General features: G+C 36.2%; 52 protein-coding genes (1 of these 52 running past the window's edge). 26 read left to right on the top strand and 26 right to left on the bottom strand.

What is annotated here, in order from left to right:
* The 3 genes in view from B0A80_RS00635 to B0A80_RS00625 are tightly spaced (at most 12 nt apart) and all read right to left on the bottom strand, a layout consistent with a single transcriptional unit that may run on beyond the window.
* Positions 1 to 1250 carry the 5' portion of a M28 family peptidase gene (locus tag B0A80_RS00635; RefSeq protein WP_165769203.1) on the bottom strand. Its footprint begins 1156 nt before the window's first position, so 1250 of the gene's 2406 nt are visible here — the first part of the coding sequence; it begins with the start codon at positions 1248 to 1250; its stop codon lies beyond the left edge, outside the window.
* Positions 1251 to 1262: 12 nt separating this feature from the next.
* Entirely contained in the window at positions 1263 to 1610 is a 348-nt protein-coding gene (locus tag B0A80_RS00630) for a hypothetical protein (protein ID WP_017495877.1), read from the bottom strand.
* Positions 1607 to 3136, bottom strand: a complete 1530-nt coding sequence (locus tag B0A80_RS00625) for a bifunctional GNAT family N-acetyltransferase/carbon-nitrogen hydrolase family protein (RefSeq protein WP_089076062.1) — start codon at positions 3134 to 3136, stop codon at positions 1607 to 1609. Before B0A80_RS00625 ends, B0A80_RS00630 begins: the two co-directional genes overlap by 4 nt.
* Before the next feature lie 175 nt (positions 3137 to 3311).
* On the opposite strand from B0A80_RS00625, the gene B0A80_RS00620 reads away from it, so the two are divergent.
* The gene (locus B0A80_RS00620; RefSeq protein ID WP_017495879.1) at positions 3312 to 3641 is read left to right on the top strand and encodes a single-stranded DNA-binding protein; all 330 of its coding nucleotides are present in this window, start codon (positions 3312 to 3314) and stop codon (positions 3639 to 3641) included.
* A gap of 61 nt (positions 3642 to 3702) precedes the next feature.
* Here the strand turns inward: B0A80_RS00620 and B0A80_RS00615 are convergent, their stop codons facing one another.
* The 12 genes from B0A80_RS00615 to metG form a co-directional block, all read right to left on the bottom strand.
* Positions 3703 to 4395, bottom strand: a complete 693-nt coding sequence (locus B0A80_RS00615) for a DUF2461 domain-containing protein (RefSeq protein WP_089076061.1) — start codon at positions 4393 to 4395, stop codon at positions 3703 to 3705.
* Between the two features lie 366 nt (positions 4396 to 4761).
* Entirely contained in the window at positions 4762 to 4950 is a 189-nt protein-coding gene (locus tag B0A80_RS00610) for a hypothetical protein (RefSeq protein WP_017495881.1), read from the bottom strand.
* A gap of 82 nt (positions 4951 to 5032) precedes the next feature.
* Positions 5033 to 5551: a ferritin gene (locus B0A80_RS00605; RefSeq protein WP_017495882.1), complete on the bottom strand. Its 519-nt coding sequence runs from the start codon at positions 5549 to 5551 to the stop codon at positions 5033 to 5035.
* A gap of 95 nt (positions 5552 to 5646) precedes the next feature.
* Complete coding sequence (locus tag B0A80_RS00600) at positions 5647 to 7092, bottom strand: hypothetical protein (protein ID WP_089076060.1); 1446 nt, start codon at positions 7090 to 7092, stop codon at positions 5647 to 5649.
* A gap of 49 nt (positions 7093 to 7141) precedes the next feature.
* Complete coding sequence (locus B0A80_RS00595) at positions 7142 to 7771, bottom strand: chloramphenicol acetyltransferase (protein WP_070906328.1); 630 nt, start codon at positions 7769 to 7771, stop codon at positions 7142 to 7144.
* Complete coding sequence (locus tag B0A80_RS00590) at positions 7771 to 8478, bottom strand: HAD family hydrolase (RefSeq protein ID WP_089076059.1); 708 nt, start codon at positions 8476 to 8478, stop codon at positions 7771 to 7773. Before B0A80_RS00590 ends, B0A80_RS00595 begins: the two co-directional genes overlap by 1 nt.
* A 428-nt stretch (positions 8479 to 8906) precedes the next feature.
* Positions 8907 to 9785, bottom strand: coding sequence for a DMT family transporter (locus B0A80_RS00580; RefSeq protein WP_089076057.1), 879 nt, complete (start codon positions 9783 to 9785; stop codon positions 8907 to 8909).
* 79 nt (positions 9786 to 9864) lie between these two features.
* On the bottom strand, positions 9865 to 11382 hold the full coding sequence (locus B0A80_RS00575; RefSeq protein WP_089076056.1) for a hypothetical protein: 1518 nt from the start codon (positions 11380 to 11382) through the stop codon (positions 9865 to 9867).
* Positions 11383 to 11486: 104 nt separating this feature from the next.
* Positions 11487 to 11687 (bottom strand): hypothetical protein, encoded by a 201-nt coding sequence (locus B0A80_RS00570; protein WP_233430676.1) that lies wholly within the window; start codon positions 11685 to 11687, stop codon positions 11487 to 11489.
* Between the two features lie 289 nt (positions 11688 to 11976).
* Positions 11977 to 12276, bottom strand: coding sequence for a type II toxin-antitoxin system RelE/ParE family toxin (locus tag B0A80_RS00565; protein WP_089076055.1), 300 nt, complete (start codon positions 12274 to 12276; stop codon positions 11977 to 11979).
* Complete coding sequence (locus B0A80_RS00560) at positions 12258 to 12494, bottom strand: hypothetical protein (RefSeq protein ID WP_089076054.1); 237 nt, start codon at positions 12492 to 12494, stop codon at positions 12258 to 12260. Before B0A80_RS00560 ends, B0A80_RS00565 begins: the two co-directional genes overlap by 19 nt.
* A 187-nt stretch (positions 12495 to 12681) precedes the next feature.
* Positions 12682 to 14739, bottom strand: coding sequence for a methionine--tRNA ligase (metG, locus tag B0A80_RS00555; RefSeq protein ID WP_089076053.1), 2058 nt, complete (start codon positions 14737 to 14739; stop codon positions 12682 to 12684).
* A gap of 328 nt (positions 14740 to 15067) precedes the next feature.
* On the opposite strand from metG, the gene B0A80_RS00550 reads away from it, so the two are divergent.
* Together B0A80_RS00550 and B0A80_RS00545 are read left to right on the top strand one after the other, a co-directional pair.
* The gene (locus B0A80_RS00550; protein ID WP_070906333.1) at positions 15068 to 15295 is read left to right on the top strand and encodes a CDGSH iron-sulfur domain-containing protein; all 228 of its coding nucleotides are present in this window, start codon (positions 15068 to 15070) and stop codon (positions 15293 to 15295) included.
* A gap of 151 nt (positions 15296 to 15446) precedes the next feature.
* Positions 15447 to 16577 (top strand): DinB family protein, encoded by a 1131-nt coding sequence (locus tag B0A80_RS00545; RefSeq protein WP_070906334.1) that lies wholly within the window; start codon positions 15447 to 15449, stop codon positions 16575 to 16577.
* A gap of 48 nt (positions 16578 to 16625) precedes the next feature.
* Here B0A80_RS00545 and B0A80_RS00540 read toward each other — a convergent pair whose 3' ends face one another.
* On the bottom strand, positions 16626 to 17528 hold the full coding sequence (locus B0A80_RS00540; RefSeq protein WP_089076052.1) for a PhzF family phenazine biosynthesis protein: 903 nt from the start codon (positions 17526 to 17528) through the stop codon (positions 16626 to 16628).
* A gap of 75 nt (positions 17529 to 17603) precedes the next feature.
* Positions 17604 to 18161: a YdeI/OmpD-associated family protein gene (locus tag B0A80_RS00535; protein ID WP_089076051.1), complete on the bottom strand. Its 558-nt coding sequence runs from the start codon at positions 18159 to 18161 to the stop codon at positions 17604 to 17606.
* A 296-nt stretch (positions 18162 to 18457) separates the two neighbouring features.
* On the opposite strand from B0A80_RS00535, the gene B0A80_RS20740 reads away from it, so the two are divergent.
* The 11 genes from B0A80_RS20740 (at position 18458) to proC (ending at position 29100) form a co-directional block, all read left to right on the top strand.
* A complete protein-coding gene (locus B0A80_RS20740; RefSeq protein ID WP_165769202.1) occupies positions 18458 to 18628 on the top strand; it encodes a hypothetical protein in 171 nt (56 codons plus the stop codon).
* A gap of 70 nt (positions 18629 to 18698) precedes the next feature.
* Positions 18699 to 19241 (top strand): DMP19 family protein, encoded by a 543-nt coding sequence (locus tag B0A80_RS00530; RefSeq protein ID WP_070906337.1) that lies wholly within the window; start codon positions 18699 to 18701, stop codon positions 19239 to 19241.
* Between the two features lie 270 nt (positions 19242 to 19511).
* Entirely contained in the window at positions 19512 to 20939 is a 1428-nt protein-coding gene (locus tag B0A80_RS00525; protein ID WP_089076050.1) for a T9SS type A sorting domain-containing protein, read from the top strand.
* 182 nt (positions 20940 to 21121) lie between these two features.
* Positions 21122 to 22393, top strand: coding sequence for a serine--tRNA ligase (serS, locus tag B0A80_RS00520; protein WP_017495899.1), 1272 nt, complete (start codon positions 21122 to 21124; stop codon positions 22391 to 22393).
* A gap of 110 nt (positions 22394 to 22503) precedes the next feature.
* A complete protein-coding gene (lgt, locus tag B0A80_RS00515; protein WP_089076049.1) occupies positions 22504 to 23328 on the top strand; it encodes a prolipoprotein diacylglyceryl transferase in 825 nt (274 codons plus the stop codon).
* A 98-nt stretch (positions 23329 to 23426) separates the two neighbouring features.
* Entirely contained in the window at positions 23427 to 25208 is a 1782-nt protein-coding gene (locus tag B0A80_RS00510; RefSeq protein WP_089076048.1) for a tetratricopeptide repeat protein, read from the top strand.
* A 125-nt stretch (positions 25209 to 25333) separates the two neighbouring features.
* Positions 25334 to 25645 carry a DUF4286 family protein gene (locus B0A80_RS00505; RefSeq protein WP_070906341.1) on the top strand — a complete coding sequence of 104 codons (312 nt, stop codon included), beginning with the start codon at positions 25334 to 25336 and terminating at the stop codon, positions 25643 to 25645.
* 69 nt (positions 25646 to 25714) lie between these two features.
* Complete coding sequence (locus B0A80_RS00500) at positions 25715 to 25900, top strand: hypothetical protein (protein WP_017495903.1); 186 nt, start codon at positions 25715 to 25717, stop codon at positions 25898 to 25900.
* 205 nt (positions 25901 to 26105) lie between these two features.
* Positions 26106 to 26891, top strand: a complete 786-nt coding sequence (rsmA, locus tag B0A80_RS00495) for a 16S rRNA (adenine(1518)-N(6)/adenine(1519)-N(6))-dimethyltransferase RsmA (RefSeq protein ID WP_017495904.1) — start codon at positions 26106 to 26108, stop codon at positions 26889 to 26891.
* The gene (mgtE, locus tag B0A80_RS00490; protein WP_070906343.1) at positions 26875 to 28224 is read left to right on the top strand and encodes a magnesium transporter; all 1350 of its coding nucleotides are present in this window, start codon (positions 26875 to 26877) and stop codon (positions 28222 to 28224) included. The genes rsmA and mgtE overlap by 17 nt, the downstream gene beginning before the upstream one ends.
* Before the next feature lie 99 nt (positions 28225 to 28323).
* Positions 28324 to 29100: a pyrroline-5-carboxylate reductase gene (proC, locus tag B0A80_RS00485; protein ID WP_089076047.1), complete on the top strand. Its 777-nt coding sequence runs from the start codon at positions 28324 to 28326 to the stop codon at positions 29098 to 29100.
* A gap of 104 nt (positions 29101 to 29204) precedes the next feature.
* On the opposite strand, the gene nhaA is transcribed toward proC, so the two are convergent.
* Entirely contained in the window at positions 29205 to 30350 is a 1146-nt protein-coding gene (gene nhaA / locus B0A80_RS00480; RefSeq protein WP_089076046.1) for a Na+/H+ antiporter NhaA, read from the bottom strand.
* 165 nt (positions 30351 to 30515) lie between these two features.
* Complete coding sequence (locus tag B0A80_RS00475; RefSeq protein ID WP_017495908.1) at positions 30516 to 31205, bottom strand: alpha/beta hydrolase; 690 nt, start codon at positions 31203 to 31205, stop codon at positions 30516 to 30518.
* Positions 31206 to 31539: 334 nt separating this feature from the next.
* Here B0A80_RS00475 and B0A80_RS00470 point away from each other — a divergent pair, with 334 nt between their 5' ends.
* The 4 genes from B0A80_RS00470 (at position 31540) to B0A80_RS00455 (ending at position 33824) form a co-directional block, all read left to right on the top strand.
* Positions 31540 to 32487 carry a 2-hydroxyacid dehydrogenase gene (locus tag B0A80_RS00470; protein WP_089076045.1) on the top strand — a complete coding sequence of 316 codons (948 nt, stop codon included), beginning with the start codon at positions 31540 to 31542 and terminating at the stop codon, positions 32485 to 32487.
* Between the two features lie 180 nt (positions 32488 to 32667).
* Complete coding sequence (locus B0A80_RS00465) at positions 32668 to 33051, top strand: DUF4234 domain-containing protein (protein WP_017495910.1); 384 nt, start codon at positions 32668 to 32670, stop codon at positions 33049 to 33051.
* Between the two features lie 70 nt (positions 33052 to 33121).
* The gene (locus B0A80_RS00460) at positions 33122 to 33490 is read left to right on the top strand and encodes a DUF2752 domain-containing protein (RefSeq protein ID WP_232424338.1); all 369 of its coding nucleotides are present in this window, start codon (positions 33122 to 33124) and stop codon (positions 33488 to 33490) included.
* A 58-nt stretch (positions 33491 to 33548) separates the two neighbouring features.
* Positions 33549 to 33824, top strand: coding sequence for a TM2 domain-containing protein (locus tag B0A80_RS00455; RefSeq protein WP_017495912.1), 276 nt, complete (start codon positions 33549 to 33551; stop codon positions 33822 to 33824).
* Between the two features lie 64 nt (positions 33825 to 33888).
* On the opposite strand, the gene B0A80_RS00450 is transcribed toward B0A80_RS00455, so the two are convergent.
* On the bottom strand, positions 33889 to 35691 hold the full coding sequence (locus tag B0A80_RS00450) for a GNAT family N-acyltransferase (RefSeq protein WP_070906348.1): 1803 nt from the start codon (positions 35689 to 35691) through the stop codon (positions 33889 to 33891).
* A 119-nt stretch (positions 35692 to 35810) separates the two neighbouring features.
* Here B0A80_RS00450 and B0A80_RS00445 point away from each other — a divergent pair, with 119 nt between their 5' ends.
* Both B0A80_RS00445 and B0A80_RS00440 read left to right on the top strand, forming a co-directional pair.
* Positions 35811 to 36572 carry an exodeoxyribonuclease III gene (locus B0A80_RS00445; RefSeq protein ID WP_026109926.1) on the top strand — a complete coding sequence of 254 codons (762 nt, stop codon included), beginning with the start codon at positions 35811 to 35813 and terminating at the stop codon, positions 36570 to 36572.
* Positions 36573 to 36686: 114 nt separating this feature from the next.
* Positions 36687 to 37631, top strand: coding sequence for an OmpA/MotB family protein (locus B0A80_RS00440; protein WP_026109927.1), 945 nt, complete (start codon positions 36687 to 36689; stop codon positions 37629 to 37631).
* An 82-nt stretch (positions 37632 to 37713) separates the two neighbouring features.
* Here B0A80_RS00440 and B0A80_RS00435 read toward each other — a convergent pair whose 3' ends face one another.
* Complete coding sequence (locus tag B0A80_RS00435) at positions 37714 to 38322, bottom strand: GEVED domain-containing protein (RefSeq protein ID WP_089076044.1); 609 nt, start codon at positions 38320 to 38322, stop codon at positions 37714 to 37716.
* Positions 38323 to 38634: 312 nt separating this feature from the next.
* On the opposite strand from B0A80_RS00435, the gene B0A80_RS00430 reads away from it, so the two are divergent.
* Positions 38635 to 39672 (top strand): NADP(H)-dependent aldo-keto reductase, encoded by a 1038-nt coding sequence (locus tag B0A80_RS00430; protein ID WP_026109928.1) that lies wholly within the window; start codon positions 38635 to 38637, stop codon positions 39670 to 39672.
* A gap of 131 nt (positions 39673 to 39803) precedes the next feature.
* Here the strand turns inward: B0A80_RS00430 and B0A80_RS00425 are convergent, their stop codons facing one another.
* The 5 genes from B0A80_RS00425 to panC form a co-directional block, all read right to left on the bottom strand.
* Positions 39804 to 41768, bottom strand: coding sequence for a transglycosylase domain-containing protein (locus tag B0A80_RS00425; RefSeq protein WP_089076043.1), 1965 nt, complete (start codon positions 41766 to 41768; stop codon positions 39804 to 39806).
* A gap of 17 nt (positions 41769 to 41785) precedes the next feature.
* Positions 41786 to 43147 carry a DNA repair protein RadA gene (radA, locus tag B0A80_RS00420; RefSeq protein WP_017495918.1) on the bottom strand — a complete coding sequence of 454 codons (1362 nt, stop codon included), beginning with the start codon at positions 43145 to 43147 and terminating at the stop codon, positions 41786 to 41788.
* Positions 43147 to 44301 carry an alpha/beta hydrolase gene (locus B0A80_RS00415; RefSeq protein ID WP_089076042.1) on the bottom strand — a complete coding sequence of 385 codons (1155 nt, stop codon included), beginning with the start codon at positions 44299 to 44301 and terminating at the stop codon, positions 43147 to 43149. The genes radA and B0A80_RS00415 overlap by 1 nt, the downstream gene beginning before the upstream one ends.
* Positions 44302 to 44504: 203 nt before the next feature.
* On the bottom strand, positions 44505 to 44855 hold the full coding sequence (panD, locus tag B0A80_RS00410; protein WP_017495920.1) for an aspartate 1-decarboxylase: 351 nt from the start codon (positions 44853 to 44855) through the stop codon (positions 44505 to 44507).
* Positions 44856 to 44869: 14 nt separating this feature from the next.
* The gene (panC, locus tag B0A80_RS00405; RefSeq protein ID WP_089076041.1) at positions 44870 to 45748 is read right to left on the bottom strand and encodes a pantoate--beta-alanine ligase; all 879 of its coding nucleotides are present in this window, start codon (positions 45746 to 45748) and stop codon (positions 44870 to 44872) included.
* A 78-nt stretch (positions 45749 to 45826) separates the two neighbouring features.
* Between panC and B0A80_RS00400 the strand changes: the two genes are divergently transcribed.
* From B0A80_RS00400 to B0A80_RS00380, 5 genes are all read left to right on the top strand, one after another.
* Complete coding sequence (locus B0A80_RS00400; RefSeq protein WP_017495922.1) at positions 45827 to 46633, top strand: glycogen/starch synthase; 807 nt, start codon at positions 45827 to 45829, stop codon at positions 46631 to 46633.
* A gap of 21 nt (positions 46634 to 46654) precedes the next feature.
* Complete coding sequence (locus tag B0A80_RS00395) at positions 46655 to 48277, top strand: DUF4270 domain-containing protein (protein WP_089076040.1); 1623 nt, start codon at positions 46655 to 46657, stop codon at positions 48275 to 48277.
* A gap of 10 nt (positions 48278 to 48287) precedes the next feature.
* Positions 48288 to 50138 (top strand): glutamine--fructose-6-phosphate transaminase (isomerizing), encoded by a 1851-nt coding sequence (gene glmS, locus B0A80_RS00390; RefSeq protein ID WP_070906355.1) that lies wholly within the window; start codon positions 48288 to 48290, stop codon positions 50136 to 50138.
* Between the two features lie 127 nt (positions 50139 to 50265).
* Positions 50266 to 50721, top strand: coding sequence for a T9SS type A sorting domain-containing protein (locus B0A80_RS00385; protein ID WP_089076039.1), 456 nt, complete (start codon positions 50266 to 50268; stop codon positions 50719 to 50721).
* Positions 50722 to 50728: 7 nt separating this feature from the next.
* Entirely contained in the window at positions 50729 to 57523 is a 6795-nt protein-coding gene (locus B0A80_RS00380; RefSeq protein ID WP_089076038.1) for an RHS repeat-associated core domain-containing protein, read from the top strand.
* The last annotated feature ends 148 nt before the right edge of the window (positions 57524 to 57671 follow it).

Raw genomic sequence — 57671 nt, 5'->3', positions numbered from 1 at the left:
GAAATGGCGATACTTAGTGTTACAAACGCACCGATATAAGCATGACCGTTGTAGGTGAATCCATTCAATAAATCAGAATATTGTGGATAAATCTGTAATACAATTTTCCATCCTAAAAATGTTACCAGACCAGCTATGATGAGAGATCCCAATAAAGGAACAAATCCTTTGAATATTTCTCTGAAAGTAATAACACGTTTTGCTTTTCCTATAAAGATGAAAATAATCAACAATCCCAAAGCAATAATTGTCATTGGCCATACCCATGAAAAAGGATAATTAATGAAGGAGAACGGAGCAGTAAAGTACACATCATCCTCTGTAGAAGTTGTAGTATTTAAGTCTACATTGGAAAAATATTTTAATAAGGGCATTAAATAAGTTCCCTGATGTGCCAGAGTTGTTTTGTTCAGGTGCTGAACATCATCTTGCTGTGTGTGATAATTGTAGTGACCGTCTATAAAAGCAAAGTTGAATCCCTGAATGTTTCCTTGTTCTCTGAAAACCGTCAAGTCGGTATCATTGGGAAGCATTTTGTAGATGCTGTACATAAGTGAATTGGAAACCGGATAAGTAGTTTTTGCATTAGAAAATTCTTTTACCAATGCTTTGTTTCCTTGGTTGGTTTCCATTAACATATAGCTTGGGCCTGAGGATCCTCTGGCCTCAAAGTTAAGAGCCAAACCTACATCTTTTGCCCATGGATGGCTGTTTACAAAAAGAGCAGCACCATTTAACCCTAGTTCTTCAGCATCTGAAAAAAGAATGATAATGTCATTTTTATGCGGTTGTTTTGCATATAAAAAAGCACGAATTCCTTCGAGAATAGTTGCAACACCTGAAGCATCATCACTTGCCCCTTTTGAAAAAGAATGTGGAGCACTGTCATAATGGGAAAGAAGTAAAAGTGCCTTTGTATTGTTGGTACCCTTTATGCGGGCAAGAATGTTTTTTGATTTTACCAGTATTCCTCTATCATTTAACGTAAAACCTTCCTGAACACTGGTCTCCAGTCCGATTCGGTTCAGTTCAAGTTTAAGATAATTGGCTACCAGTTCATGATTGAGAGAACCCACATAGTGCGGTTTCTGCGCAATAATTTTGACTTGATTTAAAGCTCTGTCCGTAGAAAACTCAGCAAGAGCCTCATCTCCTTTAGAGATTACCTGCGGCATCATTGTGGCGTATATAATGCCAAGAATGGCAAGAATGCAAACTATGGCTAGAATTGAGGTCTGGTTTTTTTTCATGGTAGATAGGTACTATATTTCTTTTTTAACAAGCATAAAATAATCATTATCCAAAGATCGATATCCCTGGTCATACAGAAAATAGTAGGTGTTTCCTGTTTTGGTCTGCAAGATATTGGTAAAGAAATCGAAATCAAAACCTTTGTTTGTCATTTTATCCCTTGTTGCTTTAGATTTCCCGTTAGGGTTTAGTTCGCTCAAAATTCGGTAATTTTTTCGTAATTTATTGTTTACATTACGCATGAAATTTGTACTGTCTTTATTTATTTTATTATTGTAAGCATTTCGACAGCTGTCTGAGCAGAATTTCTTGTCTTCCCTGCCTACAATTTTTTCAGAGCATTCGAGGCATGTTTTCATGAATCTATCTTTTTAATTTCGTACAAATCGGTTCTTCGATCTTTTAACGTGCGTACACTTCCATGTTCGTGTAGTTGTTTCAGCAGGTTCAGATCAACATCCACTATAAGAGTCATTTCTGTATTTGGTGTTGCTTCGGCCTTTATTCCATTACTCGGAAAAGCAAAATCTGAAGGTGTAAAAACAGAGGCCTGAGCATATTGAATATCCATATTGTTTACTTTCGGGAGATTGCCCACGCAGCCGGCAATAGCGACGTAACATTCATTTTCGATGGCACGTGCCTGTGAGCAGTGTTTTACTCTGGTGTAGGCGTTTTGAGTATCGGTTAAAAATGGCACAAACAAAATGTTCATTCCCTCGTTGACCATAATTCTCGAAAGCTCCGGAAATTCAACATCATAGCAAATCAGAATGCCGATTTTTCCACAATCAGTATCAAAGGTTTTAAACTGAGAGCCGCCTTTCATTCCCCAATGCTGTACTTCATTTGGAGTTACATGGATTTTAGTATAGATTTCCGAAGTTCCGTCTCTTTTGCAAAGAAAACCAACATTGTAAAGATTTCCATTGTCCAGATAAGGCATGCTTCCGGTAATGATATTGATATTGTATGAAATAGCAAATTCCTGAAAACGCTTTCGGATAGGATCTGAATATCGTGCCAGTTCACGAATGGCTTCGGCTTCCGATAAATGATTGTAATCGGCCATCAAAGGAGCTATAAAAAGCTCGGGAAACAAAGCAAAATCACTTCCATAACCTGAAACGACATCGATAAAAAACTCAGCTTGCTCAAAAAATTCTTCAATATTGTTAAGCGGGCGCATTTGCCATTGAATCAGTCCCAAACGGATGACACTTTTCTCGAGGTTAATTAATTTTGGACTTTCGTCGTAATAGACATTGTTCCATTCTAAAAGTACCGCAAACTCTTTCGATTCTTCGTCGCCTTCAAGGTAATTTTTAATAATTCGCAATACATGAAAGTCATTACTTAACTGAAACGAAAGTACCGGATCGTGTAATTCTTTATGTTTTACCTTGTCGATATAATTTTTTGGAGTAAGCTTTTTAGAATGCTGGGCATAGTTTGGAATTCTGCCTGCAAAGACAATGGCTTTCAGATTTAACTGTTCGCAAAGTTCTTTTCGGGCATCGTATAAACGTCGGCCTAAACGTAAACCGCGATAATTAGGGTGAATAAAAACATCGATTCCGTAGAGGATCTCTGCATTTTTATTATGGGTAGAAAAAGTATGGTTTCCTGTTGCTTGTTTGTAGTTGTGTCTTTTGTCGATTAGCTTTTCATCGACAATCAACGATAGGGCCGATCCTACGACTTTTCCATCTGCCAGTATAACAAGTTGTCCTTCTGGAAAAATAGAAAGTAGTCTTTTAATATCGTCCTCTTTCCAGTACGAATCTGCCATTTCGGGATAGGATTCTACCATAGAATCTTTTAGCTGCTTATAGTCATCGAATTCCAAATTTCGCAATTCGACTTTATTGATTTTTGTCTGCATATCGTAAGGTTTCTCTCAAATATACAAAATAAATTCCATTTACAAACGGTTACAAATAGTTACAACCGAAAGTAAATAGTTGTCTACCGGATAATTGCTTGCGTTCGTCGGATCTTTGTCCTGTTGAATTTGATGAACGAATTCATTTTATACTAACATTTAAATATTATACGCCATGAATGCAATGAAAAACAGAGTACAGTTAATTGGGAACGTAGGAAACGATCCGGAAATTAAAACATTAGAAAACGGTAGAAAATTAGCGCATTTGAGTATCGCTACCAATGAAAAGTATACCAATGACAAAGGAGAAAAAGTCGAACAAACCGAATGGCACCGAATTACAGCCTGGGGCAAAACAGCCGAAATAATCGAAAAGTTTGTCGTAAAAGGGAAAGAAATTGCTGTTGAAGGCAAACTGACCCACAGAAGCTACGATGATAAAAACGGAGAGAAAAAGTTCATTACTGAGGTAGTCGTAAATGAAATTTTACTATTGAAGTAAATAGTATTGACGGTCGATAATCTAAACCGGACAGGTTTCAAAAACCTGTCCGGTTTGTATTTTATAAAATGGAAGCACCATTAATATCTGTCGTTAATATTTCACTCATATAATCAAAAAAGGGTCTCATGTTTTTAAAAGTCGTGAGAGCCTGTTCCAGAAAAAGAGGACTCAGCACCTCCTCATCAGTAAAACGCCTGATAAGCAGAAACGATTTGTAACGGAGTAAATCTATAGCTTCATGGTTTATGTCGTAGCCTTTGGGAGCCGTTTTAAGTTGCTCTCCCTGCAAAGTCCCAAAAGTGCTGATAAAAGATTCTGACTGTACTATTTTCTGCATGGCTTGAGAATCGTGACCAAATTCGGCTCGGATGCGTTTGAGATCTGCCGCATTTGGCCCCCAAAAACCGCCGGCCAGAAAACTATTTCCTTTTTCGAGATGAAAATAATAACCGCCGCGTCTTTCTTTTGTTGCTCTGGTATAACTGCCTCCCCAAAAGGTTTTAAAAGGAGTTTTGTCTTTAGAAAAGCGAATGTCACGATAAATTCTATAAACGCTTTTTTTGCCGGAAGCTGTTTCCAGAACATCTGTTTTCGAAAGTTCTAGCAGCAAAGCGCCTGCAAAGGTTTCAATATGATTTAATTCGATTAGATATTCCGGCTTATGTATTTCAAACCAGGGCTTGTTATTGTTTTCTTTAAGCAGAGATAAAAAATCAAGTGAGGATTTGGGAATCGTAATGTCGTTTTTCATAGATGAGCTGAATGAATCGTAAAAAATTGGGATTGATTTTAACCGTAAGGAACGCAATGGAAAAAAGCAAAGTTACGCAAAGATTTAAGTATTGTGCGAGTCAATTGCAAAAGTAAAGAGCTTCTTCCGCATTGTAACACAGATGACGCGGATTCGTTTCACGAAGACGCGGATGGGAACAGATTTTTAAAAAGGATAAAGTAGAGTATGGTCAGATTACGTATTTCATATGATACAAAAGATCGGTTTTCATCCATGTTTTCGCATAGCGAATCAGTTTAATTCGTGTTCTATTGAACTTTTGTTTGTAAAGAGTCTGTTGTTTTAAATTAAAAAACCCACCGGTTGGTGGGTTTGTATATTTCTTTAAGCAGTTTTTTTGAATAAATCAAACATAGGACAACGTGAGCAACGTTTCTTTTCGCTTTTTTTGTATTTCTCACAACAAGAAGATTTACAGTTTTCCAACTTCTTAATGTTCTCAAGGATAGCAGCTTTGTTCTTCTTTTTCTTCTTATCCTTTTTTTTGTCCTTGTCTTTTTCTTTCTTGCTCAATTTTCCTCTGTATTATAAAAACAGGGACAAATATAGAAGAAAAAAGTTATTTTTAAATGTTCTAAATAAACTTTAACTTTTTTTATTTTGGGTTGATAGCGATCGAACTTGTAACTGTTAATTGTTGAATATCACGGTCGAACAAGTATAGTCCGCCTTTGTCATCTCCAATTAAGTTAATTTTATCTAAGATTGACTTAGCTGTCGCTTCTTCTTCGATTTGTTCAGAAACATACCATTGTAAGAAATTATGTGTTGCATAATCTTTTTCTTCAAAAGTAATGTGTACCAATTCGTTGATTGATTTTGAAACAAAAAGTTCGTGGTTGTAAAGTTCCTCAAACATTTCTTTGAAAGTCGAATAAGATGTTTTAGGCGCTTTTAGATCAGTAATATGAGCGTGACCTCCGCGTTCGTTTACATACTTTATTAACTTTAGCATGTGCGCGCGCTCTTCGTCTGACTGTGTGTACATAAATTGCGCAATTCCTTCCAGTCCGTGTACTTCAGCCCAACAAGCCATAGAAAGGTAGGTTTGCGAAGATTCTGCCTCTATGCGGATTTGCTTGTTTAAAGCTGTTTCGATATTTTTTGATAACATAATATTTCTCTTTTATGTAAAGTTAGAGAAAATAATCCATTCCCTTTTTTTTCAAACCTGAAAACATCAGACATTTGGATTAATTCTCAATAAAATTAAGGCCTTTCAAATGAAAATGGTTTCGAAAAAACAGCCTTATCGATGATCGGGTTTTGTGTTTCATTTTCCGGAAATCCATCATTGAATTTTCGCATCTGATATTGTTTTAAAGCAGTATCGTAATATCCTAAAATATAATAATCGTCAAATCTAAAAATATTATCCAGAATCGCTTTTCTATTATTGTTTAAAAAGTAATACAAGTTGTCAAGCGCCATTGGTGCAGGATCTTTGGCAACAAATTCTGATTTTTGGTTTAAAGCAGTTTCAAAGAAGACTGTTTCGTCATTCACAACCGGCAAATAATCCCAGGTAAAAGTATCGTTCATGACGGTGTAATAAGCTCCGCCAACACGTGGAGTTCCGCCGAGTGTCATAGAAGTACTAATTCCATTGTTATAAAGAGATAAACCTATTTCTAATGCACCTAGATGTTGTAGAAAACGTTTTGTGTTCCTCAATTCCCGTGGTTTTCTTTCACCGCCTTGCTGAACGAGGAAAGGAGAGGTTTTAAATCGAATTGTATCTTCCTTTGTAACTCTGATATTTTTTATGAGTTCGCCCGAATCATAATTTTTAATGTCAAGAACCAGTTCATCTTCATTGGCATTGATTTGATAAAGCTTCCTTTCATGATAGAATGAGTTGCTTATTTTGCGAGGTGTTTTAATCTCAGACTGCGTAATTTTCTTTTCAATAACATCCTGATTGTCCAGATTGAGATCAAAAAGCTGTGTTTCTTTCGGATTATGATCCAGCGTCAGGATAAGATGATTGTCCTCGAGATAAATTTTACTTTTTTTAGAAGCTTTGTCTAAAGGGGTATAATCTTCCGGATCAATTTTTATAATCGGATTCTCTTTGATGAGCTGTGAAAAGTTTACAGACTGGCCTCTTTTGTTTTGAAAGGTAAAAGCAGCAAAATCAAATATCCGCTCTTCTACAATTCCGTTTTTAAAAACATAGGCTGTTAAAGTATGACTTGTGAGTTCTTTAGATAACAGGTAGAGTAGATTATTGCTTTGGAATTTAGCAACGATGTATTCACTCGAAGAAGGATATTGAAATTTTAAAATCTTATATGTTTTGGTTTCTAAATAATACTTAACAACCAAAATTTCCGAGGAATCTTCGGAAGCCCAATAAAGTGTAGGGTTTCCGTCTTCACTAAAACTATAACCCAATATCGATTTGTTTTCAAGATTGGCACGTGATACTGTAAATTCGTCCTTTAAAAATAAAGCGTTATTGTATTTTAAAATGGTAAGATTCTGAGTATTTGTGGCAAAAACAAATACATCGTGCGTTGCCTTATTTTCGACATTAACGATTGTATTGTTCTGATCGTACCTTTTTAAATCTAAAGGATAAGATGCCAACACTGTCTGACTCAACAGCGTTGACTGATAGGTTACTAACAAGAAAAGGAGTAGTTTTTTCATATGCTTTTATCGACAAAATTATTCCAAATTTAAACCTCTTGTGTGCGAATTACTGATTCATTAATTCCTGAAAATAGTCTACAAATTGTCCCATGTGTAATCCGTCCATTAAGGCGTGATGCACATGAACAGACATTGCGATGGTTCTTTTTCCGGTTGGTGAAACCATCATTTTTCCGAAAGAAACCTTTGGACAGCTGTCCGGAAAGGTAAAACTGCGGGCATGTGAAAGTGACGTAAAATTCAACCACGGAATTGCCGAGAAGTGAATTAAATTATCATTTTCAAAAGACCTTGTAAAAAGTCCCGTGGTATTCTGTATGCGTTCTATTTCCTGTAGAGCCGTTTTTTCGAAGGTTTTAAAATCAGGGTGGTATTCTATAAATGAAAATCCGAAAGTACCGTCTTCACGTCCGATGGTTGCTGAGGCATCGATTTGGTCATTGATGTAAATCTGATCTCCCGAAATTCGGTATCTAAAATTTTCGATTGCATTTACGGCAACCAGTGTTTTGTGCAAATAATAAATAAAAAAGGACGATTCGAGACTTTTGGCCGTTTCGTAGGCCTGCGTACAATCAATCTCGACGGTAGCACCAAAAAAAGGTTCTTCCATTTGAATGAAGTGTGCAAAGTGCTCTTTTCTATTCCAGTTTTCTAAGTCTAAAAGTGTTTTCATTACAATAAGTTCTGAAGGATTTCAGTGATTTTTTCAAACGAACTAAAATGTTCGTGTTCTATTTTGTGACTGATTTTTTCGTGCTCCCAAGTGGTGTGAAACGGAATATGTACGGCATAACCGCCAATGCCTAAAACCGGTAGTACATCTGATTTTAGGGAGTTCCCGATCATTAGGAATTCCTCTGCCTGAATCTCTAAACGTCCTAATAATTTCGTATAATCAATTTCCTGTTTGTCTGACATTACTTCGATATGGTGAAAATAATGACCAAGTCCTGAGCGATGCAATTTGCTGTGCTGGTCTTTCAGATCGCCTTTTGTGGCTACAACCAGTTTGTACTTTCCGTGTAGTGTTTTTAGGGTTTCTTCGACTCCGTCAAGCAATTCAATTGGTTTTTCGAGTAATTCTTTTCCGTATTGGATGATTTTTTCGATAACCTCAATCGGAATGGTTTTGTTCGAAATGTTTATGGCCGCTTCAATCATCGATAAAATATAGCCTTTGATTCCGTAACCGTACAGAGACAGGTTCTCAATTTCGATTTTGAATAGTTCTTGCGAAATTCCCTGATGCGAAAGATAATCTTCCATCAAAGCGCAAAATTTATGTTCGGTTTCCTGAAAGTAAGGTTCGTTTACGAATAAAGTATCATCGGCATCAAATGCGATTACTTTTAAATTGGGTATTTTGTTTTTATGTAACATAATGTTTTTGTTTCAGGTTTGAAGTTTTTTTGTTTCAGGTTTTTTTGTCACGAATTCACGAATTTTAATGCCACAGATTAGAATGATTTCAAAGATTTTAAAAAATAATCTGCCAGATCAGCCAAATCTGCGAGAATATTTTTTTGCCACGAATTCACGAATTTTAATGCCACAGATTAGAATGATTTCAAAGATTTTAAAAAGTAATCTGCCAGATCAGCCAAATCTGCGAGAATATTTTTTTTGCCACGAATTCACGAATTTTATTGCCATAGATTAGAATGATTTCAAAGATTCTAAAAAAAAATCAGCCAGATCAGCCAAATCTGCGAGAAACCTTTTTATTACGAATTCACGAATTTAATGATTCAGATGAATAAATAATCTGCGAAAATCTGTAAAACCAGCGTCATCCGTGGGCCAATGACTTAGAAAAGCTTTTTTAATGAAATCGTCTTATCATAGAACGTAATCCTAATTCCGAGCAGCAGAATGATTCCGCCAAAAACCATTTGTAAAGTTATTTGTTCTTCTAAAAACAACCAAGCTAATATCGAAGTAATTACGGCCTGACTCAATAAACTTAACGAAACCCTTGTGGCGCGCATGTGCTGGGTAGCATAACTGATGGAAAGCCAGGCACACAATTGACAAATTACAGCCTGAAGTGCCAGTACAAACCAACCCGTATTCGAGAAACCTGCAAAAGGCTGATCCAAGGCATAACATAGAATTCCTAAATAAATACTCGATGCCAGTAAGCTGATAGTCATAAAAGATAAAACATCGATTTCTGAGAGTGCTTTTTTGCTTACCAAAAGATAAATCGAATAAAGAATACCCGATAAAACGGCAAACAGAAAGGCCTGATCAAAATTCAAATCCATGAAAAACTCAAATCCCACCAGCGTGACCATTCCGAATAAGGAAACGACAGTTCCGATCCAGAAATTGGTGGCAGGTCGTATTTTTAGAAAGAAAAAAGAACCAATCCCAACCCAAAGCGGTGATAAATTAGTTAGCAAAGATGCCTGAGTCGCACTTGAATCCTGAATAGCAATATTCCAAACCGCAACGTCCGAAGAGAATAGAATTCCGCAAAGCACTGCTAATAATATGAATTTGGTTTTCGGAAGCTTAAAGCTTTTAGTAACCAGTACATAAGGTAAAAGCAAAAGTACCGCAAAAAACATTCTGTAAAAAGCCGAGATTAATCCCGGAGCCAGTTTTAGTTTGACTAATATTGGAAAAATCGAAATACAAAGTATTCCACCAATCAGGGCCAATCTTGGTTTTGTGAGTTTCATTTTATTTTTAATTTGTACTTTCTAAATGGCTGATTTAAAAGCTTATGTTCTTTCTAAAGAAGTTTAAAATTTATTACAGTTATTCAGTAAAGCTGAAAATTTGGTACTTTTTATTGTTCTTATTATAATTTCCTAGATATAAACTGTTTTTGAACTTAAAAAGTATTAAATCTTTGTATAGAGTTTTAGAAAATATTGATACCGTTTTTTTAATTTCTTCGTTCTCTTCTAAGAAAATTCTAGCTTTGTCAAAAGCGGAGATTTTCATCTCACGATCAAGATGATTAAAAGTAGAATCAAATATACAATTCGTATAAACTACGGCTTTGTTTTTATAGGAAATTAAGTTCGTTACGGTATAACTTCTTCCTGAATTAAAAGGTATCATTGTAGTTCCATTCATTCCCATTCCGCCCGTACTCATTAAATTTTGATTCATTGATATTCCAACAGAACTTTGAGTTATATCTTCTGAACTTCCAATAGCGGTATAATAAATTCCATTCAAATTATAACACGATACACTAGGCGCGTCTTTAATTCTTCTAAGAAATTGTTCTGAATTTTTAATAGGTTTTGTGCTGGAAAAAATATCGTTCTTTCGCCAAAAAAAGCTGTTCTTTTGCTGGAGGAAATCAGAATTTTTAAAATCAATTTCCTGATCATGTAAAACTTTATATTCTTTAAGAATGTTACCATTTAAATCACTAATTGTAAAAAACAAAACAAAAGCATTGGTTTTTATTTGAAGAATTTTGTTGTCAATCAAAAAAGAATTTGATCTAAATGTTATTGCACCATATTCGCCTTTAGTTGTTTTTTGTTGCTTAATAGATATAAGATTTGGTGTAAAATCCTGAAGATTAATTCTTAAAACTTGTGTAGCATGTGTAGTATTATCAATAGTGAAGATAATCTCCTCTGGATTATAGGTGTAAATTTTGTATCTTTTAGAGCTTAATGCTAATGAAGGAGGACTGTCATTGGCTATAGTTTGAAAGCAAGGTTCTGAAGATTCATCTGTTAGAACAGTATATAAGTTTTCGGGATGATCAAATATGTTCTTAAATTCTAAATGCGACAAGTCAACTATTTTTTCGTTTAGATTCCCATTATCGTCAGATATATAAAACTTTAAAGTACTTGTGTTTTTTATTATTGTAATAAGGTAAAACTTATTGTTGATGGTAAGTTCTTGAACTATTTTTTCCTTTTTCAGTTCTAAAGCAATTGCCTTATTTTCAGTCTTTCCAGTTGTAAAATTGATATATTGTGAACTGATTTCTTTTCTGTCTTTCGATGCCCAGAAAACAAAACAATTATTGTCATTTTGACTATAACCAATAATGCTCTCGTATTTTTTTTCTGGCCTTGCAATAGTTAAAGAATCTATAATATTGAATTTTTCATCAAATCTTATAGCGTTAGCTTTTTCCTTATCATTTAAAAACAGAATCACTTCTTTTTTATCTTCATTAACTACCTGAAAAAAATCTCTTTTTTCTTCTAATTTTAAATTAAATTCTTTTGCAATATCTTGAGAAAAAGAAGGCAAATTATTTAAAAATAGAAATGTCAAAAGTATTTTTTTTAGCATGATCAAGGAGTTATTTTTTGCTAAGATCTTACTTTTTTTTCAAATAAAACACCAAAAAAGAAACGCGTGAATCGATTACCAATTTCACGCGTTTAAGAAAGTGTTTAAGCTGTAGCAATTTCACTGCAGGCCTGTGCTATTTGTTGATCCGAGAAGGGATCAAGTGCCTGGTTCAGCATTTTAATGGTTTTCATACAACTTATCATTTTAGTGCGCAGCTCCTGGTTGTCACCAATCTCTGTTTCCAGAATTGTCTCGAAAATCTCGGACAAATATTCCGGTTGTTCTCTAAATTCTCCTTCCATCTAAAGAAAGGAAAGAAATTTTGCCACCGCTGGCAGTACATCTTGTTGTGTTGGTTTTTGATTTTCTATTTTCATAGGGTTGTTTTTATAACTTATGAATAAGTTGTTAGAAATTTCCCCTGGATATTTTTGCAGTAGTAAACTTATGAAAAAAAAGTAATCGAAAACCTTGATAAGTATTAAATTTCGTACAATTAAATATTGAGAGAATTTTAGTTTACCGTTTTTTATAGCAAACCCGACAGGTTTTTAAAACCTGTCGGGTTTATATGAATTTTAGTGCCGACTGTTATTTTACTTTTCTGTTTTTAATATCCTGACGATTGTCCCAAAATGAAACGATTTCAATTTGATTTTCTTTTACTTCATAAAATATCAGGTAGACTTTCATGGAAATAACGCGAGTGATTTTATTTGAAGTAAGTCTCCCTATCAATTCTGAGTTTGAGAGCGTGTTTAATAGATCTTCAATCTCGTTTAGAAGTTTTAAGCTGTAAGTTGGGCTTTCATTTCTAATAAAATAATACTCAAGAGTATTTTGTAGTTGAAGTTTAGCCAAAGATGACCAAATTATTTCTTTTTTAGCCATTCTCTCATTTCTGAAATTACGTCGTCATTTTTATGAAAATTTCCATTTTTAATTTCCATTTGACTATTATCAATTGCCATTTTTTGATCAGCAGACAATTCATAAAGTTCTTGTTCAGAGGAATCGAAAATAGTCTGAAGTGCATTTAGAAAATTCAAATCTTTAGAATCTTTAATTCTGGATATTAAATTCTTTTTTATTTGTGCAGTCAAGTCCATGATATTTCTTTATATCCTCAAAATTAAAGATTTATTCTCAGATTATATAAACTGATTGTGATTATTTGAATATTTGGTATCTAAATAAAACAAACCCGACAGGTTTTTAAAACCTGTCGGGTTTATAAATTTCTAAATTTAGAAAATTATCGCATTATCAAATTGCCACATTTTCTAATTAAAATAATTAGTTTACCGTTTCCCCATTAGGAGCATCAGCATCCGGATTGATGAAAACCAGTTTTCCTTCAGCATTTGTAGTCATCAGGATCATTCCCTGACTTTCTACACCACGTAGGGCTCTTGGCGCTAAGTTGGCTAAAACGGAAACACGTTTTCCGATAATTTCTTCCGGTGAAAAGCTTTCGGCAATTCCCGAAACAATCGTACGTACATCAATTCCGGTATCCACTTTAAGAACCAAAAGTTTATTGGCTTTCGGCATTTTTTCGGCTTCCAGAATAGTTCCTACACGAATGTCCATTTTGGCGAAATCTTCAAACTGAATAAGATCTTTTTGTGGTTCAGGTTGTTTACTTTCGGCAAGATTTGCGGTTTTTGTCGCTTCCAATTTGTCTATTTGTTTTTGTATTTCTTCGTCTTCTATTTTTGCGAAAAGCAATTCGGCTTCACCAATTTGATGTCCGTCAGGAATTAATTCTGAATTTTCAGTAACGTCATTCCATTGCAATTTGCCTTCATTTTTCAGGATTCGGGATAATTTAGCGGCAGTAAAAGGTAAAAACGGCTCAGCCAAAACGCTCAACGCAGCAGCAATTTGCAAAGCGACATACATTTGAGTTTTTACACGCTCCGGATTGTCTTTCATTACTTTCCAAGGCTCTTCATCTGCTAAATATTTATTTCCTAAACGAGCCACGTTCATCAACTCACCCAAAGCTTCACGGAATCTGTATCGCTCTACCGAACTTGAAATTACAGCCGGATATGCTTTTAGTTCAGCCAAAGTATTTTCGTCAACTTCAGATAGTTCATTTGGTTTCGGAATAAACCCGTCGTAATATTTATTGGTTAAAACCACCACACGGTTGATGAAGTTTCCGAAAATAGCAACTAATTCGTTGTTATTTCTTGCCTGGAAATCTTTCCATGTAAAATCGTTGTCTTTAGTTTCCGGTGCATTCGAAGTTAGGGCATAACGCAAAACGTCTTGTTTCTCCGGAAATTCTTCTAAATATTCGTGCAGCCAAACCGCCCAGTTTTTAGAAGTCGAAAGTTTGTTTCCTTCCAGATTCAGAAACTCATTTGCAGGAACGTTGTCCGGTAAAATATAGCTTCCTTCGGCTTTAAGCATTGCCGGGAAAATGATACAGTGAAAAACAATATTGTCTTTACCAATAAAATGAACCAGTTTAGTGTCTTCGTCTTTCCAGTAAGGTTGCCAGTCTTTTCCTTCGCGGGCTGCCCATTCTTTAGTAGACGAAATATAACCAATAGGAGCATCAAACCAAACGTATAATTTTTTTCCTTCGGCACCTTCAACCGGAACGTCAATTCCCCAATCAAGGTCACGCGTTACGGCACGAGGCTCAAGCCCGCCGTCAACCCATGATTTTACTTGTCCGTAAACATTCGGTTTCCAGTCGTTTTTATGTCCAACCAAAATCCATTCGGTTAAAAACTCAGTATATCGATCCAAAGGTAAAAACCAGTGTTTTGTTTCTTTTAAAATTGGCGTTTCTCCGGTAATTGTCGATTTTGGGTTAATCAAATCGGTAGCATTCAATGTCGATCCGCATTTTTCACACTGATCTCCATAGGCTTCCGGATTGTCACATTTAGGGCAGGTTCCTACCACAAAACGATCGGCCAGAAACTGATTGGCTTTGGCATCGTACAATTGTTCGGTTACTTCTTCAATAAAATCGCCTTTGTCGTACAAGGTTCTAAAGAATTCAGAAGCCGTATCATGATGAATTTTAGCCGAAGTTCTGGAATAATTGTCAAACGAAATTCCGAAATCAGCAAATGATTTACGGATAACTCCGTCGTATTTATCGATAACTTCTTGTGGTGTAACTCCTTCTTTTTTGGCTTTCATCGAAATTGCAACACCATGTTCATCGCTTCCACAAATAAATGCAACGTCTTTTCCTTGTAAACGTAAATATCTCGAATAAATATCTGCAGGCACGTAAACCCCCGCCAAATGCCCAATATGTATAGGTCCGTTGGTGTAAGGTAAGGCTGCCGTGATAGTATATCTCTTTGGATTCTGTATCATAACTCAATTTTATTGAGTGCAAAAATAAGCAATAGAATTGAGATTTTGTTATTGCGCGGAGTTTCACAGAGAAAAAGCATAGAGATTCACCGAGTTTTTTCTCATTTCGATCGAAGGGAGACCCGAGTGATGAGGTGTTTTATTGTCCGGCTGAGCGAAGTCGAAGCCAGACAATACAATTGAACTTAGCGAATCTCTGCGAAAACTTTCGGGTAACTCTGTGTAACACCCCATAAAATAGAACCAGTTTAAACTAGCATACCTGCTAAAATCTTCACGATTTATTTCGCAACCTTTGTGCTCAAAAAAAGAACAAAAAAGCAATTTTATGAGCAAGACAAAACTTATCATCAATAAAAACGGATCGATTAAAATAGAAGGTGACTTCGAAATCATGGATTCTGAAGGAGCTGTTTACGGACTACAAGGAAGATCGGCATTGGGTCTTTGCCGTTGCGGATTATCGGCAAACAAGCCTTTTTGCGATGGCGGACACCGTAATAATTTCGAACACGAGTCTAAAGCATTCGATTTACCACCAATGAAAACAAACTAAGAACTTCGGTTCTGGTTATTTTTTATAAGGAAGCTGCATCTTAACTGATGTGGCTTTTTTTGTTTTCATTTTTAGATGATTTACTAAATATGATCAGTTATTTCCTTAAAAAAGTGTGTTATATTTACCTAAATTTTTAAAACTATAAAGAATGAAAAAATTGGTGACCCCATTGTTGCTTTTATGTTTTGTTTTGGCAAGTGCCCAGACGCAAAAGACGGTTTCGAGTGATTGGACCTCTTTCAATCAAACGATAGAAATTCAGTCTCCTGTTAAAAAGAAGTTTAAAGTAATCGCATCGGTAAAAGTAGAAAGTACCGAACCTCAGGCCTGGGCAGGAGTTTGGGCAAGAGTTGATACGAAGAATGAAGAGGAAGGTTTTTTTGATAATATGAGAGACAGACCAATTAAATCAAACGAATGGAAATCTTATACCGTAGAAGGAACTATCGATAAAAATAGTAAATCACTTAGTTTTGGAGGTTTGTGTTTGTATAACGGTAAATTCTATTTTGATAAATTTGAATTGCTGATCGAGAATGATAAAGGTGTTTTTGAACCGTTGGCGGTTTTAAATTCAAGTTTCGAAACCCCTCTGAAAAATGGTGAAATTCCGAAATGGGGTTTAGGCATTTCAAAAGAGGCAAGTGTAAAAGTGAAAGAGTACAAAATTACGCAGGACAAATCCAGTGCTGACGGAAAAAACAGTTTGCTACTGGAAGGAAGCGGGATTAAACCGCGAGCAGAAGCAAAGATTGGAAATGTGGAAGGAGCATCACCAAAAATTGGAGATATGATCTCAATGCTTGAAGATCTTAAAGCTCGTGTAGAAAGAACAGTGAAGAACATGAATCAGTACGAAATTGATTATTTGCATGATGCAGAAGCCAACAGAATTGGAGCACTGGTGATGCATTTGGCTGCAGCCGAAAAATACTATCAGGTTTTTACCTTCGAAAACAGAGATTTTAATGAAGAGGAAAAGAAACAGTGGAATGCCGCTTTAAACCTGGATCAGGGTGGACGAGATGAATTTAAAGGACATGATATTCAATATTATTTAGACATCTACAATGAAGTAAGAGCCAAAACAATTTCGGAGCTTAAAAAAAGAGACGATGCCTGGTTTGCCGAAGTTCAAACAAAGTATGATATGAGTAATCAATATTGCTGGTTTCATGTCATGGAACATCAGTCGAGTCATCTAGGGCAGATTTTGTTTTTGAAGAAACGTATTCCGCCTCAGCAAAAACCAACATTGCCTAAGGAAATTAAAAAGTAAAAATTCCTATTTTCTATAAAAAAAAGCTGCATCATGTGCAGCTTTTTTTTATAAGTAAAGTTCTCCCCGCATCGTTATGGTAGAAGAACCTCCAACCAGAATATCTTCTTCGCGATTCATTACTTCAATCATTGAGGGCTGTTTTAATCTTACACCTTGAAGAATTTTGTATTCTTTGTCGGATTTAGTGAATTTCTTTTGCGTTAAAAAGCCAATTAAAGGACCTGCTGCCGTTCCTGTAGCAGGATCTTCATTTATTCCGATAATGGGGTTGAAAAATCTTGTTTCGACGATATGCTCCTCATTTTCATCAGCTATGGTGAAACAATAAAAACCTTCAAATTTATATTCTTTCGAAATTTCGATTAAAAGCTGGTTGTCCGGAACAAAACTATTGAGTATTTGACTGCTTTTTATGGGAACCATGGCATGGGCAACTTCTGTATTGACTATGGTAGGAACAAAAGCATTTACATCTAAATCTTCAATTTTTAAACCAAGTGCAACTGCAATTTTATAAGTTGGAATTTCTTGCTTGATGACCGCCGATTTTTGATGCATTTGAACAAGGGGATAAAAAGTAACCGGATCTAAAGTAACGGTTAACGGAATGGCGGAATGTTTCATGATTACAAAAAGCTCACTTTCGTTTTGTTCATCAAAAATAGGCATACCTTTTAAGAGAGCACCGCAAACAGCCCCTAGTAAATTATGTCCCGCTCCGTCGATTTCAATTCCTGTTGGGGTAAACGAACGAACCATCAGTGCTTTTTCTCTTGTGGAATAATAAACAAAAGAGGTTTCGGAGTAGCCAAACTCTTTAGAAATATCCTGATACGTTTCCAGTTTTAAATTACCATCGGTAAAAACAACAGAAAGCGGATTTCCTTTATAACTTTCGTTTGAGAATACATCTAAAACGTAATATTCTAGTGTTTTTCTTCCCTCCATTCTTTATTTCTTTTTAGCTGAGACTTTTTTAGAGGGATTAAAGTTAATATTTATCGTTTAGCAAAGCAATAGTTGTTACAACATTCGCTTTTGTTCGGCACTTATCTGTATAGCTTTTTCTAATCTCGAAAGTCTGGTTTTTTCCTGTTTGGCACTCATGATCCAATGAATCATTACCTTTTTGTACGAGGGTGCCTGATGGCTAAAATATTCCCAGGCTGTTTTGTTAGCTTTAAATTGTTTTTCAAATTCCGGATCAAGTTGGTAAGCTTCTCTTTCATGCGAGTAGATTTTAGATCTTTCTTCAGATCTTAATTCGAAAGCCTTTATGCCTTCGGGTAGCATGAGTCCGGCTTTGGTGAGTTCTTCTACTTTTTTGATATTGATGGCACTCCAGATACTGGATTTTTTTCTGGGCGTAAACCGTATCGTATAACTTTCTTCATCTACAGCTCTTCGAACACCATCGATCCAGCCAAAACAAAGTGCCTGATCAACAGATTCTGACCAGGTCATGCACGGTTTTTTGGTACTCACTTTATAAAAACCAACTAAAAGTTCGGTTTCTTTTTGATAATGTTTTTCTAACCATGCTCTGAATTTTTCGGGTGTTGAGAAGAAGGTTGGTGTCATTTTGGATGAAGTTATCGTATGGAGTGTAAATATAAAAATCCTTTTTAACACATAGAAACATAGCTTTTAAATGTTGAAAAAGAGAATGTAATAGAGAAATACATTTCTTTCGCATAGTAAAATCTCTGTGTTCTAGCTGAGTGAAACGTCTTTTTCAAAGTAAGCAAATCTATGTTTCTATGTGTTAGAATAATTTCATTGCGGTTTACACACAAAAGCATAAGAATCAAAATTAGTAATAATCATCTTTAATTATTAGTTCTATCTTTGCAGAAGTAATTTAAAGAGTTGAAATCATGGCGAAAGGACCTGAAAAAAACGGCAAGAATAAGGCTTTGCATACCAAATTGCTAAAACGCAAAAAAGCTAAAGTTCAGGAAGAGAAAAGAGAGCGTGCTTTAAAATTAAAGGCTTTAGTAGCAAAAATGAATCAAAAAAAAAATACGGATGAATCTGATCTTATTTAGATTGAAATATGTTTCTTTTTGGTTTTAATTTCATCGAAATTTGCAGAACAATCTCAAAACAAAAATCAAAATGGAAGAATTTGGCAGAATAATAGTTTCTGAAACAGCAATGAACAGTGAGAATCCGCAGGATGTGATTCACTCGAATATTTCGGTAATCAATTTAATGCGTGAAGAAGGTGTCGATGATGAGTTCATCCACGAAGATGCTTTGATGAGTTATTATTTAGATTTCTATTGGTCACAATATACAGAAGGGAATTTTGCTCAGTTTGTCTATAAATCAGGTTGGAACAAAGAATTAAACGAACTTATTGAAGAAGGTCTGACTTTAATTGGTGCCGAAAAACATTTGGAATTGTTTCAGCAGCAAAGCAAAAAAGTGAGATTGATGAGCAGCGTAAAACTCAATAAATTCTTAAGCGGAAAATTGGAAGGCGTAAACCCAATACGTGATTTACTGAACAACGATACCTTTTATGAATTAGAAGAAAACCTGGTGACACTAAATGCCGGTTTCTTAAAAAATCATCCCGATTTCGAAGTGCTTTCTGTCGATGATATGTTTGCGACTTTGGAGGAATTTGTGGGGCATGAAATTAAGAGGGTTTAGATTTTAGAGGTTCAAAGGGGTAAAGGTTCAAAGGTTTTAGTTGGGTTTTGTCACAGAGTTTCGCGGAGTTTTTCACAAAGCTTCACAAAGTTAATCGAAAAGAGCCTTTGGCTCGAGACATATTGTAGGGATGGATTTTAATCCGTCCTACAAAGGTTACACGAAAGAGCCTTCGGCTTGGCCAGTATTGTTGGGTTGGATTTTAATCCGTCCTGAAAGAAAACAAATAATTTTACCTGAAATTGCATTTTCCGTCTAATCAATAAAATCTTGAGAGAACAAATTTCCATTTGTAAAAAGGCAATTTTTGCCTTGTTGTTTTTGCCGATAGTTTTATACGGTCAGGTGAACAATACGAATACAACTGATAATGTTACCCGGTATTATTACGACGATCAGGTAGTTTCGGTACAAATTTGGTACGGAGCAGATAAAAATCCGGACAGTACCAAAACGTATTATCCGAATGGAAAGCTAAATGAAGTTTTTTATTACGACGAAAAAGGGCTAAAAGATTCCGATTGTTTTCAGTACAATCAGGAAGGCGAAAAGTTAGTCACCTGGAATTTTTCGCATGGGAAATTGGTTAACAGAACCGACCATAAACTACCTTTCAGTAAAGACAAGGAAGAATCGGTAAAAAAAGCCCTCAAACTACTTACTGAAATCAATACCAAAACAAATTACAATCCCACTAAAGTGAATGATCTGTACAATCGTGGTGTGTTAAGCGTTAGTTTGGGCAATATCACATTGGCACTCGAAGACTTAAAAAAAGTCGAATACTCTATTGATAAAGATCCAAAAAACAAAAGTGTCGTTCTGGCCGATTCGTTAGAACAAAAGAAAGATTTGTTTCGAAGCAAGCTTTACGACAGATTAGCCTTTGTCTATGCATCACTTGAAATGGATAGTTTTGCGATCCAGTATTACCATAAAGCCATAAAAAGTGCTCCGGAAGATTTACGCATTCTCTATAATTTTGCTTCATTGCTCCAGCGAAGAAAGATATACGATTTAGCGTGTTTTTATCTGGAGAAAATTGCAGCTGTGAAACCGGATCACGCATATGCAAGATGGAGCCTCGCGAAATTGTACAGCGATACAGGCAATTATGAGAAAGCGATGGAAAATGTTGCAAAAGCTTTTGCAGCTGAAAAAATAATTGCAGGCAGGAATTCGGCTTACGGTGGCAGAGATTTAAGAACCATCCGGGGTTTAATCTATCACAAATTAGGAGAATCAAATAAAGGAATCGCCGATTTAAAAGCAGCATTAGAAACGGATAAAAACAATTCGTACGCGATGAAGAATCTGGGGATTATTTATTTAGAGCAGCATAAATACAAAAAAGCCTGTGAGTTGTTTCAAAAAGCAAAAGAACTCAATTATGCTCTGATTTATGATGAAACAGATTTATCAGCATGGTTAGAAAGTGCTTGCAATAATACTCAGTATGAAAATGCAAATACGAAAAAACCATATGCTTTCCCAAATCCCGCAACAACTGTGATTTCTATAAAAGATCTTAATGCCGAAAACTTTGATTATGAGTTTTTTAATTTCGAATCGGTTTCTGTTTTAAAAGGAAAAAGTACAGATGGAAAGATAGACGTCTCAACCCTGTCTTCCGGATTTTATGTGCTTAAAGTGACTACGACAAATTCAACAGCAAGTTTTAGGGTGATTAAAGATTAAAGAGTAAAGAGTAAAGAGTAAAGAGTGAAGAATAATCTTTGTGCATCTCTGTGGATTCTTTGCGTATCTCCGTAGTACAGCCCCGAAATAACTTTAGAACCAACTTTGTCATGATCTTAGGAAACATTTCCTTAAATTTGCTTCCATTATGAAAAAAATACAATAGTTATAAAAAACAAGCTATGTTACAAATCGCATTTATTAGAGAGAATCAGGAGAAAGTAATCAAGGCTTTAGCAAAACGAAATATCGATGCTAAAAGCGTTGTGGAAGAAGTGGTGCAATTAGACGAAAACCGTCGCGCAACACAGGTAGAATTAGACAACACTCTATCCGAATCTAATAAATTGTCCAAAGATATAGGGGAATTGATGAAAGCTGGCGAGAAATCGAAAGCTGCAATCCTGAAAGAAAAAACAGTTTCCTTAAAAGAAAAAAGCAAAGAATTAGGCGAAAAAGCAGAAGCTTTAGCTGCCGAATTAACCAATAAATTATACACTTTACCCAATCTTCCTGCTGATATTGTTCCCGAAGGAAAAACACCGGATGACAATCTGAACGTTTTTCAGGAAGGAGATATTCCGGTTTTGCACGAAGGAGCACAACCACACTGGGAGTTGGTGAAAAAGTATGATATCATCGATTTTGAATTGGGTGTAAAAATTACTGGAGCAGGGTTTCCGGTTTATAAAGGAAAAGGAGCCCGTTTACAGCGTGCTTTGATCAATTACTTTTTAGACAAAAATACTGCTGCCGGATACAACGAAGTTCAGGTACCGCATTTGGTAAACGAAGCTTCAGGTTATGGAACAGGACAATTACCGGACAAAGAAGGGCAAATGTATCATTCAACTGTTGATGATTTGTATTTGATTCCAACCGCTGAGGTTCCGGTTACGAATTTGTTTCGTGATGTGATTTTAAACGAGAGCGATTTGCCGGTTTTGCATACCGCTTATACGCCATGTTTCCGTCGTGAGGCAGGTTCTTACGGAGCTCACGTACGTGGATTGAATCGTTTGCACCAGTTTGACAAAGTAGAAATTGTACGTGTGGAGCATCCGGATAAGTCTTATGAAGCATTAGACGGAATGGTTGAACACATAAAAGACATTTTGAAAGAATTAAAATTACCATACCGTGTTTTACGTTTGTGTGGTGGTGATATGGGCTTCACATCTTCTTTGACTTATGATTTTGAAGTGTTTTCAACGGCACAGGATCGTTGGTTAGAGATCAGTTCGGTGTCTAACTTTGAGACTTTTCAGGCCAATCGTTTGAAATTGCGTTTCAAAGATAAAGACGGAAAAAATCAATTGGCACATACTCTAAACGGAAGTTCACTGGCATTGCCAAGAGTTTTGGCCGGAATTTTAGAAAATTACCAAACTCCGGAAGGAATCGTAGTACCGGAAGTATTACGTCCATACTGTGGATTTGATATTATAAATTAAGATTGAGGTAAAGTTTACAGTCGCGGTCTCAGTTTCCAGTGAATTGCACTGAATATTGAGACTGCGACTGAATACTGTAAACCGAGACTGAATATAAAAAAAAGAGGAAGATGAGAGGGATTTTAAATTGGGACGCAGATCCCGTTATTTTTTGGATTACAGATAGTTTTCCATTAAAATATTATGGTGCTTTTTTTGCCTGCGGATTACTGTTGGGCTATGCCATAGTACGTAATATTTACAAAAAAGAAAATCTTTCGCTGGATAATCTTGATAGTTTATTGGTGTATGTAATCGTCGGGACCATTTTGGGAGCGAGACTGGGACATTGTTTTTTTTACGAACCGTCCTATTTTTTACAGCATCCGATAGAGATTCTGTTACCCATACAAAAAGTAGCAGGAGTCTATAAATTTGTTGGATACCAGGGGCTTGCAAGCCACGGAGGTTCAATAGGAGTTTTAACCGCTATGGTTTTATATTGTCGAAAGTATAAAGTAAAATTCCTGTGGCTTTTAGATAAAATGGCAATTGGAGTTCCGGTTACGGGAGCTTTTATCAGATTTGGGAATTTTATGAATTCTGAGATTTACGGAAAACCTACTGATGGAAACTGGGGTGTGGTTTTTCAGAGAGACGATTTAATCCCAAGACACCCGACACAGCTGTATGAAGCTTTTGCCTACCTGTTGATTTTCGTGATTTTACTGACAATGTACAAGTCAGAGAAGATACGAAAAGCAGATGGTTTGATCTTTGGCTATTTCCTGATGTTACTGTTTCTGGCGCGATTCATAATTGAGTTTTTCAAAGAAAATCAGGAAGCTTTCGAAAATAGTATGCCCATTAACATGGGACAAATATTGAGTATTCCTTTTATTTTGATAGGCCTGGGACTGATTGTCTGGAAGTCTAAGAAGAATGTTTATATTTAGTTTTCAGTCGCGGTTCTCAGTCTCAGTCTATGTTGAATTATGCAAACTGTAAACTGCGATAGAGAACTGTCACTGAACACTGAAAAAAAAGCTATAATATGAAAAACAGCATCATCTATATCGTTTTGTTCTGGTCTGCTTTTGCATTTTCACAGAATGAACAGCTTGCGCAGTATTATTACGATAAAGGTGATTTCGAAAAAGCTAAAATCAGTTACGAAGAACTTTTAAACAGTTCGCCGTCCAATACACAATATTTTTTAAGAACAATTGACTGTTATCAGCAGTTGCAGCAGTTTGAGACTGCACAGAAAGTAATTCAGGATCGTTACAACAAATACAAACAAGGCGTTTTTTTAGTAGAGTTAGGATATAATTTCCAACTGCAAAAAAACGATGCTAAAGCCAAAAGTTACTACGAACAGGCGATCGAAAAGATCAAAACCAATCCCAATGATGTTTACGGAGTTGGTAATTCTTTTGAGAAAAAAGTACTGCTTGAGTATGCATTACGAGCCTATCAGACAGCCATGTCAATTCAGCCGAATTATAATTTCAATTTTCAAATCGGAATGTTGTACGGACAGTTAGGGCAGACGGATCAGATGATTGATCTTTTGCTGACAGAATCGTACAAAAATCCACAGAACGCAAATTTAATACAGACACAGCTGTCTCGTTTCATGAACGGTGAAACGGATAATACCGCTTTTAAAGATGCGATGCGAAAAGCTTTGATTCTGAGAACACAAAAAGATCAGGATGTGTTTTGGAATCATTACCTGAGTTGGTTTTATGTACAGCAGAAAGAATTCAGTAAAGCTTTTATTCAGGAGAAAGCAATCTACAAACGGGACCCGGAATCACTCTCAAGTATTGTTAATCTGGGACAATTTGCGTTAAATGAAGAGGATATTGATACGGCAGAGGAGATTTTCAATTTTATTCTTCAGACGACTAAAGATCGTGATTTACTCATTCAGACGAATTCGTCTTTGATGCAGATAAAAATTGATAAAGCGCAGGAGAAAGATTATCCATTAATCAATTCCGAACTACAACAATTGCTCATAACTTATGAAATAACTCCTTTTACCTTATCTTTGCAAATAATTCAGGCGCATTTCCTGGCTTTTAATCTTAAAAAGACAGAAGAAGGCAAGGATATTATTAAAAAAGCGCTGGAATTAAATCTGAATGCCTATCAGCAGGCAGATGCGAAAATGGAGCTGGCAGACATTCTGCTTTTAGAAGAGAAGTTCAATCAGGCACTTATTTATTATTCGCAAATTCAATTGGATTTGAAGAACGATGTAATGGCGCATGAAGCGAGTTTGAAAGCCGCCAAAACAAGTTATTACAAAGGTGATTTCGAGTGGGCTTTGAAACAGTTTAAAGAATTGAAGGCGGCCAATACGCAATTAATTGCCAATGATGCACTCGAGTATTTTTTACTGATCAACGACAATACAGTTGCCGATTCAACACAAACCGCTTTGAAGCAGTTTGCCAAAGGTGATTTTTTGATGTATCAGAATAAAAAGCAGGAAGCAATAGCTCAGTTTCAGGGGATATTGAAAACGTTTAAAGGGCAGGAAATTGAAGCTGTTACAATGTTGCGTTTAGGTAAAATTTACGAAAGCCTGAAGGATTACACCTCAGCTTTGGCGCAGTATCAGCAGATTATTGACCATCATGGCGACGGAATTTATATCGACGAAGCATTGTTTTTCTCTGCAGAAATTTACAACGATGAATTGCATAACGCAGAAAAGGCGAAGCCTTTATATGAGAAGGTAATTTTTAATCATCAGGACAGTATTTACTTTGTTGATGCCAGGAAAAAATACCGGGAGTTAAGAGGAGACAAGAATTTGTAAAAGAAATAAATTTCAAAAAGCAAATTCCAAAAAATAGAATTAAAAACATGAGAATTGATTTTTAAGTTTCAGAAAAAAAAACTCAGAACCTTAGAGTCTTAGCATCTCAGAACCTTTGAAAAAAAATGATTATTTACAACGTTACTACCAATATACACGAGAGCGTTCAGGAGCAATGGTTAAAATGGATGCAGGAAAAACATATTCCTGAAATTTTAGCCACACAAAAGTTTTCTTCGGCAAGAATTGTAAGAGTGATGATTGAAGAAGAAATGGGCGGAATTACCTATTCCGTTCAATATGTTACAGACAGTAAAGAAACGTTAGAGCGTTATTATATCGAAGACGAACCGGCATTTCACAGAGAAGCTTTGGAATTATTCGCGGATAAAATGCTTTCTTTCAGAACAGAGTTGGAAGTGATTTCGGAACATTAAAAGAGATTGTTGGACTGTTGGATTATTAGATGTTTTGAATAATCCAACAGTCTAACAATCTAAGAAAAGATGGAGATTCGGTTTCAAACAAAAGAAGAAAGTAACAAACAGCAACAGGAAGATTTCCTGAAGTTGTCTAAAACCGAAAGAGTTTACGCTTTTTTTCGTTTGATGGAACAGGTAAGCAGGTTTCCGATTAAGAATAAAGAGGATAAGAATAAAGATAATTTTCTCATTGTGATTAAACCAAAATAGGATGTCATAATTGTGGAATCAAAACATTGATGAATTTATCACTGGAAGACCTGATTACAAGTAAGATTAAAGCGAACAGAGCTAAAGATTTACTCGATATTCAGCAGCTTCGTGAAATAAATAAGAAGTAGATGACTTGATTTTTGGATTATTCGATAATCTAACAATTTAAGTAGTCTGACAATCTAAGAATCTAGAAAAGAGAATGGAAAAAGTAAAAGCTAAAAAACATTTAGGACAACACTTTTTAAAGGATGAAAGTATCGCTAAAGCAATTGCAGATACTCTAAGCCTGAACGGATATGATGAGGTTTTAGAAATAGGGCCGGGGATGGGTGTGTTGACTAAGTATTTGCTTGACAAACCAATTAATACACACGTGATCGAGATCGACACAGAATCGGTGGCGTATTTAGGTGAAAATTATCCAAAATTAAAAGATAACATTATTTCTCAGGATTTCCTGAAGTACAATATTAATGAGGTTTACGAGAACAAGCAATTCGCTATTATCGGAAACTTCCCTTACAATATTTCAACACAGATTGTTTTTAGAACTTTAGAATTTAAACATCAGATTCCGGAATTTTCGGGGATGTTTCAAAAGGAAGTTGCAGAACGAATCTGCGAGAAAAAAGGATCAAAGGCTTACGGAATCTTATCCGTTCTGGCTCAGGCTTTCTATACTACAGAGTACCTGTTTACAGTAGATGAAAACGTCTTTATTCCTCCGCCCAAGGTGAAGTCGGGTGTGATGAGAATGACCCGAAAGGAAGATTATAGTCTTCCGTGCGGAGAAAAATTGTTTTTCACAGTAGTGAAAACGGCTTTTCAGCAAAGACGAAAAACATTACGTAACAGTTTGAAAACATTAAATTTAACTGATAAGTTGCGAGAAGACACTATCTTTGATAAACGTCCTGAACAGCTTAGCGTAGAAGAATTTATTGAACTGACTCAAAAAATAGAAGCCGATGGAGTTCAAAGTTAGCAAAGACTTAATTCAACAATTAGAAGAGCACATTGTTAAGAAAAATGACAAGGAACTTGAAATTTTACTTAACGATTTGCACCATGCTGATATAGCCGAAATTCTGGACGAGCTGGATTTCGACGATGCAACCTATATTTTTAAGGTTTTAGATAGTGATAAAACGGCCGAGATTCTTCTGGAACTAGAAGATGATCTTCGTGAAAACATCTTAAGCCGTCTGTCGCCTAAAGAGATTGCAGAAGAGCTTGATGAGCTTGAAACCAATGATGCGGCGGATATTATCGCCGAACTTTCGCAGGACATTAAAGCAGAGGTAATCTCTGAGTTAAATGACGTTGAACACGCAAAAGACATTGTCGAATTATTGCGTTACGACGAGAATACTGCCGGAGGTTTGATGGGGAAAGAGCTGGTGAAAGTTAATGAAAACTGGAATGTTCTTACCTGTGTCAAAGAAATGCGTATTCAGGCCGAGAATGTTTCCAGAGTACATTCAATCTATGTCGTTGACGATGAGAATCGTTTGAAAGGCAGACTGTCTCTTAAAGATTTATTGACCACTTCAACCAAAACACAGATCGGAGATATTTACATCAGAAAGTTAAATTTTGTAAATGTTGATACCGAAGATGTTGAAGTGGCCCGTATCATGCAGAAATACGATTTAGAGGCAATTCCGGTGGTTGACGAGTTAGGCCGTTTGGTAGGAAGAATTACGATTGATGATATCGTAGACGTAATTAAGGACGAAGCCGATAAAGATTATCAGTTGGCAGCGGGTATTACACAAGACGTTGAATCAAACGATAGTGTTCTGGAATTGACCAAGGCACGTTTGCCATGGCTTTTAATTGGGATGGTAATCGAAATTGTTGCATCATTTGTACTAAAGGGTAACGAAGCCACTTTTCAGAAATATTCAACTCTGATTATTTTTGTACCGTTGCTTTCTGCGACAGCAGGTAACATTGGAGTTCAGGCTTCGGCAATCGTTGTGCAGGGTTTGGCAAATGGAACACTAAAAGAATTCAGCAGAGGATACTTTAGCAAGGAGATAACCGTTTCGATGATTTCGGGAACTATTATTTCGTTGCTTTTACTGGGATATCATTCCATTATGTACCAACAGTACTTGGTAGGAATGGCCATTTCAATTTCGATGATTGTAGTAATTTTGTTTGCAGCGACTCTGGGAACTTTAGTACCGTTGTTTTTACATAAAAATAAAATCGATCCTGCTATTGCAACGGGGCCCTTTATCACCACAACCAATGACGTATTTGGTATTATGCTCTACTTCGGAGTAGCCAAACTTATTCTTGGATTTTAAGTTTTTGCAACAAATTAGTAGATAAGAGTGATTATTGATCTCTAAAATCGACGTAATTTGTAACCGAATAATTCGCTATTAACCAGCCAAATAAAAGCAATGAAAGTACACATTATAGGAGGCGGAAACCTCGGGGTTTCTATTGCCTTGGGAATTGCTAAATTCTCTAAAAATAACCAGGTTACCGTTACAAGAAGAAACACGAGCAGTATTCAGTATTTATCAGAGTACGGAATTACGGTTTCATCAGATAATAAACATACTATTCAGGAAGCTGATGTGGTTATTTTAACCATAAAACCCTATCAGGTAGACGTTGTTTTAGCAGAGATTTTACCTGTTATTAAAGGAAAAACAATTGCCTCGGCCGTAAGCGGATTGTCTCTGGACATGCTTCAGTCTAAAACCAATAATGAATTTGCAGTAGTTAGAATTATGCCCAATATTGCTGCGCAGTTTGGTGAATCGGCAACCTGTATTTCTTTTCCTGAACAAGACAGAGAAAAAGCATTACCAATTGTTGATTTATTTCAGGATTTGGGGACTGCTCCGGTAATTGATGAAAAATTAATGGATGCAGCAACCGTTCTTGGCGCATGCGGAACAGCTTATGCCTTAAGATATATTCGCGCTTCTATGCAGGCCGGAATCGAAATTGGATTTGATTCTAATACCGCGTTGGCAATTGCGGCTCAAACGGTCAAAGGAGCGGCAAAAATGTTGTTGGAGGAACAAGTACATCCGGAACAATTAATCGACCGTGTAACGACGCCTCAGGGCTGTACAATTGTAGGTTTGAATGAAATGGAGCATAATGGTTTCAGTTCGTCTTTAATAAAAGGAATAAAGACCTCTTTGAAGCAAATTAAGGGATAGTTATAAACGATATTATTTTAAGAATCCAAATTCCAGGTGTTGATACATTGGAATTTGGATTTTGTGTTTTTTAGAGTTTTTAGAATTAATTGTTTTATGAAAAACTAGGCCTTCTTTATCTTCGACAAAGTAAACTTTAGATAGAATAACCCAAAAAGACCCGAAAGCACAGAGGCAATCAGAATAGCGATTTTGGAGAAAACAATAATTTCAGGGTCTTTAAAGGCCAGAATAGTGATAAAGATGGACATGGTAAAACCAATTCCGCCCAGCATTCCGGCACCTAGTATATGAGCCCATTTTAAGTTTTTAGGCAAGTTGCACAATCCAAGACTTACACCAATAGCCGAAAAAAGTAAAATACCTAAAGGTTTGCCTACTACAAGCCCAAGTACAATTCCAAATGTATTAGGGTGATTCAATCCTTCATGCCAGTCCGACTGAATAGCAATACAGGTATTAGCAACAGCAAACAAAGGCAGAATAAAAAAGGCAACCGGTTTGTGTAGAAAATGCTGTAATTTATAAGAAACAGAATTTTCATCGCCATTTCCAAACGGAATTACAAAAGCCAGAATTACTCCTGTGATGGTAGCATGAACACCTGAGTTTAACATGAAATACCACATTACAACACCTCCGATAAGATAGGGGATAAGGTTGTGAACTTTCAAACGATTCAAAACAAACAAGAAAACCCAGATCCCCAATGCAATTGCAAGATTTACAAATGCGATTGAGGTTGTATAGAATATGGCAATAACGATTATGGCTCCCAAGTCATCTATAACAGCTAATGCAGTTAAAAAAACTTTTAGCGACGAAGGAACTTTTTTCCCTAAAAGAGATAAGATTCCGATGGCGAAAGCGATGTCGGTTGCCATTGGGATTCCTGCTCCGTTTTGAGTTGCTGTTCCAAAATTTAAAATCAGAAAAATACCGGCAGGAACTAACATTCCGCCCAAGGCTGCCATGATAGGTAAAGATGCATTTTTAATATTAGACAATTCACCGTGATAAATCTCCCTTTCTAATTCTAAGCCAATTAACAAAAAGAAAATAGCCATTAAACCATCATTAATCCAGTGAGTGATCGAATGTCCGTTGAGATCTTTCTCCCAGAAAGCAATATATTCCGTTTGATAAGATGAATTGGCAAGATAAAGCGATATGATGGTGACAAAAAGCAGGAGTAGTCCCCCTGATTTTTCATTGTTGAAGAAGGCTTTAAAAGTTTTTGTTAATTTCATTTTTATAAAAGTTCAGTGAATTTAGAAGGGATTTTTTGGAGGCATATATTTTCAAAGTTAAAAAAAAAAATGAACGAATAAAAAATTCAGGTGTATCGCGTTACGGGATGCGGTTGCGGTATTAAATAAAAAAAACCGCTAATAGTAAGCGGTTTGGAGTGTTTCTTAGAATGTAGCAGCTGCTTCTAAAATTAAGGCTGTCACTTCTTTGGGGTGTGATGCGAGGGAGGCATGTCCTGCGTCGAGACGAATGATTTTTTTAGGGTTTATTCGCTCTGCCATTTCTTTTTCTGTTTCCGGTGGAATCATGTTATCGAAGTTGGAAATTTGATACCAGCTTGGTTTGTTTTTCCATGCCGGTTCACCTGCGATGTCTCCAAAGCATTGTCCGTGTATTGGTTTTTGGGCCAGTGATAAGACCAGTGTTTCTTTATGGTCTAAATCCTGAGCAAATGCATCATGAAACTCATCATATTTAATCCATAGAAAACCTTTTGGGTCAGGATAAATACTGGCTCCGCCCGATCCTGGTCTGCGGCCTAAAAGAGCTCCCAGACTATCTCCTGCATCAGGAGCAAATGCTGCAATGTAAACTAAGCCCACCACTTTATCATGATGTCCGGCACCCGAAATTACTGCTCCTCCATAAGAATGTCCTACCAGAAGTACTTTTCCTTCCTGAGCATCAATTAAATCCTGAGTTTTATTTATATCATCTTGTAAAGAAGTCAAAGGGTTTTGAACGCTTCGCACTTTATATCCCTCTTTTACGAGTCCCGGAATTACATGTTGCCAATGTGAGCCATCTCCCCAAGCACCGTGAACCAAAATAATGGTTAAATCTTTTGTTGCCATAATTACTGTTGTTTAATTGATTAAAATAGAATTGTTAATTTAAAATTCAATATGTCATGTAGCAAAATGGGGCGAGTTGTCCTCTGAAGTAAAAATCTATGTATAAATGTATGAAATTAAATAATTCGTTAATGTTAAGATATAGAGAACTTTGTGTAGTAACTGTTTTAATTTCAGTGGCTAAGGTTCTTGCCTGAAAACCGGGAAGCTACTGCAGTCAAATTTTTTAAAGTCATTTTTCTTTACATCTCTGTGAACTCCGGAAGCTAATAGTCGAAACAGAAAAATTAAATAAAGAATAAGCTGTATTTTTGTTTTATAAAAATAGCATACAATGAGTATAAAAATTCTTCATATTGATAGCAATCATCCGGTTTTATGGCAACAACTGGAAGATGCAGGTTTTGAAAATTACGCAGATTTTAAATCTTCTAAAGAAGAAATTGAAGCGAAAATTGCAAATTACAACGGAATTGTGATCCGAAGCCGTTTTAAAATTGATAAGACCTTTTTAGATCAGGCGACTAACTTAAAGTTTATTGCTCGTGTAGGGGCTGGCCTGGAAAGTATTGACTGTGAGTATGCCGAAACAAAAGGAATTCATTTAATTGCCGCGCCCGAAGGAAATCGCAATGCAGTTGCAGAACATTCGCTGGGAGTGATTTTGTCTTTGTTTAATAATCTCAATCAGGCAGATGCCGAAGTGAAATCAGGACATTGGAATAGGGAAAGTAACCGCGGTCATGAATTAGATGGTAAAACAGTGGGGATCATTGGTTACGGAAATATGGGAAAAGCATTTGCGAAAAAACTTCGCGGCTTCGAGACGGAAGTGTTGTGTTACGATATTCTGGATAATGTAGGCGATCAAAATGCGAAACAGGTGTCATTAGCTGAGCTACAGCAAAAAAGTGATGTTCTGAGTCTTCATCTTCCGTGGACTCCTGAAACGGATAAAATGGTGGATCAAAGTTTTATAAATGCTTTTTCAAAACCCTTTTGGATTATAAATACCTCACGCGGTAAAAACATTGTCACAGCAGATTTAGTAGAGGCGATGAAAACTAAAAAGATTTTAGGCGCGGGTCTTGATGTTTTGGAGTATGAGAAATTATCTTTCGAAACCTTGTTTCAGGAAGAAAGTACACCAGAAGCCTTGCGATATTTAATGGAGTCTAAAAATGTTTTACTGACACCTCATATTGCCGGCTGGACATTTGAAAGTCATGAACGACTGGCTCAGGTGATAGCTGACAAGATAAAAGCGGTCTTTAACAGCTAGTTTTCTAGGATGAGATTCAAATTTAACTTCCTTTTTACAATTAAATAACGAGTTTTTTCTGAAGAGTTTTTGGGTTATAATTAGTTTTTAATATTATTTTTTAATAATATTGTTTCTAAATAAGGAGTAACCGAAAATCCCAAGAGTAGGACATAACCAATTAATTTTAACTAGTAAAAAATGGAAAACGATTTTAAAGAAACGTCAAATAATTTTAATGACCAAATTCCGGTATTCAAAGTAGATCCAATAATGGTGTTGCTTTTTAGTTTTTTAACTTGCGGATTGTACTTGATTTATTGGAATATTAAAGTATCTGAGGTTTTTAATGCCGTAGCAGGAAAAGAGGTAATCTCTCAGCCAGTTGCAATCTTTGCAGGATGCTGTATGCCGGTAAATATTTATTTTTATTATTTAGCTGGTAAAGAAGCGTTGCCAAAAGTTTATCAAAGAACTGGAGAGCTTCAAAAAGACCAGTCAACTTTATTAATTGTTTTAGGGTTCTTTTTTCCTATGGCAGCAGCAATGATTGTACAAGGTGATATCAACAGATTATACAAATAATAGTAGAATAAAACGTAAAATTTACGGAATTATCGGTGCAGCAATTACACTGATAATTCCGTTTTTTTTAATGCTCGACAACCATAACGACCATCTGGAGACAGATCAGTCGTTTTGTCCTTTTAAAATGGTAACCGGTTTCCCTTGTCCGGGTTGCGGAATTACTAAGTCATTAGTTTATTTTTATGAAGGCGACATCTACAAGTCGCTTAGTTACCATATTCTGGGCCCGTTTGTAATTGTATTTTGCTGGCTCACTATAATTATACTGACTACTGAAATTATTACTAAAAAAGAATATTTTTCAGGGCTACTGTACAATAGAAAATTAGCTTACAACATGGCTTATTTTTTAGGCTTTTATCATTTGATACGATTGGTTCTATTTATTAGAGAAAGCTCTTTTGATGATATTTTGCATCAGTCTATCTGGTTTTAAGTCTAAGAATTCCATCCACATAACGTTGAATTTAGAATAACTAAAAATCACTATAAAAATGGAAAACAGTAAAACAGAACATTGGAACAATCCTCCGGTTCATCGGGAGGAGAATAAAAAAGTAGTTGCAGGAATCCTGGCAATCTTATTAGGTGCGCTGGGTATTCATAAGTTTTATTTAGGATACAATAAAGAAGGCGTTATCCAGCTTATTCTCGGATTTATTTTTGGAATAGGAGGCATAATAGGTGTGATCGAAGGAATAATTTATCTCACCAGATCAGATGAAGAATTTTATCAAACCTATCAGGTTGGACAAAAAGGCTGGTTTTAAGTCGTTTTAAAGCATAAAAAAATCCCATTTTAAGATGGGATTTTTTATTTCTATGATGATGCAATTAATCTTCTTTCTCTGATAATTTGCGTTCTAATTCTATCTGAAATTCTTCAATAACAGGTTTCATGGTACTTTCAGGAATATCTGCTATTCTAATGTACATTAAGCCGTCTACAGCATTGTTGAACAAAGGATCAACATTAAAGGCGACTACACGGGCATTTTGCTTGATGTATTTTTTGATCAAAACTGGCAAACGTAAATTTCCTGGTTCCAGTTCATCAATAATCTTGTCAAACTTGTTCAGGTCAGACTCGGCTTCGTCGAAGATAAAATCTTTATCAGCGTCTTTTAATTTTACCTTGTACGCTTTTTTAGGGTGAATGTATTGCGCAATATAAGGATCATAATAGTTAGACTTCATGAACTCAATCATTAACGATTTAGAGAAGTCAGAAAACTGATTGCTGATACTTACACCACCAAGCAAATATTTATGTTCCGGATAACGTAAGGTGGTATGAATAATTCCTTTCCACAACAAGAACAAAGGCATTGGTTTTTGCTGGTATTCTTTGATGATAAAAGCACGTCCCATTTCGATTGATTTGTGCATCATATCATGTAATTCCGGTTCAAATCTGAAAAGATCCGTTAAATAAAAACCTTCAATACCGTGTTTTGGATAGATTTCAGAACCTAATCCCATGCGATAAGCACCAGCTATTTTTTTGGTGTCATCATCCCACAAAAACATATGGTGATAATACTGGTCGTATTCGTCTAAGTCAATAGATTCGTTGGTTCCTTCGCCCACTTCACGGAAAGTAATTTCACGTAAACGCCCAATTTCGTGTAAGATATTCGGAATTGATTTTGCACGCGCAAAAAATACTTCGTAGTTTTTACTCTGCAACAACCTGCAGTCACTGTTTCTTAACGCACAAACCTCGTCAATCATTTTTGACTCATTTGCCGGAGTTGCAATTTTTTTAGGTGCTTTCGGAATCTTTAAGCTTGCGGTGTCTAATAATTTACTGTCTTTCTCAAAAGGATTAGCCAGCATATAGGTTTTCTTTCTTAAAAATTCTGAATATTCTTCAAATGATTCGATTTCATTTTGTTCGTTCACCGAGATTGGTTTTCCGATACGAACTTTAATAACACGGTCTTTTTGCGTAAGCAGCTCCGAAGGTAATTTTGCTGTACGTAAAGTATCGTCAATCTTAGAAAGCCAATAAAACAACTTACTGTTTTTGGCATGGAAATAAATAGGGATTACCGGAACTTTGGCTTTTCGGATTAATTTCAAAGCACCTTCTTCCCAAGGTTTATCCACGACTAATTTTCCGTCCTTGTAAGTCGAAACTTCCCCGGCAGGGAAAATTCCCAACGGTTTCCCGTCACTTAAATGGCGTAAGGTTTCTTTAATCCCCACCACGCTTGATTTAGCATCCTTATGATTTTCAAAAGGATTAACAGGCATGATGTATTTTTTAAGCGGAACAATTCTATGTAGTAAAAAGTTGGCAATGATTTTAAAATTAGGTTCTCTTTCAAGCATTAATTTTAAAAGTAAAATACCATCAATTCCCCCCAGAGGGTGATTTGAAATGGTAATATAAGCACCATCTTTCGGTAAACGTTTTAAATCTTCTTCGGGAATTTCAAATTTGATTTCCATCTCATCCAAAATCCCGTTTAGAAATGCAACATCCTCTAAATGTTTATTGTGATCGTAAATTTTATTTAGAGTAGATATTTTAAGGACTTTCATAAGAAGCCAGCCCGAAAAAGTACCCAAAACTCCGTACTTATCAACATTTATCGCTTTTGCAACTTCTTTCGCGGTAACTAAACCCATGTACTATTTTTAATTTATTAAGAGCAGCGAACAAAGATAACAAAAAACTCTACTTTTCGCTGTTTCAAATGCAAACTTTCCACTTTTTTATTACATTTGAAATCCTAAAAAAAACACTGATGAAAATTATTTCTTATAATGTAAACGGAATACGTGCCGCAATAACCAAAGGTTTTATTGAATGGCTGCAACAAGCTAATCCAGATGTGATTTGTCTTCAGGAAATAAAAGCTACAGAAGAGCAAATTCCGGTTGAGGATATCACCGCTGCCGGTTATCCTTATCAATATTATTATCCGGCAACTAAAAAAGGATATAGTGGCGTTGCTATCTTGTCTAAAACAAAACCTAATAATGTGGTTTACGGAACCGGAATTCAGCATATGGATTTTGAAGGGCGTAACCTTCGTGCCGATTTTGATGATTGTTCTGTAATGAGTTTGTACCTGCCTTCAGGAACTAATATTGAAAGACTGGATCATAAATTTATGTTTATGGACGATTTTCAAACTTATATTAACGAGTTAAAATTAATGATTCCGAATCTGATTATTTGTGGTGATTACAACATTTGCCATGAAGCGATTGATATTCACGATCCGGTTCGAAATAAAACGGTTTCAGGATTTTTACCTGCAGAACGTGCCTGGCTAGACGCATTCATGAAATCAGGTTTTATCGACAGTTTCCGTCATTTTAATAAAGAACCGCATCATTATTCCTGGTGGAGTTACCGTGCAGGAGCCCGAGGAAACAACAAAGGCTGGCGTATCGATTACAATCTGGTGAGTAATGTTATGGAGCATAGGTTAAAAAGAGCCGTAATTCTTCCGGATGCCGTTCATTCAGACCATTGTCCTGTTTTAGTCGAAATAGAGTAAAAGTGGTATTGTTATTGTTGAATGAATTACCGTTTAAATTTAAACATTGACATAGTCATTGTTATTGAGTTTTTACATGGCACGATTATTAATACCCTCCAAATAAAACAAAAAATGATTAAAAAGGCCTCTGTCGGATTACTGGTTGTAGCAATGTCTATGACCTCATGCGTGTCCAAGAAAATTTACAACGATCTTGAAACCAAATATTCGGATCTGAAAAAAGAAAATCGTTCCATTACGGATGAAAATGAGAGTTTGCAGAAATCAAAAAATCAGTTAGAACTTGATCGTGATGCTTTAACAAAAGATTTAAATGCAACTAAAACGGATCTTGAAAAACAAAAAGCAGATCTGGCTGCTCAACAGAAAAAATACAAAGTACTTCAGGATTCTTATAATGCCTTGGAGAAAAACAGCAACGATGCTTTAGAAAGTAATATGGCTAAAAACCGTGAACTTTTGGCACAGCTGGAAGCGAAATCTAAAAAATTGGCCGATGAGCAGGCTCGTTTGGATAAAACAGCAAATCGTCTGAACGAATTGGAAGCAATGATCGCAGCAAAAGAAGAAGCAATGCGTAAATTGAAAGAGACGCTGTCGAAAGCTTTAAACGGTTTTGAAGGCAAAGGATTGACGGTAGAACAGAAAAACGGAAAAGTATATGTTTCGATGGAAAACAAACTGCTTTTTAATTCAGGAAGCTGGGCCGTTGGTACCGAAGGTAGAAAAGCTGTAGTGGAACTTGGAAAAGTGTTAGGGGATAATCCCGATCTTTCGGTTTTAATTGAAGGACATACTGATGATGATCCTTACGCAGGTTCAGGACCGATTGCCAACAACTGGGATTTGTCTACCAAAAGAGCCACTGCCATTGTGAACATTCTAAGTGAAAATACTAAAATCAATAAGCAAAAATTAACGGCAGCAGGCCGTAGCGAATTTTCTCCTCTGGCAAGTAATGCTACTCCGGAAGGAAAAGCAAAAAACCGTCGTATCGAGATCATTTTAACGCCAAGATTGGACGAGATTGCGGAGATGCTTAATAGTATAAATTAAGACGCTAAGGTTCTAAGGGGCTAAGTCTCTAAGATTAAAAAAAAAAGGTTCAAAGTTTTTACTTTGAACCTTTTTTAATTGTTTACAATTTAGCTTTAATGTTTACGGTATAATCTTCGACCTGTCCATACTGAAAAGTTCCACAACCGGTTCCAAAAGGTGGGTCGGTAACAGGTGTACCGGGCAGAGATAATATACTTCTCATCTCAATCCTCATTCTGGTAGAACCTAGCGATGCTGTGGAGGGGATGGTAATTGTTCCGCTTACAGGATCAGTACCTTGTTTACTTTTCCAGACTGTTTCTCCCGGATCGGTGAAATCGCCATCTTGATTGTAATCGATGTAGACAAAAAATTGTACGCCAAAGCCATCTTTTCCATATTGACTGTAAAGACCAGGTGTAAGTGAAATAGTATTGCTTGAGCCTAATGCGAAATTGCCAGATATGTTAGTGAAATCTTCATAACCTCCTTTGCCTGTTGAAGCATTGGTGATACTGCCAAAAACGACTTTATCTAATCGCTCTTCACTAGTTATAATCCCTGCTGATTCACAATACTTAGGTGGTACTGATACTACCGGATCTTGTTTTACTTCTTCTTTTACTTGTTCTGGAGGTGTTTTAGTGTTTTCTTCAGTTGAACATGCAAAAAATGAGAAGGTCAGAATTCCCAGAATAATTTTTTTCATTTTGTTTGGGGTTTAAGGTGTTAAAAATTTATAAGACAATTGTTGTTCAGAGCAACTGTATGTTGCTGTGAGCAAGTAAATTTATAGAGACTATTCTTATACATTCTTTTAAAAGAAATGTCTGGTTGATGACTTGTAACAATTGGAGCGTTGCAGGTGGCAAAAGGTAAAATCTAACCTTATCTTTTTTTTAACTTTTGAGAGATTTTCATTTGAAGAATCGCTTCGTATCTTTGAGTTTTAATAGTCGAATGCTGAAAGCTTAAAATCGTAGCAATTCGGCTCCTTAGTAACTTAGAGCCTTAAGAAGAAATGAAATACACCACTTTACCCCATACCGACATAAAAGTTAGTAAAATCAATCTCGGAACGATGACTTTCGGGCAACAGAATACAGAAGCCGAAGGGCATCAGCAAATGGATTATGCATTGGAGAGAGGCGTTAATTTTTTTGACACAGCCGAAATGTATTCCGTTCCCGCACGTGAAGAAACTTACGGAAGTACAGAGAAAATTATAGGAACCTGGTTCAAGAAATCGGGAAATCGTGACAAAGTGGTATTGGCTACCAAAATTGCCGGTCCAAATCCTGCGTTCACGTACATGCGTGAAAAAGGTGATTTCTCACCAGCGAGCATCAAATATGCTTTAGAGAACAGTTTAAGACGTCTGCAAACCGATTATATCGATTTGTATCAGATGCATTGGCCGGAGCGAAAAACCAATTGTTTTGGACAACGTGCTTTTAACGGTCACGACGATGTTTGGGAAGACAACTTTAGAGAAGTACTAGAAACATTTGACGGCTTAATTAAAGAAGGTAAAATAAAACATATTGGAGTTTCGAATGAAAATGCCTGGGGAATGATGCGCTTTTTAGAAGAAAGCAAATACCAGAACCTTCCAAGAATTAAAACAGTTCAAAATCCGTACAGTTTGCTGAATCGTCTTTTTGAAGTAGGTTCTGCCGAAGTTTCAAAGTATGAAAACGTGGGATTGTTGGCTTATTCTCCTTTAGCCTTTGGAGTTTTGACGGGTAAATTTTTAACCGGAGAAGCGCATCCAAATGCCAGAATTAATCTTTTTCCGCAATATACACGTTACAACAGTGCACAAAGTACACAGGCCACAAAGTTATATCAGGAAATCGCGATTAAACATGGTTTGACCTTAACTCAATTAGCGATGGGATTTGTGTTACAGCAGCCATTTTTAACAAGCGCTATTATTGGTGCCACAACTATGGAGCAGCTAAAAGAAAATATTGATACGATTGATGTAGTGTTGTCAGAAGAAATTATAGCCGAAATTAATGCTGTTCAGGCCATAATTCCTGATCCGGCTCCTTAATTAGTACTACTAAATTAAACACAAATTCCACAAATTAACACGGATTGAACTCGTGTTAGTTTGTGGAATTTTTATGTAGAGGATAAGTGATTTTAAGCCTAAAATTAGTGCCAATCCATGAAATCCGTGTTTTACAGGTCAAATTCGTCTTCAATCGCCAAAGAATCATTCTTCACCACTGTAGAATCGGGAGCTTTAATTCTTATCAGGGAACGCGCATTTCCCGAGATGTAAACGGGTAATTGTCCAAGCGTATCTTCAGGAACCAACAAACCTCTTCGGAACATTAAATTCTTCAGGAATTTTTGATTTTTCAATGCGTAATCCCTTAAATTGCCTTGATCATTAAATTGATACATGAATTTTCGGGGTTTCGGAATAATTGTCGCTAAGTACAGACATTCATCAACATTCAAATTAGCGGGGCTTTTCTGGAAGTAAAAATGACTTGCTTCTCCAATCCCGTACACATTAGGTCCCCATTCGATAATGTTGAAATAAACTTCCAGCATTCTTTCTTTGCTTACAACGCGATTGTTCTCTAAAATGTATACCAGTAAAATTTCTTCGAGTTTGCGTGAAAGTGTTTTTTCTCTGGTCAGGAAAACATTTTTAATCAGCTGCATGCTAATGGTGCTTGCGCCGCGTGAGAATTTTTTGGTTCTGATGTTTTTTAAAATGGATTGTTTAAAAGCTTCATTGATAAAACCACGATGCGAAAAGAACGACGGATCCTCAGTCGTCAGAACACATTTTCGTAAATAAGGTGAAATTTGATCTAAAGGCGTATAGTTAGGGTTTGCATTTCCAACCAAAACCGGGCGTTGCAGCACATTTTGAATAATAGCGCGATAAACAAACTCTCCATTCAGCTTGTTTAGATCTGCCTCGCCGTATTTCGTGATTTTTAAACCTTCTTTGTTGAGTTTACTATCAAAAACCAAAGCATTCGGTTTGTTTTTATTGAATTTAAAATCGAGTTTGTAGTCAAAACTTCCGGCAGCTTCCATTCCTTCAAAATGGGTAAACAAACCTTCCGGCAGAGAAACAATAAAATCTTGTGCCTGCATTTTAGGAATGTTTACCTTTAAAGTATAAACGGTATCCTTCTCAGTGTCATAAGAAACATAAGGATGCAGTTTGATTTTATTCAACTGCATGGTCGAAGTGCTGTCGATCGAAATAAAACTATCTCCCAGTAAGAAACGATAATCAAAACGGGCATTTTTAATCACAACATCTTTGCTGGCAATTTTCGGATGATTGATTTTTAAATTAGTGATAGACGTATAACCGTCAAGATGTAATTCGCTGCCGTCTTTTTCAATATTCTGAACATTCAGGCGAATCGAATCAAAGCTCGCTTTTAAGTTGTAGCGTTCGTCTAAGTACGGAACACGAATGGCTCCGGTATCTAGGTTAAAAAAACGAATGTCAGCTTTTTTATTTCTCGGATCGGCAAAGCCTTTAATGTTCCATCGCTGATCAAAATCTTTGCTTTGAACATGAAGGTTGGTTTCAAGCTGTTTGTTGTCTAAAACCAGTTTGTTGATGGCTACAGACGTTTTTTTGCCATTGTCGTCGATTCTGAAATTTAAATTCTCAAGCTTCATATCGGTCGGAACCAGATTTAATAGTTTCGAAATGATGCGATAAGCAAAGGAAGCGTATTTGCGCTTTTCGTTTTTGTCTGAATCTGATTTGTCTTTTTTTAAGAAAGCATCAAAATTGCGAACATTTCCTTTTTTAACCAGTTGAATGTAGCCGTTGTTGACTTTTAAAGTTCCAATTTGAACATCACCAATCAATAAATTGGCAAGACTGATGCTGGTTTCTATTTTTTGAATATGACAAAGTGTGTCGGCATTTTTAGGAACCAGAATAACGTTGGTTAATTTTATGCCGGACAAACCGTCAAATGAAGCTGATTTTACGGAAAATGTACTGTTGTATTCCGTATTCATTTTGTGAGTTACTTTAGCGATAGCTTGTTTGAGAAGTGAATCGCGAAAAAAGTAAAATCCTAAAAAAAGCACTACCAATACCAGGGCAAGTATCAGAAGTGCTTTTGCTATTTTTTGTTTTGGAAATCTCATAGGTAGGTTGATAAAAATTAACCAAAAAGAATACTGGCCACATCTTCGATTTTAGCCACCAATTCAATTTTGATTCCTATATTTTTTAACGCAATTTTATTGTATTTGGATACAAAGATAGTGGTGAATCCAAGTTTTTCAGCTTCCTGAATACGTTGGTCGACACGATTTACCGGGCGAATTTCACCTGAAAGTCCAACCTCTCCGGCAAAACAGAAACCTTTGGTTACCGGGATGTCTTCGTTGGAAGATAAAATTGCGGCAACAACAGCTAAATCAATTGCGGGGTCATCGACAGAAATTCCGCCTGTAACGTTCAAAAAGACATCTTTCGCTCCTAAACGAAATCCGGCTCTTTTTTCGAGAACCGCCAGAATCATGTTTAGCCTTTTGGCATTGTAACCGGTTGTGCTTCTTTGCGGAGTTCCGTAAACTGCGGTACTAACTAAGGATTGTATTTCGATCATCAAAGGACGCATGCCTTCAAGTGTGGTCGCAATTGCTGTTCCTGATAATTCTTCGTCTTTATGAGAGATTAAAATTTCGGAAGGGTTGGATACCTCGCGTAAACCACTGCCCAGCATTTCGTAAATTCCTAATTCGGCAGTGGAACCAAAACGGTTTTTTAACGAACGTAAAATTCGGTACACATGATTACGATCGCCTTCAAACTGTAAGACCGTATCGACCATGTGTTCGAGGATCTTAGGTCCGGCAATATTTCCGTCTTTTGTGATATGTCCGATCAGAATAACCGGAATATTAGTTTCTTTGGCAAATTTGATGAGTTCCGCAGTGGTTTCTCGGATTTGAGAAATACTTCCTGCAGTAGATTCAATATAATCGGTATGTAAAGTCTGAATCGAATCGATAATTACAATTTCAGGCTGTATGGCTTCAATTTGTTTGAAGATATTCTGCGTTTTAGTTTCCGTCAAAATGTAGCAATTGTCACTGTTAGGAGTGATTCTCTCCGCGCGCATTTTGATTTGCTTCTGACTTTCCTCGCCGGAAACGTATAAGGTTTTGTAAGGTAATTTAAGTGAAATTTGGAGCAAAAGCGTACTTTTTCCAATACCTGGTTCACCTCCTAAAAGCGTTAAGGATCCCGGGACAATCCCGCCTCCCAAAACACGGTTTAATTCACCATCAGTAGTATTCATTCGAATTTCCTGTGCCGAATCAATTTCGTTAATTTTTAAAGGACGTGGCGCTTTACCATTTGAAGTAGGTTCGCTTTTCCAGGCGACCTTTTCTTGCTTCTGGATAATTTCTTCGGCAATAGTATTCCATTCTTTGCAGGCATTGCATTGCCCTTGCCATTTGGCATATTGAGTTCCGCAGTTCTGGCAAAAAAAGGAAGTTTTAACTTTTGACATTATTTGGTGGTTTTTGCTAATGCATTCATCTGGTCCATTTTCTCGTACATCAAATCTTTATTCAAATCACCTATTGGTTCCATTTGAGAAGCATTTTGGTATTTTTTAGAAGCTCTTTTAGGATCTCCCATTTTTTCGTACATCAGTCCTAATTCATATTCTCCCAACATGGCTTTCGGATAGTTTACGTTTCCAATTTCAGCCATTTTGCCTAATTCGTCGTAAGCATTCTTTTTTAGAATAAGATTTTCAATTACTTTGAAATCACTTATTCTCACCGGTATTTGAACCCCCAGAACTTTAGACATCGTATTGTATTTGTTTTCTAAATAATCAGCATATCCGGTTTCCAGAACGGCAATTTTATTGTTGTATTCGAAGGAATTAATAGGCTTGTAAACATCGAAAATTTGATATAAGGCACTTGGAATTGCATGTAAAACCTGAGTGTAATGAGTGGTGCCTTTAAATAAATCGTATTTGTAACTTACTAACGGATTATTGGCAATTTTTATATTGCTGTCTAGCTTTTCGATAGGTTCTTTGAGTTTTTTATTGTCTCCATCGGCTGCAGAAAGATAATAGAATACTGGTTCTGTAACTTTGGCAAGTTTCTCAGGCACTCTAATTTCCATTTTATTAGCGAGTTCAGGACTAAAAGCAATGTAAGCATTAAAAAGAGGCTGCTCTTTGTAAAGGTAAAAATTAATGAAACTGGCGGTTACATCATGACCGGCAATAATTCTGAAAGGCGAGGTACGGTATTTTTTCTCAATATAAGGAACTAATTCAGCTCCCACAAATTCAAAAAAGTTGGCTCCTTTTTCAAATGGCAGTCCGGTATTTTGATCAATAGTAGTATCGTCTTCGCGTTCGTCGTTTTTGTTTTGATGGACGCCAATAATGATCATCTCAGGTAAGTCTCCCCAATACGTGCCATAACTTACAGCGCCGGAAAAAGGATCGAATAAATAATCGCCATCCAGTAGGTATAAAACAGGATATTTTTTATCGGGATTGGCTTCGTAAGATTCCGGAAGTCCAATGGTTATTCTTCGTTCTTCTCCGAGCTTTTCGGATTTAATGTTGTCGAATTTTTTCTGCGAAAAGACAGAAAATGAAATTAAAGTAATAAGTAGGTAAACTTTTTTCATGAGTTGGGCATTTCAGTGAGTTAAAAAGTATTGAAATAATGTAGCAATATAACATTTTATTTGCTCTTTTATTATTGTAGGAATTTTAAAAACAGCAAGACGCTTTTGTTATTAAAGTCAATATTGAATTTAAACCAATAAAATAGTGTTTGTGTCAATTGGGAGTTGAACAAACTAAGTCGAATAAAGTGTAAAAGGAAAAACTAGGTTAACGAATTATCGTTTTCATTTGGGAAAATGATCCATGGTTTGAACGTTTTAGCTTCTTCAAACTCCAGGGTAGCATAAGAGATGATAATGATAATGTCGTCTTTTTGAACCTTTCTCGCGGCAGGTCCGTTCAGAGTAATTTCTCCTGAATTTTTCTCTCCTTTGATTGCGTAAGTTTCAAAACGTTCGCCATTATTGATGTTTACAATTGCTACTTTCTCGCCTTCAATGATGTTTGAAGCTTCCAGTAAAGTTTCATCAATAGTAATGCTGCCAATATAATTTAAATCAGCGCCGGTCACTTTTACTCGATGAATTTTAGATTTTATAACTTGAATTTGCATGGTGCAAAGGTAAATTAATTTAATGAAATGGTGTCAATCAACCTGATAGAATTAACAAATACCGCTATAAAGGCACGGTAGTTTTTGTCTTTATTTTTATGTTCTATAGGTAATAATGTAGATTCGTCAGCAATGACGAAATATTCGAGTTCAAATCTTTCGTTGTCTTTGAAAGAATTTTCGACAAACTGAATCGTTTCTTCAGGAGTGTCTTTCTGAAATATTTCTTTTGCTTCGGTAAGTACCTTGAAAATTATGGATGCTTCTTTACGTTCATCAGCAGTTAATCGCTCGTTTCGGGAGCTCATGGCAAGTTGGTTGTCTTCTCTAAAAATAGGACAGCCCACAACATTTACGGGTAAATGATTTTTTTCGACCATTTTTTTAACAATCTGCAGCTGCTGAAAATCTTTTTCTCCAAAGTAAGCATTGGTAGGAGTTACGATTTCGAACAAACGTTTTACGATGGTTCCGACTCCGTTAAAATGACCAGGTCTGAATTTTCCTTCCATCTGATTTTCTAAACCGTCAAAATCAAAAGCTTCAGAAACAGTATGTCCTTCATAGATATCTTCTACGCTAGGAGCATATAGAATCATTTTGTCGCTTAAACCTCTCATTTTCTTTACATCTTCTTCTAAAGTACGTGGATATTTTTCGAGATCTTCGGGGTTGTTGAACTGAGTTGGGTTCACAAAAATACTCACAACGGTATCGTCATTTTCTTTCAGTGATCTTTGCATTAAAGCCAGATGCCCTTGGTGTAAAGCTCCCATAGTGGGTACAAATCCAATAGTGGAATTTGCGGTTTTGATAGTTTTCAAATAGGCTATCAAAGCTACTTTACCGTAGAAAATATGCATGGCAGTATTATTAAAATTTACTGCAAACATAATATATTAGTTAATAACTGCATAAAATTTTGTAATTTTGCAACGTTTTTATTACCAAAAATTAAGTAAAATACTATTATGAAAGATAAGAGGATATTATATGTATCATCTGAAGTCGTGCCTTATCTGGCTGAAAATGAGGTTTCTTTAATGTCTTATGACGTTCCGAAAATGATTAACGATCAAGGAGGTCAGATTAGAATTTTCATGCCAAGATATGGAAATATTAATGAGAGAAGACACCAGTTACACGAAGTAATTAGACTTTCAGGAATGAACTTGGTAGTGAATGACTTAGATATGCCATTGATTATTAAGGTTGCTTCCATTCCGAAAGAAAGAATTCAGGTTTACTTTATTGATAATGATGAATATTTTAAACGTAAAGCAACTTTTGCCGATGAAGACGGGGTTTTGTATCCGGATAATGACGAAAGAGCTATCTTTTTTGCAAAAGGAGTTGTTGAAACCGTAAAAAAACTAAACTGGGTTCCGGATATTATTCATGTTCACGGGTGGTTGGCTTCGATGTTGCCTATTTACATGAAGCACTATTATAAAAATGAAGCTTTATTTTCTGAAACTAAGATCGTAACCTCTGTTTACGGACAATCTTTTGATGAGAATCTGGATTTAGAAATGATTAATAAAGTAAAATTTGACGGAGTTCCGCATGAATCAGTTGCTGATCTGGAAACCCCTAACTACGAAAATATCCTAAAAGCCAGTATATTGCATTCTGATGCTGTAATTATAGCTTCTGAGCATGTATCGCCAAGTTTAACAAAATTTATAGAATCTTCAGGAAAACCTTTTTTACCTTTCGCCACGAAAGATGCATTCGCTGAAGCGTATACAAATTTCTATAAAACAATGGGTCTCTAAATTTAAACTTTATTATTACACATGTACAATACTTCTTTTGTTAAGAAAATACTATTAGTTGCAACAGTTGTCCTTTTATATTCTTGCGATAAAGATTTTAATGCGATTGGTGATGGTTTGATCGGAGACGATCATTTTGGTCTGGAATCTGAAAAATATGAAGTTTTAGCTTATAATCAGGAAGTAACCCCAATTCAGTCAAACGGATCGGTAAATTATGGTTTAGGTATTTACGATAATGCAGTTTTTGGTAGTTCCGCTGCCAGTTTTGTGACTCAGGTTAGTTTGGATACGTATGCACCTACGATTGGTGATGCACCTGAAATAGTAAGTGTGGTGCTTAGTGTTCCTTACTTTAATCATGTAAAAACAGCAAACAGTGACGGAAGCCGAACTTTTGTACTGGATTCTATTTACGGAGCGTCTAATGGTAAAATTAAATTAGGGGTTTATGAGTCAGGGGTTCAAATGCGTAGCTCTTATTTTGACGGAGGAGCTCAATTTGCACAGTTGTATAATACAGATATGGATACAGATACAGGCGTAGCGGATTATATCAATTTTGATAAATCTAAAAAACCTTATGTCGCTACCGGGAAGCCTTTAAATGATGATCCTAACATAGCACAAAATGATGAATTTTTCTTCAATGCGAGTGAGATCACAGATGTAAGTACTGATCCTACAACAGGTAAAGAAACGAGTACTAAAGTTGCCCCTGAAATGCGCTTGAATCTGAATAAAGCTTTCTTTTTAGATAAAATTCTTAAAGCTCCGGCTGCAAAACTGGCCTCTGCCGATGTTTTTCAGGAGTATTTTAGAGGATTGTATTTTAAAGTAGAACGTTCAGGTAGTAGCCCGGCTAATATGGCTTTGCTGAATTTTGCAACAAATGGTAAAATTACGATTAAGTACAAGGCTAAGACGGCTATAACAACAGATCCTGAGGATACAAAGGAGGATAAGACTTTAACGATTAAGTTAACAGGTGCTTCGGCAAGTTTGCTTAAAGAAGCAAAAGATCCTGCTTATGCCAGTGCAATAACTAATCCGAATAAGACGAGCGGAGATGATAGACTTTATTTAAAAGGAGGGCAAGGATCGTTAGCAGTACTGGAACTGAATGGTTTTGGTGCTAAGCTGGATGAAATCAGAACAAAAAAGTGGTTAGTGAATGAGGCTAATTTAGTTTTTTCTATCGATGCAGATAAAATGACGGGATCTTATGAGCCTAAGCGAATTTATTTGTATAATCTGGATGATAATGTGCCTATTGTAGATTACGTTTCCGATGGAACTTCTTCTTCTAATCCGTTATTAAATAAGGCAATATATAGTGGGATTATTAATGTAGATCCTACAACCAAAAGAGGTACTACCTATAAAATTAGATTAACCAATCATATTCGTAATATGATTAAGAATGCAACTGTGAAAAACGTAAAGTTAGGTTTGGTGGTGACAGGTGATGCAAGCACAATAGCTTCTAACAAATTGAAACTAAAAAACAACGTTATCTCAGAGGCACCTAGAGCCTCCGTTATTAGTCCATTAGGGACGGTATTATTTGGAGGCACTTCAAGTGCAACTATTCCAGCAGGGAAGAAGTTACAGCTTGAAGTTTACTACACGAAACCAAATTAATAATTAATATATGTGTGGAATTGTTGGATATATCGGTCATCGAGAGGCTTATCCTATTGTAGTCAAAGGATTGAAGCGACTCGAGTACAGAGGATATGACAGTGCCGGTGTTATGTTGTATGACACTGAATCAGGGATAAAACTTTGTAAAACAAAAGGGAAGGTTTCGGATCTTGAGGTTAAAGCCAAAGAGAACTTAGACGCAACCGGAAGCATAGGAATTGGACATACACGTTGGGCAACTCATGGAGTTCCAAATGATGTAAACTCGCACCCGCATCTTTCTAACTCAGGAGAGTTGGTTATAATTCATAATGGAATTATTGAGAATTATGCACCGCTAAAAGAAGAATTAAAAAAGAGAGGTTATACTTTTAAATCAGATACAGATACCGAAGTTTTAGTGAACTTAATTGAAGAAGTTCAGAAAAATGAAGGTTTGAAATTGGGTAAAGCAGTTCAGATTGCTTTAAATCAGGTAGTAGGAGCTTACGCAATTGCTGTTTTTGATAAAAAGAACCCAAATGAAATTGTAGCTGCAAGATTGGGTAGTCCATTGGCAATTGGTGTTGGAGAAGGAGAGTATTTTATTGCCTCTGATGCTTCGCCTTTTATTGAGTACACTTCAAATGCGATCTATCTTGAAGATGGTGAAATGGCAAACATTAGATTGCATAAACCTCTTAAAGTTAGAAAAATTAAAGATGATTCATTAGTGGATCCTTACATTCAGCAGCTTCAAATGAATTTGGAGCAAATTGAAAAAGGAGGTTATGATCATTTCATGTTGAAAGAGATTTACGAGCAGCCAAGTGTTATAAAAGACACGTACAGAGGAAGACTTCATGCAAATGAGGGAATCGTTCAGATGGCTGGTGTTGAAGATAATTTAGAGAAATTCTTAAACGCAAAACGAATTTTAATCGTTGCTTGTGGCACTTCATGGCATGCTGGTTTAGTTGCTGAATACATTTTTGAAGAATTTACCCGTATTCCCGTTGAAGTGGAATACGCATCAGAATTCAGATACCGTAATCCAATTATAAACAAAGACGATGTGGTAATTGCAATTTCTCAATCAGGAGAAACCGCAGATACTATGGCGGCTATTAAGTTGGCGAAAGAAAACGGGGCGTTTGTTTTTGGAGTTTGTAATGTCGTAGGTTCTTCTATTTCAAGAGAAAGTCATGCAGGTGCTTATACGCATGCAGGACCAGAAATTGGAGTAGCATCTACTAAAGCCTTTACCACTCAAATTACAGTTTTAACTATGATCGCATTGCGATTGGGTAAAGCAAAAGGAACGTTATCAAATACTGATTTCCATACCTATTTACAAGAGTTAGAGATCATCCCTGAAAAAGTAGCAGAAGCATTAGAGACGAACGACCGAGCAAAAGAAATTGCAGCAGCATTTAAAGATGCGCCAAATTGTTTGTATTTAGGACGTGGTTATAATTTCCCGGTGGCGCTTGAAGGAGCTTTGAAGCTTAAAGAGATTTCCTATATCCATGCTGAAGGTTACCCAGCGGCCGAAATGAAGCACGGGCCAATCGCTTTGATTGACGAGCACATGCCGGTTATCGTTATTGCGCCTAAGCAAGGGCATTACGATAAAATTGTAAGTAACATTCAGGAAATCAAATCCAGAAGCGGTAAAATCATTGCTGTAGTTACTAAAGGTGATACACAGGTTCGCGAATTAGCTGATTATGTAATTGAGATCCCTGAGACTTCAGATGCATTGTCTCCACTGATCACGACTATACCTTTACAATTGCTTTCGTATTACATCGCAGTAATGAGAGGTTGTAATGTTGATCAGCCTCGTAATTTGGCAAAATCGGTGACGGTAGAATAGAATAATTTATTAAAAACATATAAATGTTTAGAAATGCGAGGCTTAGGTCTCGCATTTTTTTTGCTTGTTTTTTGTAGGAGGGGGATTGCAGTTCTATATTTGCAAAAAATTCGTTAAAAGCGATTCTATGAAAAAACTATTACTTTTTATTGGTCTTCAATTTTGTTTATTGGCCACTGCGCAGCAAAAAATTACTTTTAATTATGATGCGGCAGGAAATCAAATTCTTAGAGAATTGTGTTTGTCCGGTTGCTCTCAGTCTGCTAAGAAGGTAGAAGACGTTAAAGAAATTGAGGCATTGACTGAGGATGATTTGTTAAAGTTTTCCCCCGAAGATGTGATCTCTTATTATCCTAATCCTGTAAAAGAAGAACTTTATTTGCAATGGCAGTTAGGGGAGGAGAATTATGTGACTTCTGTTCAGGTGTATAATACCGTGGGACAGATACTACAGACTTACGGAGGAAACGAAAGAAGGAATAGTTTAAATATTCCTTTTCAAAATTACCCTGGAGGAGTTTATCTTGTTTTGCTTTCTTATAAAGACGGAGGAGAGAAATCGATTAAAATTATCAAGCAATAAAAATCATATGAAGCAATTTTACCTTTTCATTTTAATTATAATTACCAATTTAACTTTTTCTCAAAATTTCACAGATACCAAAGGAGAATTACAAATTTCGGCGGCAGGAACAGCGACATATAGTTTGCCTATTGCTACTCCTCCAAGTATAAAAAGCGTTGCGCCTATAATTAATCTTACTTACAGTAGTGGTGTAAGAGGTGGAATTGCAGGGCAAGGTTGGAGTATTAATAGCATCTCAACGATAAGCCGAATTGCTACTCGTAAGGACATTGATGGTTTTGTTGACGGAGTTGATTTTGATAGTTATGATAAGTTAGCCTTAGATGGTCAGCGTTTATTAATAAAAACGGGAACATATTGGGAAAATGGCTCTACTTATGAAACAGAATATAAGAGCAATACCAAAATTGAACTAAAAACCGAAGGTACAATCGTTTATTTTATCGTCACAGCTCCCGATGGATCACGAAGCTGGTACGGTTCTAAAGGTTCGGGAAGTTTGCAAAATTCAGTTTCGTTAAATGCTTGGTACATTGTTCACTATGAAGATGTGAATGGTAATTTTATAGATTATAATTATAAGACGGTTGCCTACGCTGGTACAAATCAGTTGTATATAGACAATATTGCTTTTAGTGGAAATACAATTGCAGGAATTGCTACTCAGAATAAAATCAGTTTTAATTATGAAGAAGCCGCTCGCGTTGAACGTGATTTTTTAAAAGGGACTTCGTTATATGCTACTCAGATATTAAAAAATATTGCAGTCTATGCAAATAATGCGACATTTAGAACATATGCACTAATGCATACAGAAGATTCTTTTGGCTATCAAAGAGTAAAAGAAATTCAGGAAATTAATGCGCAGGGAGAACCCTCAAATCCTGTCGTTTTTGAATATGATAAAACAACTGCTTCTACTACAAAAATAGAAAAACCATACATTAACAACCTTGATTTTGATGAAGCACAATTAGCTGGTGATTTTGATGGTGACGGAAGATTAGATTTTGTTGCCAATAATCAGGTTTATACAAACTTATTTGTTGGAAATAGTGGCAACACACCAATTAGCTTACCATTTGTTGTAAATAAAAACTCTTCTTTGGTGGCAACAACCATCTCTGATAATAAATTAAATCAATTTCAATCGATAGTAAATGCTAACGTTATTAATAAAACAGCTATTGAGTTTGATGTTTATAATTTGACCGAGGGAAGTATACAAAAAAAGTATACTAAAAGCATAGCGCTGGATTTAACGAAAAAGAAAGGGACTATAACAACGGCTAGTGGGTCAATGTTGGCCATAAAATGCTTAGAGGCATTTAAGAATTCAGATTTATGTGGAAATCCTATGGTTTCATATCAGGAGGGAGATTTTGATGGAAATGGCATAAGTGAGATACTTATTTTTAGGGATACTAATGAGTGTGATGCAAAAATACAGCAATTTGTTAGAGAGCCATCATACGTATTTAATCCGCAGGATTGTCCGATAACCATTACGGAGCGTAGTGGAACAGAATCATTTTATCTTTTAGACCTTGATCCCAATCAATCTACTGCTTTGGGCAGCAAAGGGTATATGACTGTATTAAGTAGTGATTTAGCAATTGATACGTTTTTAAATGTCAAATATGTTGGTGATTTTAATGGAGATAGTAAATCAGATATATTGCAAATCGGTCGAGATGGAAGCTATAGAATAATAGAAATCTCGAGAGCGGATAATTTTGCTTACACAAACTTACTAGGGTCGGGAGTTCTTGATAAATACTCTTTTTCGAAACAATTATTGCTTGGGGACTTTAACGGAGATGGAAAAACAGATATTATGATTCCTGATTCCGAAGGAGGTAAGGATCACGTAAAGTGGCATATTTACTACAGTAACCCAAATCCGGCAAAAGGAGATTTTTTTGTAAAAGAATCTCAAGATATAGTTGAATATCGTCCAGATACGAGCAAAGAAAGTAAACCCTATGATACACAGGTTCATTTTAGTAACTATTATGCGATGGACATAAATGGTGACGGAAAATCTGATTTAGTACGAGTGTGGAGGAAATATTTTAAAGTTGAAGGAAAAATTAATAATCACGATGCGGAGTGGGCGATATCTGCATTTACAAATAACGTTGGAAAAAGAAATACTTCGGGTTTTATGCAAACCTATGACTCGGGTATTTTTAGAAACGCTTCGCCGGTTTTGGGAATCCCTTTGGTTTCAAATTACAGATATGATGGGGCTAATACTGATTTAGTATTTGTAAGGGCAAAAAATAACATTGTGGAATATTACCAGTTCAATAAAAATGTTGATACCGAAAACAGATTAATAAGCGTAACAGAATCAAATGGAAACATAAAACAAACCATCGAGTATAAACCAATGGAAGCTGCAAACAGCAGTTTTGGAAATTCTTCAACTGATTTTTATTCTTCAGAGAATGGAGTAAATTATCCTAACATTGAGATTATAAGGAATTCTGGGGCTTATTTGGTTGCTAAGCTTACGGCAACAATCAATGGTGTTTCAAAGTATCAGGATTTTAGGTATAGAGGTTATGTGTCTAATTTTAATTATGGAACAGTTGGTTTTGTTAAAACCACCAGAAGCAGTTGGTATTTGAATAGCGGCGATGCTAAAATATGGACAACACAATTTAATGATGTTGCGCTAAGAGGTGCCAATACCATTACCTGGACTAGTACTGATGGAACGACTGTATTTAATACTACACCAACTAATTTACTGAGTACAAAGACTAATGAATTTGCTATTTATACGGAAGGAGCTCGAGATATTGTTTCATCACGTACGATTCCAAATACAATTACCATACAAGATCCTGTTACTGTTGGGCAAACGTATAAGGCCAGTGGTTCTATTACTTCCTTTTCAAAGGTAAATGATGATGTAGCAGTCATTTATCAGGCACCTGAAATAATGCTAAAACCTGGATTTGTTGCCAGTGCCAATAACAATAGTAAATTTACTGCTTCTCCCGGAACAGCTTCTCAGGGTGGGAGTGCTCCAAATTCAAATGGTAGTGTTTACAATGTTTTGCTTACCAAACAAACAACTATTGATCATATGACAGGGGTTAAAAACGAAACTTCTTTCAGTTATGACGGAACAGTTCAAAGTACTAATTATTTTGGTCTACAGGTGAGAAGCGTTTTAAAGCAGTATAGTGGCGGTACTTTGCAGGGAACTACTACTGTGGATACAGAATATGATAATAATCCTACTGGGGTTGGTAACACTTATTATGTAGGACGTCCTAAAAAGATCAATTCTTCGAAGACAGTTTATACGGGTGATAATCGTACCTCTGAGGAAAAGTATACCTACACCGGATCAAATTTAACAAGAACTGAAAAGAAAGGACATAATACCTATCCAATTATAGAGGATATGAGTTATGATGCATTAGGGAATTTATTAACTAAAACGGTTAGTGCTCCCGCGGCACCAACAGCTCCCGTACCAAGAACGATTGCCGATGAGTATGATAGTACAAAACGATTTGTAGTGAAGAAAACGGATCACCAGGGTTTTGTTACTAATTTTGTTTATAATGCTGTAGGACAGGTTACTAAATCAACAGATTATTTAGGAGTTGTTAACGATTATGCTTATGATAACTGGGGTAAATTAATTAGTACCACAATTCAGAACGTTTCTTCAACGCCTTTAGTCAGTACAGTTGGGTATACGAAATTGTCAGATGGGGGTTATAGCACCACATCAGTTAATAATACGGGTGCTGCAACGACCACTCGATATGATGTTTTAGGAAGAGCGGTTGTAACTTCTACGAAAGGTTTTGCATCTGGTTCTTGGGTATCCAAACAAATTGTTTATGACGGATTAGGAAGGAAAACCAAAGAAAGTGAGCCTTATTTTTCATCCCCGGGCCAGTGGACCCTTTACGAGTATGACTATTTAATGCGTCCTGAAAAAATAACATCACATACCGGAAAAGTGCAAAGTTTATCCTATTCAGGATTAACAACAACCAGTAACGATGATGGTAAGGTAACAACCATTACAGTTGATGCTTTAGGAAATAAAATACAAACAACTGATCCGGGTGGAGCCGTTAATTTTATTTATTATGCTGATGGACAGCTAAAAGAATCGGATTATCAGGGCAACAAAGTATCAATGTCGATAGACGGGTGGGGTAATAAAGTTGCCATGACTGATCCAAGTGCCGGGACGTATACCTACTCTTATGATGCTTTCGCACAAATTAAAACGGAGACTACACCAAATGGAACAACTGCTTACGTTTATGATTCTGCTGGAAAAATAACCGAAAAAACAATAGTTGGTAATAATACCAACAGTAAGACGACTTATGTTTATAATCCAACTACTAATTTAATAACGACAAGTACTTTTGTTAATAATCTGGAGGGGAATTCGATTACGAATTCATTTGAATATGATAGTTATAAAAGAGTTAGCAAAACAATCGAGAACACGCCTTATGCTACTTTCACCAAAGAAATTACTTATGATACATTTGGACGTGCAGATAAAGAAACAGCAATAGCAGCTATAGGAGGTAAATCAAGTTCAAAGAAGTTAAAACATACCTATCAGAATGGTTTCGCATGGCAAATTGTAGACGACGCTACGCAACAGGTATTGTGGCAGACCAATTCGCTAAACGAAAGAGGACAGTTAACAAATGCAAGTTTAGGAAACGGAATTGCCGTAAATAATAATTACGATCAATATGGTTATGCCTCACAGTTTAAGTGGGATAGAACGGTTGCCAATCCGGGGAACGTAATGACTCTGACAACCGCTTTTGAACCTAAAAGAGGGAATCTGACCAATAGAACGAATAACCTGTTTAATTGGAATGAAAACTTTACATATGACGAATTAGACCGATTACTGACCTATAATAATGCGCAGGGTCAGCAAGAAACACAGACTTACGATGCAAAAGGTAAAATTACCCAAAACAATTTGGGGACTTATAATTATACTGTAACTGGAAAAACATATCAAAATAACTCGATTACATTATCTACTCAGGCATTAGATTATTATAAAAACAGAGGTACAGGTGCCAATTCAGCTCCAAAGCTGGATTTAGATATTGCTTATAATACGTTTAAGAGCCCTGCAACTATTAAGGAACGTGGACGTGATGGAAATTATATCGAGTATCTTAGTTTTACCTATAATGATGGTAACGATCGCAGTACGATGTTTTATGGAGGAGGGCAAGAAGATAAATTGCTTCGTCCGCTTAGAAAACATTACTCGGGTGACGGGACTATGGAGATTAAAGAAAACCGAACTGCGGGTGTTCTAGAATTTGTAACCTACATTGGGGGAGATGGTTATAGTGCTCCCCTTGTAGTAAAAAGCGATGGAACAGCACAAAATTATTTATATTTACATAGAGATTATCAGGGCACTATCTTGGCAGTAACGGATAACAGTGGTTCAATTGTCGAAAAACGACTCTTTGATGCTTGGGGAGCGGTATTAAAAGTGCAAAACGGAGCTGGTACAGATTTAGGATTGTTGACTGTTTTGGATCGCGGTTATACGGGGCACGAGCATTTGCAGAGCATAGGGATTATCAATATGAATGGTCGTTTGTACGATCCGAAACTGCATCGTTTCCTACAACCGGATAATTTTATACAAGATCCAGCCAATACCCAGAACTACAATCGTTATGGGTATGTACTCAATAACCCATTGAAGTATACAGATCCGAGTGGAGAATATGCTGAAATAGGATTTTTAGCGGCAGTAGGTATTGGGGCAGCTATAGCAGCCGTAACTTACACTTTAACAGCCTTGCTAGCCGATGTGCCATTTAGCGTAGGAGGTTTGGTTAAGTCTACTTTTATTGGTGCGGCAAGTGCAGCAGTGACCTTTGGAATAGGAAGTGCAGCGGGTACAATTGGTAATTTTTATGTCAAGGCTGCGGTTAGCGCAGTTGCACATGGTACTTTTCAGGGAAGTATGACGGCAATTTCAGGAGGTAAATTTTGGAGTGGTTTTGCTGCAGGGGCTTTGAGTAGTATTGCGAGTAGTCTGTACCAAGGAGGAACCAATACTACTACAGTTGGCGGAAAAACCGTAGGTATTGCAGGTACCGGTTTTAATAGCATTGGTGATAATCTGGGAGATTTGGGCACAGTAGCTTTTGGTACTGTTGCCGGGGGAACAGGAGCTGCTTTAACAGGAGGTAATTTTTGGCAGGGGGCCGTTACAGGACTTGTGGTCAGTGGGCTGAATCATTTCGCACATATGATTAAGGAAAGAAATATGATAAGATCAAAATTGTCTGATCCTGATGGTCGCCCAGAAATTAATAAAAGTTCTGTTGCAAGTATAAAAAAGGAAGTACATAGTTTATTTACAAAAGACATGATAGATAATGAAAGTAGACCTCAGGTAATCGTTGGCGGAACTAATGGCTCTAAAAATGGTGATTTCGAATATGAAATGAGTGAAAATGGTAATGGTGGTAGTAAAACTATGATTAAATTTTATAATTCTGCTTTCAAGTCAAATTACATATTAGCAAGAACTATTCTGCATGAATATTATCATGCAGGAGATTTTTATTCAGGCAATGCTGGAATGGCAATGTATAATTTACGATATGTTAGCGGTTTGAAAGGTGATAGATTGCAAAATGCTTATACCGATTATTTTGAAAAAGGGGCGTTTAACTTTGTTAGAGGTCTAGGTGCTTCAAATGACAGTAATTATTTTTATGATCCTAAATTGTACCACAGATGAGAAATATATTAATGTTTATTTTCAGCCTTTCTGTATTAAATTTTTACTCACAGAAAAAAGATTTAACAATAACAGCAACATCGAACTCCGAGGCAGAAGTTGTTATAAGAATAATTAATAATACATCTAAAAATAAATATTTATTTTT

Origin of the sequence: Flavobacterium tructae (assembly GCF_002217475.1) — a bacterium.
In the GTDB taxonomy this organism is placed as follows: Bacteria; Bacteroidota; Bacteroidia; order Flavobacteriales; family Flavobacteriaceae; genus Flavobacterium; species Flavobacterium tructae.
This window is presented reverse-complemented; position numbering and strand designations above follow the sequence as displayed.

Bases quoted from the DNA above. Each gene is read 5' to 3' on its own strand.
- B0A80_RS00630 (WP_017495877.1), bottom strand. From the start codon at position 1,610: ATGAAAACATGCCTCGAATGCTCTGAAAAAATTGTAGGCAGGGAAGAC.
- B0A80_RS00625 (WP_089076062.1), bottom strand. From the start codon at position 3,136: ATGCAGACAAAAATCAATAAAGTCGAATTGCGAAATTTGGAATTCGAT.
- B0A80_RS00620 (WP_017495879.1), top strand. From the start codon at position 3,312: ATGAATGCAATGAAAAACAGAGTACAGTTAATTGGGAACGTAGGAAAC.
- B0A80_RS00615 (WP_089076061.1), bottom strand. From the start codon at position 4,395: ATGAAAAACGACATTACGATTCCCAAATCCTCACTTGATTTTTTATCT.
- B0A80_RS00605 (WP_017495882.1), bottom strand. From the start codon at position 5,551: ATGTTATCAAAAAATATCGAAACAGCTTTAAACAAGCAAATCCGCATA.
- B0A80_RS00600 (WP_089076060.1), bottom strand. From the start codon at position 7,092: ATGAAAAAACTACTCCTTTTCTTGTTAGTAACCTATCAGTCAACGCTG.
- B0A80_RS00595 (WP_070906328.1), bottom strand. From the start codon at position 7,771: ATGAAAACACTTTTAGACTTAGAAAACTGGAATAGAAAAGAGCACTTT.
- B0A80_RS00590 (WP_089076059.1), bottom strand. From the start codon at position 8,478: ATGTTACATAAAAACAAAATACCCAATTTAAAAGTAATCGCATTTGAT.
- B0A80_RS00580 (WP_089076057.1), bottom strand. From the start codon at position 9,785: ATGAAACTCACAAAACCAAGATTGGCCCTGATTGGTGGAATACTTTGT.
- B0A80_RS00575 (WP_089076056.1), bottom strand. From the start codon at position 11,382: ATGCTAAAAAAAATACTTTTGACATTTCTATTTTTAAATAATTTGCCT.
- B0A80_RS00570 (WP_233430676.1), bottom strand. From the start codon at position 11,687: ATGGAAGGAGAATTTAGAGAACAACCGGAATATTTGTCCGAGATTTTC.
- B0A80_RS00565 (WP_089076055.1), bottom strand. From the start codon at position 12,276: ATGGCTAAAAAAGAAATAATTTGGTCATCTTTGGCTAAACTTCAACTA.
- B0A80_RS00560 (WP_089076054.1), bottom strand. From the start codon at position 12,494: ATGGACTTGACTGCACAAATAAAAAAGAATTTAATATCCAGAATTAAA.
- metG (WP_089076053.1), bottom strand. From the start codon at position 14,739: ATGATACAGAATCCAAAGAGATATACTATCACGGCAGCCTTACCTTAC.
- B0A80_RS00550 (WP_070906333.1), top strand. From the start codon at position 15,068: ATGAGCAAGACAAAACTTATCATCAATAAAAACGGATCGATTAAAATA.
- B0A80_RS00545 (WP_070906334.1), top strand. From the start codon at position 15,447: ATGAAAAAATTGGTGACCCCATTGTTGCTTTTATGTTTTGTTTTGGCA.
- B0A80_RS00540 (WP_089076052.1), bottom strand. From the start codon at position 17,528: ATGGAGGGAAGAAAAACACTAGAATATTACGTTTTAGATGTATTCTCA.
- B0A80_RS00535 (WP_089076051.1), bottom strand. From the start codon at position 18,161: ATGACACCAACCTTCTTCTCAACACCCGAAAAATTCAGAGCATGGTTA.
- B0A80_RS20740 (WP_165769202.1), top strand. From the start codon at position 18,458: ATGGCGAAAGGACCTGAAAAAAACGGCAAGAATAAGGCTTTGCATACC.
- B0A80_RS00530 (WP_070906337.1), top strand. From the start codon at position 18,699: ATGGAAGAATTTGGCAGAATAATAGTTTCTGAAACAGCAATGAACAGT.
- serS (WP_017495899.1), top strand. From the start codon at position 21,122: ATGTTACAAATCGCATTTATTAGAGAGAATCAGGAGAAAGTAATCAAG.
- lgt (WP_089076049.1), top strand. From the start codon at position 22,504: ATGAGAGGGATTTTAAATTGGGACGCAGATCCCGTTATTTTTTGGATT.
- B0A80_RS00510 (WP_089076048.1), top strand. From the start codon at position 23,427: ATGAAAAACAGCATCATCTATATCGTTTTGTTCTGGTCTGCTTTTGCA.
- B0A80_RS00505 (WP_070906341.1), top strand. From the start codon at position 25,334: ATGATTATTTACAACGTTACTACCAATATACACGAGAGCGTTCAGGAG.
- B0A80_RS00500 (WP_017495903.1), top strand. From the start codon at position 25,715: ATGGAGATTCGGTTTCAAACAAAAGAAGAAAGTAACAAACAGCAACAG.
- rsmA (WP_017495904.1), top strand. From the start codon at position 26,106: ATGGAAAAAGTAAAAGCTAAAAAACATTTAGGACAACACTTTTTAAAG.
- mgtE (WP_070906343.1), top strand. From the start codon at position 26,875: ATGGAGTTCAAAGTTAGCAAAGACTTAATTCAACAATTAGAAGAGCAC.
- proC (WP_089076047.1), top strand. From the start codon at position 28,324: ATGAAAGTACACATTATAGGAGGCGGAAACCTCGGGGTTTCTATTGCC.
- nhaA (WP_089076046.1), bottom strand. From the start codon at position 30,350: ATGAAATTAACAAAAACTTTTAAAGCCTTCTTCAACAATGAAAAATCA.
- B0A80_RS00475 (WP_017495908.1), bottom strand. From the start codon at position 31,205: ATGGCAACAAAAGATTTAACCATTATTTTGGTTCACGGTGCTTGGGGA.
- B0A80_RS00470 (WP_089076045.1), top strand. From the start codon at position 31,540: ATGAGTATAAAAATTCTTCATATTGATAGCAATCATCCGGTTTTATGG.
- B0A80_RS00465 (WP_017495910.1), top strand. From the start codon at position 32,668: ATGGAAAACGATTTTAAAGAAACGTCAAATAATTTTAATGACCAAATT.
- B0A80_RS00460 (WP_232424338.1), top strand. From the start codon at position 33,122: ATGCTCGACAACCATAACGACCATCTGGAGACAGATCAGTCGTTTTGT.
- B0A80_RS00455 (WP_017495912.1), top strand. From the start codon at position 33,549: ATGGAAAACAGTAAAACAGAACATTGGAACAATCCTCCGGTTCATCGG.
- B0A80_RS00450 (WP_070906348.1), bottom strand. From the start codon at position 35,691: ATGGGTTTAGTTACCGCGAAAGAAGTTGCAAAAGCGATAAATGTTGAT.
- B0A80_RS00445 (WP_026109926.1), top strand. From the start codon at position 35,811: ATGAAAATTATTTCTTATAATGTAAACGGAATACGTGCCGCAATAACC.
- B0A80_RS00440 (WP_026109927.1), top strand. From the start codon at position 36,687: ATGATTAAAAAGGCCTCTGTCGGATTACTGGTTGTAGCAATGTCTATG.
- B0A80_RS00435 (WP_089076044.1), bottom strand. From the start codon at position 38,322: ATGAAAAAAATTATTCTGGGAATTCTGACCTTCTCATTTTTTGCATGT.
- B0A80_RS00430 (WP_026109928.1), top strand. From the start codon at position 38,635: ATGAAATACACCACTTTACCCCATACCGACATAAAAGTTAGTAAAATC.
- B0A80_RS00425 (WP_089076043.1), bottom strand. From the start codon at position 41,768: ATGAGATTTCCAAAACAAAAAATAGCAAAAGCACTTCTGATACTTGCC.
- radA (WP_017495918.1), bottom strand. From the start codon at position 43,147: ATGTCAAAAGTTAAAACTTCCTTTTTTTGCCAGAACTGCGGAACTCAA.
- B0A80_RS00415 (WP_089076042.1), bottom strand. From the start codon at position 44,301: ATGAAAAAAGTTTACCTACTTATTACTTTAATTTCATTTTCTGTCTTT.
- panD (WP_017495920.1), bottom strand. From the start codon at position 44,855: ATGCAAATTCAAGTTATAAAATCTAAAATTCATCGAGTAAAAGTGACC.
- panC (WP_089076041.1), bottom strand. From the start codon at position 45,748: ATGTTTGCAGTAAATTTTAATAATACTGCCATGCATATTTTCTACGGT.
- B0A80_RS00400 (WP_017495922.1), top strand. From the start codon at position 45,827: ATGAAAGATAAGAGGATATTATATGTATCATCTGAAGTCGTGCCTTAT.
- B0A80_RS00395 (WP_089076040.1), top strand. From the start codon at position 46,655: ATGTACAATACTTCTTTTGTTAAGAAAATACTATTAGTTGCAACAGTT.
- glmS (WP_070906355.1), top strand. From the start codon at position 48,288: ATGTGTGGAATTGTTGGATATATCGGTCATCGAGAGGCTTATCCTATT.
- B0A80_RS00385 (WP_089076039.1), top strand. From the start codon at position 50,266: ATGAAAAAACTATTACTTTTTATTGGTCTTCAATTTTGTTTATTGGCC.
- B0A80_RS00380 (WP_089076038.1), top strand. From the start codon at position 50,729: ATGAAGCAATTTTACCTTTTCATTTTAATTATAATTACCAATTTAACT.